We start from the raw sequence: 57,239 nt of genomic DNA, 5'->3' as shown, positions 1-57,239 counted from the left end.
GCCGGGTCGGCAAGACCACCCTCGACGAGGACCGCACCGCCGCCCGCATCGATCTCTACCTCACCGCCGACGCCCAGTCCCAGCAGGCCCGCGACCTCGTCTCGGGGCCCGTGCGGGACACCGTCGCCCGCCACACCCCGGCCGGCACCGAAGCCCACGTCGGCGGCACGGCCGCGATCTTCGCGGACATCTCCACCGCCGTCGGCCACGACCTGAGGATCGTCTTCCCGGTCGCCGCCGTACTGATCGCCCTCATCCTGCTCGTCCTGCTGCGCAGCCTGCTCGCCCCGGCCATTCTCATGCTCGCCGTCGGCCTCGGCTTCGCCGCGACCCTCGGCGCCGCCGCCCTCTTCTTCCAGCACCTCCTCGACAAGCCGGGCGTCGACTTCGTCCTGCCGCTGGTGCTGTTCCTCTTCGTCGTCGCCCTGGGCACCGACTACAACATCCTCATCAGCGACCGCATCCGCGAGGAGATGGAACGCCCCGGCCCGGCCCGTGCCGCCGTCGCCCGCGCCGTGCGCCACACCGCGCCCGCCATCGCCACGGCGGGCGTCGTCCTCGCCGCTTCCTTCGGCAGCCTCGCCGTCAACGCGAACCCCTCCACCCAGCAGATCGGCTTCGCGACGGCGCTCGGCATCCTGCTCTCCGCCTTCGTCCTCTCCATCGTGCTGGTACCCGCGCTGGCCGCCCTCCTCGGGCGGGGCACATGGTGGCCGGTCCGCCCGGGCCGCACGCGGGGCCGCCACCACGCCGAGCCCCCGGCCCCCGGCAGCGGACCCGCCACCGGGCCGTTCGACCGGCCCGGCCCGATCACCAGCCCGCCGTACCGGGAGGAAAAGCCGCTGGTCTAGCATCTACGGATGCGCATCGACGAGATCTCCTCCTGGCTTGACGCACATGACGCGAGTGCGGGACCGGTGGCTCTCTCGGCGGAGTTCGACGCGTACCTCTGCTCGCTGCCGTGGGCGGGATGCGGCATCGACTGGCGGGACCTGCCGCACCGCTCGCTCGCCCTGGGCGGTGTCTCGGACGACGAGGCGGTGGCGTGGGCCCGGCAGACACCCATGGCCCTGCACGAGCACGTGCTGGTGATCGATTCGGCTTCCGAGCCGGGAGTGGTGTGCCGGTTCGAGGACGCCATCAGGGACTTCGAGCTGCTGTCCAACCGGCCGGAGCTGTTCATGTGCGGTGTCGACCTCGTGGCCGGGGAACCGCGACCCGCCTTCGAGCGCTTCATCGAGCGGCGGTCCTTCATGACCCTCAACGCCCGCGTCTGAGCACGCCGGCCGAAGACACGGCCGCGTACCGTCCGCACCCTCACGGCGCGGCGATGTCCTCGGGCGCCGGGCGGACCCGGTCCCGGCTGAGCGGGCCGAAACCGGTCCGTCCGGCGCCCGAGGGCGCACCTCCTTCCGGCGGCAAAGCCGCCGGAAAGCGGTGTCAGAGCGTCAGGAACGGCTTCTCACCGGCGATGTTCATACGGTGCATCAGCCGCTCGTGCGGGAAGTAGTCCGCCACCGCGAGGTGCTGCGTGCAGCGGTTGTCCCAGACGAGGAGGTCGCCGGTGGACCAGGCGTGGCGGTAGATCAGCTCGTTGGTCTCGATGTGCCGGTAGAGGAACTCCAGGATCGCCCGGCTCTCGCTCTCGCTGAGCCCGTTGATACGGGTCACGTACGGGGACGAGATGTACAGGGCCTTCCTGCCGGTCTCCGGGTGTGTACGCACCAGCGGGTGCTCCACCGGCTCCTGGTCCGCGAACTGCTCGTCCGGGTCGATGCCCTTCTTCTTCAGCGACCGCTGGAGGTTGCCGTAGTCGGCGCCGAACGCCTTGCGCACATCGTGCACCGCGGTGAGCTTGAGCAGCATCTCTTGCATGGGCGCGGAGAGCGTCTCGAAGGCGAGGTACATGTTGGAGTAGAGCGTGTCACCGCCGACCGCGGGGGTGATCTTGGCGTGCAGCACGGTACCGAGCGGAGGCTCGGCCCACCCGCTGTTGTCGGTGTGCCAGGAGTTCAGGCCCGGCGGCTTCTGCTCGTTGTTGTGGAGCACCATGCACTCGGGGTGCCCCTCCACCGTCATGGGCAGCAGGTGGTCATGGCTCAGGAGCGGGCCGAACCGGCCGGCGAACCGCTTCTGCTCCTCGACGCTGAGGTCCTGGCCGGGGAAGACCAGCACGCTGTACTGGTGGAAGGCGTCGTGCACGGCCGACCACACCTCGTCGGTGAGTTCCCGTGACAGGTCGATGTCGAGCACCCGGGCCCCGAGAGCGGGGCTGACCGGCACGATGGTGGGCGAAGACGTACTCATGCTTCTCCTCGGGAATTAGGAAGGCCGTCCTGCGGATGCGGCCACGGAGGTGGCGGTGCCCAGGATGCGCAGGAGGACCTCCGGGTTGATCACACCGCCGCTGACGATCGCGCACGGCCGGCGCCAGCCGTGCGCGGTGGCGTGCTTGACGGCGGCGGCGTAGGCGGCCGCGCCGGCACCCTCGCAGACGATCTTGTCGGTGAACGCCAGCGACGTCAGCGCGCCCGCGATCTCCTCGGGGGTCACGGTGAAGACCCCGGCCAGCTTGTCCTTGAGCCGCTGGAACTGGGCGGGGATGACGAAGCTGGCGCCGATGCCGTCGACGAAGGACTTCTCGTACGGCACGTCCGTGGGACGGCCCGCCCTCAGGGACGCGGTCAGGGGCGCACCCGTGCTGACCTCCACGGCGTACACCGGTATGTCCCGGCCCGACGCGCGCAGCAGCGAGGTGATGCTGTACGCGAGGTTCCCGCCGCCGTAGGGGACCAGCACGGCATCGACGTCGGGCAGGTCTTCCAGGATCTCCCGCCCGATCGTCGCGCACCCCAGTGCCACGTAGGGGTTGCTCTCGGAGGACAGGAAGAAGCCGGGGAGTTCGGGGTAGTGCGAGGTGGTCATCGTCTGCCGCCAGACGGCGTACGGCACCTCGATGATCCGTGCCATCGGGTTGTAACGCGTGATCTGGCCCCGCTTGGCGTGCGGGATCCCCTCGGGCACCACCACCGTATAGGCGAGGTCCAGTTCGGCGGTGGCGTGCGCGAGGCCCTGGGCGAAGTTGCCGGAACTGCACGTCACCACCCCGTGCCGGGTGATGTGCCGCCAGGTGTTGGGTTCGAACCGGCGGTATCCGTGCAGCGCGCCGAGCGCGCCACGGATCTTGAAGGAGTCCGTGAGCTGAAGGTTCTCGCACTTGAGATACACATCCGCCGGGTTCTGCGCCTTGGAGCGCAGCAGCGGGGTGTGCCGCACATGCGGGCCGATGAGCCGGTGCATGTGCTCCACGGCCGCGGGCGAGACGGTGCGCATGTCCTGGGCGGTCAGCACGCCAGTTCCGCGACGGGGTAGCGGAAGTCCTCGACCAGGCCCAGCTTGTGGGCGAGGGAGATGCTGGCGTGCTTGTCCTCGGCGCAGGTGATGACGACCCGCAGGCCGTTCGCCTCGCTCCAGCGGGCGACCTCGGCGAGCAGCTCCGAGGGGAGTCCCCGGCGACGGTAGTCGGGGTGGGCGAAGGTGCCCAGCTCGGCCAGGCCGCCACCCAGGACGCCATGGGCGTCGGCGGCGATCCGCCCGTCCGCGCGGAACGCGAAGCCCACGGCGTGCTCGGCGTAGTCGGAGCCGGAGCCGAAGATGCTGCGGGCCATCGGCGATTCGAGCCGGTCGAAGAGGGCCGCGTCGATCCTGACCAGTTCGAAACCGTCCGGCAGCCTCCGCTCGGGGGCGCTCCACCCGGTGGCCGGCTGGCTGAACTGCCGGCGCAGGGCCGGGGTGAAGCCGCTGCGGGCCGCCTCTTCGCCGATGCCCGGCTCGGACGGATGGACGATCTGGACCGGGCCGCGCCCCTGGAGAAGGCCACGGGCCCGGTCGAAGAAGGCACGGGTCAGGGTTCCCGCCGCGAAGCAGAAGGGAGAGCGCGTGGCGATCAGACACGCGACCGCGGCCCCGTTCTCCTCGTGCACCCACACGTCGCCGGGTATCTTCCCCTCGAGGACGCCGTGCACGAAGGCCAGATTCGGGTACCGCGGCCCGAATAACGGCTCGACGCGCGCGTAGTCCTCCGTCGCCAACTCCACCAGCACCGCGTGGTCCGCCTTTCTCACGTCATACGCCGGGTTCGTCTTTCCTGCGGCACGGCCGGGCGGCAGGGCAATTCAGCCTGCATCACGGCGACTGCTTGGCAACAGCACGCATTTGGTCATGATCGGTCCTTGGCGTCCGGAAACCGCCGTCCTGATCCGGTCCGAGCGCTACTGCGGACGCGGCACCGGCACGGACGCCCGCACCTTGTGCAGATGCACCACGACGTCGAAGGCACGGCCCAGCGCGAGCGGGGAGGTCGGCTCGTTGGGATACCGGCCGGGGATGACGAACGTCGGGCGTGCCGTGTCCGCCCACCGGCCCACCGGCGGATCGCGGCGCGCCGCGCGCAGGTCGACGTAGAAGTCGCGGTAACGCACCCGGTCGAGCGTGTACTCGTTGCTGCCGGGCGCGGCGGGGCCGACGCTGTACGTGCCCGCCTCGCCCGTCGCCGTGTTGGCGCGGTAGTCGCCGCCGTTCAGCGAGGTGCCGACGGCGAGGTAGGCATCGCCCACCAGCTCGCGCAGGTCCGCGCCCATCATGACCGGGTAGTGCGCGGGCATCGCCGGCTCGTAGGCGACGTGCCCGTTGTGGGCCGAGACCACGATCCGCTCGCCGGTCCGCCGCTGCCACCACACGGTGGTCTCCGCCATGATCCGGTCGCGACGGCGGCTCGCGGCCCTGGCCTGGGCCGGGTCGCTCCAGTCGACGGTGTACTCCGTGGCCATGTTCCCGAGGACCCGGGCCTCCTGCAGCACCCAGGGATCCCGCGTCGCGGCTTCGGACAGCAGCCGGTAGGCGGCCGCCGCGTCCTCGGCGATCGTCTTCCGGTCACCGAGGGGCAGCGCGCGGTACGCCGCCATGCGCGCGGCCACGCCGTTGGGCAGGGCGCGCAGGGTGGCGTAGCGGCGGCGCAGCTCGGGCACGAGGGCGGGCTCGTGGTGCTCCGCCCAGGTGAGGATGCGCGTGTACTGCGCGGGGTCGGCGTCGGAGAAGTCCAGACCCACGACGCGGACCGGACGGGCACCGGAGCGGTTGTGTTCCCGGATCCAGCCGAACAGGTCCAGCAGCTCCTCCGTGTTCAGCAGGGAGTACCCGTCCTGGAACTCCTCCCGCATGATCTGCCGCAGATCGCCCTCGCCGGTACGGACGTACGCGTCGATCCGGGCGGCCGCCGACCAGGAGATCTCCATGGCGAAGGCGGCGAACCCTTCCCGCGTCACCAGTTGTCGGAGCAACCGGTCCTTCACGGTGAACAGCTCCTTCGAGCCGTGCGAGGCCTCGCCGACGCCGACGATGTCCGCCCCGCGCGTCATCGAGGCGAACGCGGCCAGATCCGCCCCGGAACCACCGGGCTCGGCGCCGCGCAACGGATGGGCGTACCGCTCCAGTCCGGCCACCACCCGTCGGTCCGGGAACGAGGGGGCATCCGCGGCAGAGGGGGCGGAGGAGGACCCGGGCCGCCCGGCCGCTGCCCCGGTGGTGGCGGCCGGGCCCAGGAGCGCCGACAGAGCGAGCGTCAGAGCCAGTGCCTGGGCGACGGGCCGGCGTATGAATACGTGCGTCATGCAGGGATGTTATCCAGGCCGCCCGTACCGCCCGCGGGCTGTTCCGTCCGACGTATCCCCGGGTAGGGCTGGGTGAGCGGGTGGGCACACGGCTCGCTCGGTCAAAGGAGGCTCGGATGACGCAGTGTCCGGGAGCGGACCCGTTCGCGATGCGGCAGGCGGTCCAGGAGGCGTACGGGCCGGCCGACCTCGGCGCGACACCCCTGTTCGGCGGAGGGTTCATCAACTTCGGCCACTGGCAGGGCATCGATCGCGACCGCGTCCCGACCGAGGATGAGCGGGTCCGCAGCCAACAGGCGCTCTATCACCATGTGTTCGCCACGTTGGCCCCCACCGAGGGGCTGCGCGCGGCGGAGATCGGCTGCGGGCTGGGTTCGGGCTGTGCCATGGCACTCGAGGAGTACGGCTTCGCGCAGGTGACCGGCGTGGACATCCACCCGCAACAGCTCGAACGGGCCCGTAGCGCCCAAGCGGCTCTGCTGACCGGCGAGGGCGGCAAAGACGGTAAGGACGGCAAGGCCGACCGGCTGCGTTTCGTCCAGGGCGCGGCGGAAAGCATGCCGTGCGGCGATGCCGAGTTCGACCGTTTGTACAGCGTCGAAGCCGCTCAGCACTTCCGCGATCTGGAGGCGTTCGCGAAGGAGACCGCTCGCGTTCTCAAGCCCGGCGGACATGCCACCGTCACCAGCTTCTTCGTTCCCGACGCCGACCCGGACCGGCCCGCCCAACTGGCTTCCCTGCTTGATACCTTCGCCACCGGCCTGGACGTCGCGCACAGCATCCCGGAACTGACCGGAAGCCTCGAACGGGCCGGCCTGGCCGACATCCGCGTCACCTCGATCGGCGCGGCGGTGTGGCACGGCTGGGACCGCTGGCTGTCGACCATGTGGCAGCCGGGCACATGGCCCCGCAACTTCCTGCGGGCCTACCGCGACGGCATGCTCGACTACTTCACGGTCACCGCGGTCCGCCCTGTGGTGTGACGGCCCAGGGCCCGCCCCGCCGCCGCCCGGCCGGCGGCGGGGCGGACCCCGTTGTCACGCGACGACCGCCTCGACGATCGTGGTGGGGGACGGGGTGGGGACGATCCGGGTGCGGCGCAGTCCGGCCCGGGACAGCAGGGCGTCCAGTTCGTCGATGTCGCGTTCCGCGCTCTCGAACAGCGTCATCATGGCCAGGTCCAGGGCCTTGCCGGGGTGCGGGTCGTTGCCCGGCGGGATGAGGGGGTCGATGACGAGCAGACGGCTTCCGGGTGCCATGGCGGAGCGGCAGGAACGCAGGATCCGCAGGCCGTCGGTGTCGTCCCAGTCGTGCAGGATCTGCTTGAGGACGTACAGGTCGCCCCCGGCGGGGACGGAGGTGAAGAAGTCACCGGCCTCGACGCGCCAGCGGCCCGCCAGGGACGGGGTGTCCAGGGTGTGGTCACCGGCGGTGACCCCACGGTCGAAGAGGACCCCGTGCAGACCGGGCCGGCGTTCGAGGATCCGCCCCAGCAGCCCGCCCCGGCCGCCGCCGACATCGACGACGGTACCCGTGGCGGGGAAGTCGTAGACCTCCGCCACGAGCGCGTCGGCGGGTGCGGAGAAGGCGGCCATCCCGGCGTCGAAGACCTCGCGGGCCGCCTCGTCGGTCTCCAGGTAGGCGAAGTACGGGGCGCCGTACAAACGGGGGAAGGACGGCTCGCCGGTCCGTACCGTCTCCGTGAGCCCGCCCGAGGTCCGCCGGTACATGTCGTCCGTGATCATGACGATGCCGGGGTGCTGGGAGCCGGGCACGCCGGTGCGCAGCTGTCCCGCCGCCGGGGTGAGGTGGAAGGCACCCTCGTGGTCCTCGCGGAAGACGCCGCGGGAGGCGAGGAACCGCAGGACGCGGCGCAGGTGGGTGCCGCGCGCGCCGGTGCGGCGGGCCAGTTCGCCGGGGTCGAGCGGCCCGTCGGCGAGGTGGTCGGCGACGCGGTAGTCGACGGCGGTGCGCAGGGCCGCCGACGCCAGGTGGCCCAGGGCCATGTCGACCAGCAGCGCGGCGTCGGCCGCGGTGGTGGTGGCTGTGGCGGCGGTGTCTTCGCGGGGCATGGGTCTCAGCCCTCCAGCCGCAGGTCGGCCAGGTAGGTGGGCCAGGCCGTGGAGTCGTCCTGGTGGATGGCGTGCACGGTCCACGGGGTGCCGTGCGTGACCTCCTCCAGCCGGTCGGGCGGGCAGAACAGGAAGTCGAACCACTCGGTGGCGGCGGTGCGGTGGCGTACCCGCATGCGGACGAACTCCTCGCCGCGGTGGGCCCGGGCGGTGTGCACCCCCTGCGGCGCCAGGGGGTCGGCACCGGCCGCCTCGTCGAAGGCCATGTTGGTGCCCAGCAGCCGGGCGCCGGGGCGGGCGTGCCGGGCCAGGCCCTCAAGGATGCCGCGGCTGCGCTGCCGGTCGCCGAGCAGTCCCAGATTGGCGCCGAGCATCAGGAAGGTGTCGAACGTGCCCAGGTCGCCGGGGAGTTCGGCGACGGAAGCCACGTGTGCCTCGACGCCGCGCAGCCGGGCCACGTGCACCCCGCCGCGTGAGGTGTCGATGCCCACGACGTCCTTGCCGTCCTGGACCAGCACGGAACTGTGGCGTCCGGCGCCGCAGCCGATGTCCAGGATGCGGCCGGTGGCGCGCTCGCAGGCCATCCGGTCCACCGGCAGCCAGGTGTCGGGGCCGCGGAAGTAGTCCACGGCGTCCTCGGCGTAGATGTAACCGTCGTCCATCTCGTAGACGAGGTGGGTGACGCCGGGCCGGGCGCCGCTTTCGTGGACGCAGCGGTAGGCGTCGCCGAACGGGTCGTCGGTCGTGGTCATGATGCTCCTCCGTGGACGGCCCCGCACGCCGAGAGTGGGGGCGTTGCCGGGCGGTCCAGGTATCCGGTGGACAGGAAGTGATGCAGATAGAGGTCGAACAGCCGCGCGTCGACCGGGGGGCATTCCAGCCCGCTGCCGGCCAGGGCGGCCTCGGCGTTCTCCCGGCCGATGACGGGGAAGGTGCCCTCCAGATACATCTCCTTGACGCTCATGCCGGACCCGTTGGCCCGGTCCACACACAGGGAGACGAAGGGGGCGGTGGCGGCGGTGGGGTGCCGGGCGACGTGCCGCACCAGCTCGCCCACCCACTGGTCGTAGGGCAGGGTGCGGACGGGGAAGCCGGCCGCCCGCATCCGGTCGAGCATGTCCGCCAGCCGGGCCGGACGCGGGTTGGTGAGGTGCAGGACGCGCCCCGTCGCGCGTTGGCGGGTGGCGATGTGCACCACGGCGTCCGCGAGGTGGTCCACCGGTACGAAATCCAGGGGGAGTTCGATGTCGGGGGCGACACCGGTCTCGGCGATCGTCTTGAACAGGGAGCAGATCGCCGTCTCGGTGTTGCAGACGCCGCCGTGCCGCTCGCCGGTGACCTCGTACGGTCGGTGGATGGTCATCGGCAGCCCCTGGGCGGCGGCGTCCTGCAGGACGCCTTCGGCCACCCACTTGCTCTCGCCGTAGCCCATCGTGATCCGCTCGGCGTGGGCGAGGGGCAGGTCCTCGGGGACGTGCCGGACGCCGGCCAGGCCGAAGCCGGCCACGACGGCGATGGTGGAGAGGAAGTGCACCGGGATCCTGCGGGGCGCGGCCAGCGCGACGATTTCGCGGGTGCCCTGGACGTTCGCCGCCCGCAGCGCCTCGTAGGGGTAGAGGAAGTTGACCTGGGCGCCGTTGTGCACGATCAGGTCGAGGGTGCGGGACAACTCCTCGGCGTGCGCGGCCGCCAGCCCCAGGGACGGCTGGGACAGGTCGCCGGGGAAGCAGGTCACCCGCTGGGCGAGCCCCTCGGTGGGCAGGCCGTAGCGCTCCAGCGCGGCCCGGACCCGGCGGTGGGCGTGCGCGGCGTCCCGGGCCCGCACCGGGCAGTGGATACGGGCCTGCGTGCGCAGCAGCATCCGGTGCAGGAGGAACGCCCCCACGAAGCCGCTGGCGCCGGTGAGCAGGATGTGATCGGGCCGCTGCCACCGGGGCGCGGGGCCCTGTACCGGCGGCAGGGTGAAGCCGAGGCGGGCCTCGGCGGCGAAGTCGACCGTGCCGCCGGAGGCGGCGGACCCGGTGCCGCCGGTGTCGCGGATCTCCCGCACCGCCTGGGTGAAGTCCCGCAGGGTCGGGCGGTCGAGCAGGCCGCGGACCAGTGAGCTGCCGTGTTCCGCGCCGATACCGAACACGGCGAGGGTGCGGGTGACCACCTGGGCGGCCAGCAGGGAGTCGCCGCCCAGGGCGAAGAAGCTGTCGTCCGCCGCGGGCCGGACCCGCAGCGCCAGTTCCCATATCCCGGCCACGGCCTCCCGCGGCCCGCCGGCCGCGGCGGGGGCGGGGGACTCGTCCGGCCGGGCAAGCCCGCGACGGTCCACCTTGCCGGTGGCGGCGACCGGCAGCCGGTCGTACTCCAGCAGCCGCGCGGGCACGGCCGGAGCGGGGAGCCACGCCGCCAGGTCCCGTCGTACCGAGTCCACCGGCACCGGGGTTCCGGCGACCGCGCCGGTGACATGGGCGATCAGCTGCCCCTCACCTTCCGGGTGCCGGACCATCTCGACCGCGGCCTCGGCGATGGCGGGATGGGCCCGCAGCCGGGCCTCGACCTCCTCCAGCTCCACCCGGTGCCCGCGCAACTTGATCTGACGGTCCGTCCGCCCGCGGTACTCCAGCAGCCCGTCCGCGCCACGCACCGCGCGGTCGCCGGTGCGGTAGAACCGGCCGTACGGGGACGCGTCCGCGGTGGGGAAGCGGGCTTCGACGAAACGCTCGGCGGTGCGGCCGGGGTCGTCCACGTATCCCAGGGCCAGACCGTCACCGCCCACCCACAGCTCGCCCTCCTCACCGGCCGCCGCCGGGGTGCCGTCCTCCCGTACGACGTGGGCGCCGGCGTGCGCGACGGCACGGCCGATGGGCACGGTGACGGCGTCCTCGGGCAGATCGCCGACGATGTGCACGGTGGAGACCACGCTGTTCTCCGTCGGCCCGTACAGATTGGCCAGCACCGTCCCCGGGCAGGCCGCCCGCACCTTGCGGACCAGACCGGCGTCGAGGGCCTCACCGCCGGCGGAGGCATAGCGCAGCGTCCGCAGCGTCTCGGGCCGGGTGCGGGCGACGAGGTGGAACACGCTGGTGGTCAGATAGGCGACCGTCACCCGCTGCTCCAGCAGCACCCGCTCCAGGGCCGCGGGGCTCAGCAGCACCTCCCGGTCGACCAGCACCAGCCCCGCACCGCCCAGCAGCGCCGACCAGATCTCGATGGTGGAGGCGTCCGAGGACAGGCCGTAGGCATGCAGCACCAGGTCACCGGGGCCGGGCCGGCCCAGTGCCGGCTCGGTCAGCGCGAGGCGGGCCACCCCCCGGTGCGGGATCGCGACGGGCTTGGGGCGGCCCGTGGTTCCGGAAGTGAACATCACATAGGCCGCGTCGCCGGCCGTGAGCCGTCCGCCCGGGGGGAGGGGCGCCTCGGGGGAGGCCCCCGGAGCACCGGCCGCGGGGGAGGGGGCGGCCGACGGCGCGGGCGACGGGCCGCCGTCCAGTGCGAGCCGGGCCCGCAGATGACGCAACCGGCAACCGCTGCCCGGCAGCACGACCGCCACGCGTACCCCGGCGTCCTCGGCCATGGCCTGGAGCCGGGCCGGGGGATACGCGTCGTCCAGCGGTACGTAGGCGGCACCCGCCTTGAGGACGCCCAGGAACGCCACCAGCGCCTCCGGCGAACGGGACCCGGCCACCCCCACCGCGTCCCCCGCGCGCACCCCGGCGGAGCGCAGCCTGTCCGCCAACTCGGCGGACCGCGAACTCAGTTCGCGGTACGTGAGGCTGCGCTCACCGTGTCGCGCCGCGAGGGCGTCCGGCTGTCGCGCGGCCTGTTCCTCGAACAGCTCGTGCAGGCGGCGATCCCGCCACCCCGCCCCGCCCGTCTCGTGAGCCGGCACCATGTCCCCTGCCCTTCCGTCTCTCGTCATCCCGGTCAGGAGAACTGCGCGGCGAACGCGGCGAAGTCCGCGCTGCGCCAGCGCTCGGGGCGCATGCGGATGGTGATGTCGTCGTCCAGCTGGCCGCGGTTGGAGTCCAGGTAGGCGGGGGCGGTCTCGGCGTCGAGATAGCGGTGGGCCAGCGCGGACCGCTCGTCGGGGTCCACGCGGTCCTCCACGGCGGTCACCGGCCCCTCGACGCTCACATAGCGGTAGGGCGCGATCTCGTGCTGGACACAGAGGCTGAACCGTCCCGCCCGCCGGATCCAGCGCGCCTTCAGCGAGGTGCGCCCGGTGAGCACCACGACCTCACCGCCCGGCTCGTACGCGTACCAGACGGGCACCTGCAGCGGGGCGCCGCCCTCGGGCGTCTCGATTCCCAGCACTCCGACGCGCGCCTCGGCCAGGAAGGCCTCACGCTCCTCGACACTCATGGCCAGTGACATGGGGGTCTCTCCTGATGATCGTCGACCATTGCGAAAGACATGCTCATCGGTCGCGAACCGGACATTCCCTAGTCTTCGCCCGCGCCCCTTCGCCGCGCGGAGGGGCGGTGCACCTGGCGGCTGCCCCCCCGTGACAAGGGCTCAGCGGGGTCGTTGACCACGACATGACTGTTCTTCGGAAAATCGTCACGGGCATCGGGGCGACGGCTGCGGCGATCGGTATCGTCTTCACCGCCGGGCCGCCCGCGACGGCCGCCGGCAAGTGGTGCAACCACTCGGTGTGTATCGAGACCTACGACTCGGGCACCTACCTGGGCCGGGTGGAAGTGTCGGTCGTCAACACCAATCAGCCCCACCGCGTCAGCGCGCGGGTGTGGACCACCGACGGATGGAGCGCCCGCACGAAGGTGGAGGACGTCGCGAAGTTCCGGACATACCGCGACCAGGCCTATCCGCAACGCCACTTCGCGCCGGGCACGAGGCTGTGCGCGGAAGGCTTTCTCGGCGGGGCGAGCGTCGGCCTGCCCTGCGTGACGATCACCAACTGACCGCCACGCGGGGCCCTGCGGCGCGTTTTCCGGACCGCCCTTTGCCTGAACGGTGGCCCTCCGGCTGCGGGCCGTCGTTGCCGCCTGCGGCGGCGGGCACCCTGAGGGTGCGTCCTCAAGCGCCGGACGGGCTTGATCTGGCTGGGCTCAGCCGCAACCGGCCCGGGTTCGGACGGGATTGACGGAACGGGCTCAGACGACCAAGCCCGTCCGGCGCTTGAGACACAACACACCAGCCCGCCCGCGCGCCGCTTCTCACGGCGCTTGCGTGAACACCCCGGCCCGGGCGGCCGCGACGGCCGCCTCGGCGGCGCGGTCCGCCGTCGCTTCGTCGAGCGGCTCGGCGGTGGTCAGCAGGCGGTAGTAGAGCGGGGCGGAGACGGCGCGGACGACCTCGTGGGTGTCGGTGCCGGTGGGGAGTTCGCCGCGCTCGACGGCCTGCCGGACGCACGGCTCCCATTCGCCGACGCGGGTGGCGTAGAAGCGGTGCAGGGCGGCGGCCGTCTGTTCGTCGCAGGTCGCGGCAGTGATAACCGCTTTGAACAGGGCCCCTTGGCGGGGATCGGCGAGCGTGCGCGCCACCAGGCGCGCGTTCGCGCGCAGGTCACCGAGGAGCGATCCCGTCTCCGTGCGCGGCAGCGACTGTTCGGCCATGTCGGCGAGCAGATCGGCGACCAGGTTGGCCGGAGTGCCCCACCGGCGGTAGACGGTCGTCTTCCCGACCTCCGCGCGGCGGGCCACATCGGCCAGGTCGAGGAGGACGAGGCCGCCTCCCTCCGCGAGAGCGTCTCCGGCGGCCCGCAGCACGGCGGCCCGCACGCGTGCGGTGCGCCCGCCGGGGCGCACCGTTCCCGGCTCCCCGCGTCCAGCCTCCGAGGTCATAACGGGACTCCTGTTCCATTAAGAGGGTTGTCTCTGTTACGGTAAGTCCATCTTAACGGGACTGCAGTCCCGATAGGCCGTCCGCATCGAGCGGGGCGGCACCAGGGGAAGGGAACGACGATGGAATACAGAAGGCTGGGCGCGTCGGGGCTGATGGTTCCGGCACTGAGCTTCGGAGCGGGCACCTTCGGCGGGCGCGGGGAGCTGTTCAAGGCCTGGGGCAGCACCGACGCGGCCGAGGCGCGCCGGCTGCTCGACATCTGCCTGGAGGCGGGGGTCACCATGTTCGACACCGCGGACGTCTACTCCGGCGGTGCCTCCGAGGAAGTCCTCGGCGCCGCCGTCAAGGGCCGCCGCGACCAGGTCATCCTCTCCACCAAGGCCGGTCTGCCGACGGGTGACGGTCCGGCGGACGCGGGCACCTCCCGCTCCCGTCTCCTCAAGGCCGTCGACGACGCCCTGCGCCGCCTCGGTACCGACTACATCGACCTGTTCCAGCTCCACGCGTTCGACGCGGGCACGCCGGTGCACGAGGTCCTCGCCACGCTCGACGACCTCGTACGGGCCGGGAAGATCCGCTACACCGGCGTGTCCAACTTCGCCGGCTGGCAGCTGATGAAGTCGCTCGCCGACGCGGACCGCCACGGCTACCAGCGCTACACGGCCAACCAGGTCTACTACTCCCTCGTGGGCCGTGACTACGAGTGGGACCTCATGCCGCTCGGCCTCGACCAGGGCGTCGGCGCCGTCGTGTGGAGCCCCCTCGGCTGGGGACGGCTGACCGGCAAGATCCGCCGGGGGCAGCCGCTCCCGGCCGGCAGCCGGCTGCACGAGACGGCCGACTACGGTCCTCCCGTGGAAGAGGAACTGCTCTTCCGGGTGGTCGACGTCCTCGAGGAGATCGCCGGGGAAACGGGGAAGACCGTCCCCCAGATCGCCATCAACTGGCTGCTGCGCCGCCCGACCGTCTCCTCCGTCATCATCGGCGCGCGCAACGAGGAACAACTGCGTCAGAACCTCGGCGCCGTCGGCTGGAGCCTGACCCCCGACCAGGTGGCGCGCCTCGACGCGGCGAGCGCCAAGACCGCCCCGTACCCCTACTTCCCCTACGAACGGCAGGAGGGCTTCGCGCGCCTCAACCCGTCCCCGCTCGGACGCGCGGGCAACGGGGCGTGACCCGGCCGCCCCGGCCGGCCGTCGGGGGGCGCGCCGCGCACAGCGAGACCACTGGTCGCTGCCCGTGACACGCCCCCGCGGCCCCGGCTACGACAGCGTGCCGGTTACCACGGAGGCCGCCTCCGCGATCAGTTTGTTGTCGTAGGGGGCGTCCTTCTCGGTGCGGTTGGACATGATCGCCATGACGATGGGAGCCGCGTCGGGAGGCCACACCACGGCGATGTCGTTGCGGGTGCCATAGCCCTGGCCGGCTCCGGTCTTGTCGCCGACCACCCAGCCCTTGGGCACCCCGGCCCTGATGAGCGCGTTCCCGGTGGTGTTGGTCCGCAGCCATGTCGTCAGCCGCTCCTTCTCGCTCTTGCCGAGGGCGTCACCGAGCACGTACGCGCGCAGATCCCTGGCCAGCGCGCGCGGTGTGCTGGTGTCCCGCGTCTCGCCCGGGGCCCATAGGTTCAGCTCGGGCTCGCGGCGCTCCATCCGGGTGACGTCGTCGCCCATCTCCTCCAGCGCGGCGTCGAGGGCCTTGGGGCCGCCGAGCGCGTCGAACAGCAGATTGCCCGCGGTGTTGTCGCTGTAGCGGACGGCGGCGTCGCACAGCTCGCCCAGACTCATCCCGGTCTCGACGTGCTTCTCGGTCACGGGGGAGTTGTCGACCAGATCGTTCTTGGAGTACGTGACCACCCGGCTCAGCCCGCTCGACGTGTACTTCCGCAGCACGGCCCCGGCGGCCAGCGCCTTGAACGTGGAGGCGTGGGCGAACCGTTCACCGTCGTGGTAAGCCACCTCGCGCCCGGTGCCGGTGTCGACGGCGTAGACGCCCAGCCGCGCGCCGAACCGGCGCTCCAGCTCCTTGAACTCGCCGGCGAACGGCTTCGTGGCGGTGCCCGGCTTCGCCGTCGTGGCACCCGGGGACGAAGCCGGGGAGCCGCCTTGGCCGCAGGCCGTGAGCGGCACGAGGGCGAGGGCGGCAAGGGCGCCGACAACGGCGCGGCGGACGCGAGTGTGCTGCATGGTCCCAACCTCCAGGGGCGCCCACAGGGCGCGTCGGGGACGGGAGAGACGGCCCGTCCCGGTACGTGGCCTTGACTGCCGGACCACCCTCGCCCCCGGGCGGCCATGCGGTCCAATACGCTTGTGCGCCGTTCCATGCCGATCCGGCATAGAGTGCGGGGTGTGGATCTGGTGGGGGCATGTCGCGCGTTCGTCAGCGTCAGCAAGTACGGCAGCTTCACCGTCGGAGCGTCCGCGGCCCGGATGTCCCAGTCGGTGGCCAGCCGTCGCGTCGCGGCGCTGGAGGAACGCTTCGGCGAGCCGTTGTTCGAGCGCACGTCGCGGCGGGCCGTCCTCACCCCCTTCGGCCGTGACCTGCTGCCGGTGGCCGGACAGCTCGTCCAGGCGGCCGACGTGCTGCTCCACGAGGGGGAAGCCGCCAAGAGCAAGCCCTGGCGGCTCGCGGTGCCCGGCATCTGCTCCACGGTCGCTCTCGCGCGTCTCGTCGCCGATGCGCGGGGGCACGGTGTCACGCTCGACCTCCGCGTCGCGGAACCCGCGCGGCGCGGGGAACTCGTCCACGCCCAGCAGGTACGGGCCGCCCTGCTCGCCGTGCCGCCGGACGAGGCGGTGTGGTCCGTGCCGCTCGGGCTCGCCACCGCGCGGGACGCCGGCGTGCGGCGCGTCTACGTGGAGACGCTGCGCGTCGGACGGGGCTCGCCCGACCCCGCCCGGCGCATCTGGCTCCAGCCGGAGGACGACGTACCGCACATCCGCGACCCGTTGGCGCGACTGCGCGACGCGGTCGGCCTGCGGCCCGCGCAGCTCGTCGTGGCGCCCGACCTGACGTCCGCCACGGCAGAGGTCCTCTGCACCCGCGATCTGCTGCTGTGCTCCCTCGCGCAGGCCGAGGAACTCGCCCTCGACTGGCGGCCCATCGGCGAGATCACACTCAGCCGTGGGTACGCGCTCACCGTCGCCGCGAACGGCAACCCCCAGCACATCGCGGCACGACTGGGCGGCGCGATAGCCCGCTGCCTCGGCGCGGCCACCCAGCCGGGAACCGCGGGAGGGACGACGACGTGAACACCGAGGCGTTGCTGAGCGACCTGCGCCGGCAGTTGCGCGACGGCGGTCTGCACGGCTGCCTGCTCGTACGGGACCTGCACACCGGGGACGAGCTGGGGATCGAACCGGACACTCCGCTGCCCTCCGCGTCCCTGGTCAAGATCCCGCTCGCGCTGGCGACGGCGGAGCGCGTCCGACGGGGGGAAATCGACGGCGCGACCACGCTCGACGTGCGACCGGGGCGGATCACCACGCCCGGGCCCGCCGGACTGAGCCGCTTCCGCCACCCCGCCCGGATCGCGGTCGACGACCTGCTCTACCTGAGCACCTGCGTGAGCGACGGAACCGCCGCCGACACGCTGTTCGACCTCACCCCACCCGCCCGGGTCGTCGGCATCCTCCACGAACTCGGCATCCGCGGCATCACCGTCCGCCACACCATCCAGGAGCTGTCCGAGACCCCGGCGGAACGCTTCGACGCCGCCCATACCCACCTCGCCCACGCTCTGGCCATCGACGCCGGCACCGGCGGTCGTGGGCACCGGGTGCCCCAACTCGACACCACCCGCGCCAACACCGGCAGCGCGCGCGCCTGGGTCGAACTGCTCCAAGCCCTGTGGACACCCTCGGCCGTCCACCCCGCGGTGGCCGAACGGGTACGCGGCCTCATGGCGCACAACCTGCTCCGGCAGCGGCTCGCCCCCGACTTCAGCTCGGACGCCACCACCTGGTCCTCCAAGACCGGCACTCTCCTCAACCTCCGCCACGAGATCGGCGTCGTCGAGCACGCCGACGGCCAGGCCTACGCCATCGCCGTCCTCACCGAGTCGGTCGTCCCGGCCGCCAACCAGCCCGGCGCCGAAGCCCTCATGGCACAGGTCGCCCGCACCCTGCGCGACCACCTCCGGCACCTTTAGCCGCTGTCCCGGGGCCGCCCCCACCGCTAGCATCCGCACATGGACGCGAACACCGGTTTCGACCCGTGGTCCCCCCGGTTCGTCAGCGACCCCTACCCGGCGTACGAGCGGCTGCGGGCCGCCGGACGGGTCCACTGGTTCGAGCCGAGCCGTCAGTGGCTGGTACCGCACCACGAGGACGTCCGGACGCTGCTGCGCGACCGGAGGCTGGGGCGGACGTATCTCCACCGGTTCTCCCACCAGGAGTTCGGGCGCCCCGTACCCCCGGCGGCCCACGAGCCGTTCCACGTGCTCAACGGCAACGGCCTGCTGGACCTCGAACCGCCCGACCACACGCGCATCCGGCGCCTGGTGTCCAAGGCGTTCACCCCGCGCACGGTCGAGAACCTGGCACCGGTCGTGGCACGCCTGGCGGACGGGCTGGTGGACGGGCTGCTCGCCGAGGGCGGCGGGGACCTGATCGGCGCGGTCGCCGAGCCGCTGCCGGTGGCCGTCATCGCGGAGACACTGGGCATCCCGGAAGCCGACCGAAAGCTGCTGCGCCCCTGGTCGGCGGCGATCTGCGGAATGTACGAACTCAACCCGGACGAGGAGAAGGCACGAAACGCCGTCCGTGCCTCCCTCGACTTCTCCGCCTACCTCCGGGAGCTGATCGCCGACCGCCGCGCCCGCCCCGCCGATGACCTGATCACCGCGCTCGTCCACGCGCACGACGAAGGCGACCGGCTCACCGAACAGGAAATGGTCTCGACCTGCGTCCTGTTGCTCAACGCGGGCCACGAGGCCACCGTCAACGCCACGGGCAACGGCTGGTGGGCCCTGTTCCGCCACCCCGGCCAGCTCGCCGCCCTGCGCGCGGACCCCGGCCTCCTGCCGGGCGCGGTCGAGGAACTCATGCGCTACGACACCCCGTTGCAGCTCTTCGAGCGGTGGGTGCTGGACGACATCGAGTTCGCCGGCACGCACCTCCCGCGCGGCAGCGAGGTGGCCCTCCTCTTCGGCTCGGCCAACCGCGACCCCGCCCGCTTCCCCGAGCCCGACCGCCTGGACGTCACCCGCGCGGACAACCCCCACCTCAGCCTGGGCGCGGGAATCCACTACTGCCTGGGCGCACCGCTCGCCCGCCTGGAACTCCGCGCCTCCTTCGGCACGTTGCTGCGGCGGGCGCCCCGGCTCCGGCTCACGGCGGAGCCGGAGTGGAACCCGGGTTTTGTGATCCGGGGGCTGAAGGAACTGCTCGTCGCCTGCTGACGCGACTCGCCTGCTGACGCGACCGTGCCGCGCGCCGCGTCACCATTTCGGGCGATGAGGTCCACCGCTTGCCGGAGGGACCGGGCGTGTCCCGTTGATCAGCCGACGGCACAGCGCCCAGCGTGATAGGCAGGGAAACCCGATGCGCCGGAGAGCCCCCATGAAGATCCACCTGACCAGCGTCTTCGTCGATGACCAGGCCAAGGCCCTGCGCTTCTACACCGATGTGCTGGGCTTCGTGAAGAAGCACGACGTCCCGGCGGGCGAGGACCGGTGGCTGACCGTGGTCTCGCCGGAAGACCCCGAGGGGCCCGAACTGCTGCTGGAGCCCTCCGGCCACCCCGCGGTGAAGCCCTACCGGACGGCGCTGGTCCAGGACGGCATCCCGGTCACCTCCTTCGCCGTCGACGACGTGCACGCGGAGTTCGACCGGCTGCGCGGGCTCGGGGTGCGCTTCACCCAGGAGCCGTCGGAGATGGGCACCGTCACCACCGCGGTCCTGGACGACACCTGCGGCAATCTGATCCAGATCATGCACGGCGGGTAAGGCACCGCCGGCCGGGCAGCGCGGGCCGGGGTGCTCGCTTCCCGCCAAGTTGCCGGGGTGTCGTTCGGCGACTCCCCTTCCGCACGCGAAATCTGTAGCCTGCGGCGTGGCCGGAGCCCGTTCGAGGGGCTCCGGAGCGCACGGCATGTACGGCTCGTGACCCATGCACTCACGTCGATCGACGGAGGGGACACATGAAGTCGCACTATCGCCTGCCGGGAATTCTGGCGGCCGCCGCGGCAACGCTCGTCACTTCGGGGGTCGCCGACGCCTCCGCCGCGGTCCCCGACAGCAAGCCCGGCCCGAGCGGGGCCACCGCCTACGGGTGGGTCCGCAACGCCAACAGCGCCCACTGCCTGGCCGTCCCCGGTGGCAGCACCGAGAACGGCATCGGGCTGATCCAGTGGGGCTGTGGCAGCTGGCGGGACCACTACTGGCAGTTCGAGTACTCCTTCACCAGCGGAGGCCGCAACTACTACCGCGTGCGAAACCTCAACAGCGGGCAGTGCCTCGCCGTACCGGGCGCCAGCACGACAGCGGGCACCCAGGTCATCCAGTGGCCCTGCGGCACCTGGAAGGACCACTACTGGGGCATCGAGTCCACCAACCAGGGCACGCGCCTGGTGAACTGGAACAGCGGCCAGTGCCTGGCCATCCCCGGGGCCAGCCGCGCTCAGGGCGAGAAGGCCATCCAGTGGCCGTGTGGCAATTGGCCGGACCACTACTGGAACATCTGAATTCCCCTGCCCGGCCCGTGGCCGGGTGCACGACGCACGACGTGCCCGGCGAATGCACTTCGCCGGGCACGTCCGTATCCGCCGGAACGTTCCGGCGGGCGGTGGCGGGACCCCGGCTGTCGCGGGCCTCGCCACCCTGTGGTGTGCAGGCTCCTCAGGCCGTCGCGGGTGCCGGTGCGGCCTCGGCGGCCTCGCCGTTCTCGGCGGGTTCGGCTGTCTCGGACGACGCGTCGGGGCGGGGGATGCGGTGCATGCCCTTGCGGTCGTAGAAGCGGGTGACGCCGAAGCCGAAGAGGACGGAGACGACCAGGGCGACGCCCATGGAGACCCAGGCCCGGGTGAGGCCGGCGGCGGCCTGGGCGTCGTAGTAGAGGATGGAGCGCAGGCCCCCGGTGATCTGCCGCAGCGGCTCGAAGGCCGCGAGCGCGCGGAAGAAGTCGGGCAGTGCCTGCAGCGGGACGGTCGCGCCGGAGGAGGGCACGGCCATGGCGACGAAGATGATGGCCGAGAGCAGCATGCCGGGGGTGCCGAAGGCGGCGAGCAGCGCCAGGGCGCTCACACCGACGACCGCGATGGTGCCCACGGAGTAGAGCCACAGCAGACCGAGGTGGGAGGCGTCCATGTCGAGGATGCCGACGGTGGCGACCTGGACGAGGGAGCCCATGACGACCGAGAGGCCCACCATCAGGACGCTGGCGATGCCCAGCGTGCGCACCCGGCTCGTGTGCCGGACGGGCATGCGCTGGCGGAAGGGCCCGAAGTCGGTGTGCACGTAGCCGAGGGCGGTGTCGACCTGCGAGTTGATCGCGTTGGCGCCGAGCATGCCGCAGACGACCAGGACCAGCGCGTAGTAGAAGGCGCTCAGCCCCATGGCGCTGTGCGAACCGAGCGGGTGACCGTCGGCGACCTGCACGGTCGCGGGGTCGGCGAGCATTAGCCGGGAGGCCGGAGCGAGCTTGGCCCCCTGGCCGTCCGCGCGGCGCAGGAGTTCCTTGCCGATCTGGGCGGAGGCCGCGTGGGCGGCCTTCTGGGAGGCCTGGCTGGCCATGGAGGAGCCGATGCTGCCGGCCGACTGGTTGGTCAGCACCGTCAGGGTCGGCCGGACGGCCTGCTTCTGCTGCGGGCTGGTCAGCCCCATCACCGCGGCGGTGAAGTCCTTCGGCACGACGAGCGCGCCGAAGACCTTGCCCTGGCCCAGCCGCTTGTCGGCCTCCTGCCGGCTGAGGACCTGCCATTCGAAGCTTCGGTTGTTCGCGGCGTTCTTCTTGATGCCCGAGACGACCTGGTCGCCGAGGTTGGTGTGCTTGCCGCCCGCGTCGACGCCGCGGTCGCTGTTGACGAGGGCGACGGGCAGGTCGCGCAGATTGCCCTTGGGGTCCACGTTGCCGCCCACATAGAGCAGGGCGAACAGGGTGGACACGACCGCGAGAATGAGGCCCGAGCCGATCCACAGCCGCGGGCTGCGGAGCGCGGAGGAGGGCTGAGGGGAAGACATGACTTCTCCGTGGTGATTACATAGCGTAGCTAGATACTTCAGGTATCCAGCTACTGGATAGTGGCAGTATCTTCCTTGGGTGTCCAGTCGTCCCCGGCGGATGCCCGGCCGCACCACCAGCGAGGACGCCGCATGAAGATCTCGGAACTCAGCCGCAGGACCGGCGTACCGGTCGCCAGCATCAAGTACTTCCGACGGGAAGGACTGCTGCCCGCCGGCCGGGCGACGGCCGCGACGCTGGCCGAGTACGGGGAGGAACACGTCCAGCGCCTGCGGTTGATCAAGGCGCTCACCACCCTGGGCGGCCTGTCCATCGCCGCCACCCGCGACGTGCTGGCGACGGTCGACCAGGCCGAGAACACCGACAAGACCCTCGAGGCGATCAGCTACGCCCTGCCCGTGCCCGTCACGGCGGCGTCGGCCGGGGACGCCGACCGGGACGCGGCCGCCGAGTCGGCCGCCGCGGCGGACGTGATGGGCCTGATCGAGGCCATGGACTGGCGGGTTCCCGATACTTCCCCGCACGTCCGGGGGCTGACGACCGCGCTCAGGGAACTGCGCCGGCTCGACGCGGACTACCGGCCGGAACGGCTCGTCGCCTACGCGGAACTGGCCCATTCCATCGCCCGCCTGGATCTCGAGCGCGCGGCGGCGTTCGACGACTCGCCGGCCCTGGCCGAACAGGCGGTCATCGTCCTCGCCCTCTCCGGCCCCATGCTCGAACTGCTGCGCCGGCTGGCCCAGGAGGACCAGGTCCGCCGCCGTGCCGCGGCCGGGGCCCCCGACGCCGAATGACCGTCACGGCCGACGTCGGCCCGGGGGCGGGCAGGCTTCCGGTATCTCGACCCGCTGCCGCGTTCCGGTGATCACGGCTGGTGCTCCCGCGCGGTGACGTAGTGGAACGGCGCGCAGACTCCGGCGCTGTGGTGGCCGGCGGCCGCGAGGGCCAGGGCCAGACGCTTGCGTGGTTTGAGATCCAGGCCCGCCGTGGCGTACAGCGCGCCGAGAGCGAACTCGTCCCCGCACCCCACGGCCGCGTACCCGTCGGCGGGCTCGGCTATCTGATAGTCCTCGTAGACGGCGAACAGACGGCTGTGCACACCGACGAGGAACGTCCCCGCCTGCTCCTGCTCGGAGTCCTTGCGCGCCCAGCCGCCGTCCTTGAGGCACTTGCGCAGCCGGTCGACGAAGACGGTGGCCATGAACCGGTCCAGGTCGCCCTTGGGCTTGGGTGCCTTGAACGCGTGATGCAGCAGCTGACCCATGCGGAAGCTGGTGGTGAAGCCCATGGCGTAGGGACCGTTGCGGAAGATCTTCGGATCCCGGCGGACGGTGAGGTTCAGGCCGGCGACACCGGCCGAGTCCCCGCCCAGATGCACCCGCCCGTTGTGCACGAGCCCGACGATCACGGTCATGCTCTCTCCCTCCGCAGTACCGACCTCTCGATACTGCGCCCGGGAAAGCGGGCGGAAACGCGGCGCCCGTGGGCGGCCGGTGCGGGCCGCCGGTGCCGGGCAGGGGTCAGGCCGCCGGTTCCAGGCCCCAGGCGACGGCCCGTCCCGCCGCGGCGGCGCGGTTGGGGACGTCGAGTTTGGCGAGGATGTGCTCGATGTGGGTGGCGACCGTGCGCGGGCTGAGGAAGAGCCGGCCGGCGATCTCGCGGTTGGTGCGTCCCTGGGTGAGTTCCGCCAGTACCTCCAGTTCGCGCGGGGACAGGGCCGAGGGGCGGGCGACGGTACGGCACACCGCGACCGTCCCGGCGTCCTGGCGGGACAGGTGCAGTTCGAGGGTCCATTGCCGGTACGGCACGAGGACGGTGGCCGGCGCCCCCCGCCGGGCGGCCGTCCGGCGCACCAGGTCCGCCAGCGGGGAGCCGGCGTCTGTGAGGCCGGGCAGCGGTTCGCCGCTCAGCACCACCGGGGCGGTGTCCGCGTCGCGCGGCACGAGTACGGCGCAGGAACCGCACACGGCGTCACCGGGCCCGCCGGGCCCTCCGGAGGCGCGGGGTCCGAGCAGCGGGTCGGCGACGGCCGCGAGACACTCGCCCAGCAAGGTCATCACGGCCCGCACCGCCGGCCGGTCGCAACGGCCCTCCGTGGAGCTGACGTTGAGGATGCCGACGTATCTGCCGTCCGCGGCGAACAGGCACTGGGCCACGCCGTCCTCGACGCCCAGGGGGCCGAGCACGGCGTGGAGTCCCGTCGAGGCCCGTCGTACCGGGGCGGGCACGTCGTGCCACCAGCGTGTGGTGTCCGCCGAGTACCGGATCAGCGAGAAACCGGGGTCGTCGTGCAGACGGTTCTCGATGTACCGGGTGGCTCCGGCCGGGTAGCTGCCGGCCAGCGTGAGGTGACGGCGGCGCAGGGGGTCCCACCGGGACAGCGACGCGTGGTCGTGGTCGATCACCGCGGCCAGCGCGGTGAGGACGGTGTCCGCGCCGCCGGTGCCGTCCACGGCGCGGCGCGCGGTCTCCCGTACGCACAGGGCGGCGCTCAGCACGTCCGTCGTGCTCTGCTTCACTGTCATCCGTTCAGCATGATCAGCCGGTGATGGGTGGTCAAACAGGACCCGGGCGGCGCCCGAACGGGAACCCGAGGGGAGGCGGACGGGGGGTCAGGAGGTGAGTTCGTCGTGCACGATGTCACCGCCCACGGCGGTGAACACGACGGGCAGGCCGGGGATGTCGTGCGGGTCGGCGCTCAGCAGGTCCCCGGCGAGTACGCACAGATCGGCGACCTTGCCGACCTCGAGCGAGCCCTTCCAGTCCTCGGCGAAGTCCTGCCAGGCCGCGTCCGCCGTGTAGGTGCGCAGGGCCTCGGCGAGCCGGATGCGCTGGGCGGGGCCGCTGACGCGGCCGCTGGCCTTGGACTCGCGGAGCATCATGGTGGAGACGCCCTGCCGCCAGTCGGGCAGGGTGACGGGCGCGTCGGAGCCGCTGGTGACGGTCACACAGGCGTCGATCGCGTCCCGGTAGGGCCATTCGTACGCGGCGCGTTCGGGGCCGACGAACTCCTCCTCGATGTCGGCGACGGTCCACTTGATGGTGGGATTCATATTGACGCCGAAACCGTGCGCGGCGAGCTTGCGCATGCTGGGCGCCGTGAGGAAGTCGCCGTGGATGACGTAGTGCCGGGCATCGGGGCGGGGGTGCGCGGCGCTCGCGGCGGCGAAGGCGTCGACGACGGTGTCGATGGCCCGGTCGCCGGTGACGTGGACACCGGCCTGGTATCCGGCGGCGTGCGTGAAGCGGATCATCTCCGCGATCTGGGCGACGCGCTCCTCGTCGGTGTTCCCGCCGACGCACAGGGCGCCGCAGCCGCCGCCGATGTACGGCTCGTGCATCCATGACGTCTTGTTGACGGGGATGCCGTCGGCGAACAACTTGACCCCGACGACGTTGAGGCGGCGCGGGTCGGCGGACGGCGGCTCGTCCATGGCGGCCAGTGCCCGGACGAATTCCTCGGCGGTGCTCGTCATCCCGGTGGGCAGGAGCAGCACACTGACGCGCGCGGTGAGTTCGCCGTCGGCCAGCAGGCGCCGGTAGACGTCGAGCGTGCTGTGGGCGAGGGCGCCGCGCATCAGGGCGTCGCCGCCGGGGCCGAGGCCGGGCTCGGTGTAGCTGGTGATGCCGAGCCGGGCCAGGGTGCGCAGGGTGGTCCTGATCGCGTCGGCCCGCAGCTCGGGGGAGAGGGCGGGCAGTGCCCGGTGGACGAGGTCCTGGGCGCCCTCCTGGAGCAGGCCGGTGGGTTCTCCCGCCGCGTCGGTGACGATGACCGACCCGGGCGGGGCGGGGGTGTTCCGGTCCACTCCGGCCCGCGCGAGGGCCGCGGAATTGACCCAGGTGGCGTGGCCGGAGCTGGAGTAGAGCAGGACGGGATGGTCGGGGCTGACGGCGTCGAGGTCATGGCGGGCGGGCAGCCGGGAGGGGGCGGCGACGCATTCGGCGAGGTAGGCCGCGTCCCACCCGTGCCCGGTGATCCACTCTCCGGCCGGGGTGTGCTCGGCGGCCTCCCGCACGGCCTCCCGCACGTCGGCCATCGAGTGGACGGCGGGGTGGGCGACATCGACGGACAGCGGGGGACTGGTCATGCCGAAGGCACAGCCGTGCAGATGCGCGTCGTTGATGCCGGGCAGCAGCGTCCCGCCGGCGAGGTCGACGACCCGGGTGCCGGGGCCGGCGTGTGCCATGACGTCCCGGACGTCCCCGACCGCGCTGACGAGGCCGTCGGTGACGGCCAGGGCGGAGGCGACGGTGAAGCGGGAGTCGACGGTCAGGACCGAGCCGTTGACGAAGACGAGGTCTGCCGGGGTGGGGTGCAAGGCGTTGTCCTTCTCTTGTGCTGTCATGGCGCGGCCACGGCCGGGGGCCGTGAAAGCTGCCACCACTGTGCGAGCTGCCGGGGGCGGCGCACATCGGTCATTCAACGGAGGGTGGCCCCCGGCTGCCCGGCCCCCGACTGCTCGGCAGCCCCGGCGTGCAGGCGGCGATTCGCCCTCGGTCGGCACCCTGGGTGCCTCGCCGACCGAACTCCCCGCGTACAGGGCCGACTCGGGCTCGCTGTGGACCACCGCATGCCGACCTGTCGGCTACCGGGCCGAGGCCGCGACGGGCCCGGGCCCGGTTCCGCCTCGGCATGACGGTGGCCACTTGCGAGCCGGGCGGGGATGCGGCCGGCCCGCGACGAATCCGAACCCGTTCCGCCGTTCCCCTGCGACGGCGGAACGGGTTCAGGCCTGTGCTCGCGTCAACCGCTCCTCCGCGTCGGCGAGCCAGAAATACACCGGCGGCAATCCGAGTTCGATCACCATCAGCACCACTTGGAAGCCGTGCGGCCAACCCGCCACCGCGATCGACAGTGCCCGGCTGAGCCCGCCCAGCAGGAACACCCCGGCCAGCAGCCGCACCGCCCCCGCCGGGATCGGTGCCTGCCGGACGGCCCACAGCCAGGCCAGCCCGTACCCGGCGAAGATCACACCCATGAACCGGCCGAAGCTGTCGATCGTCGCGTCGGCGTCTTCGGCGCCCGGGATCGCCGCGTTCCCGGCCACCCCGTGGAACAGCCCGATCGCCACGCACGCGATCCCCATCGCCCAGGCAAGTGCCCGCAGAGTCCTGGCCATGGCCGACTCACCCCCCGCTTAGTTGACGCGTGTCTACTAGCGTAGCGGGCACTGGTAGACACGTGTCAAGTAACCTTCGTCCATGCCGCCCCGCCAGCGCCTCACCCCCGTCGAACGCCGTGCCCAGCTCCTGGCCGTCGGCGCGCGGCTCTTCGCCTCCCACCCGTACGAAGAGGTGCTGATGGAGGACGTCGCCGGGCAGGCGGGCGTGTCCCGCGCGCTGCTCTACCGGCACTTCGCGAGCAAGCGCGACCTCTTCGCGGCGGTCTACCAGCAGGCGGCCGACCAGCTGCTCGCCAAGAGCCGGTTCGACCCCGCGGACACCCTGGTCGAGCAGCTCGTGGAGGGCATGGACGCCCACCTCGACTACTTCGTGGCGAACCGCAACGCCATCCTCGCCGCCAACTGTGACCTCGCCGGTGACCCCGTCATCCAGACGATCGGCGCGGGCGAACTCGACGCCCTCCGCGCCCGTCTGCTGGGGGTCCTCCCGCTCGCCGACGACGCCGCCCGCGAGGCCGTGTCCCAGGTGCTCAAGAGCTGGCTGGTGTTCGTCCGGGTACTCGTCGTCGACTGGCTCACCGAGGAGACCTGCACCCGCGCCGAACTCCGCGACGTGTGCGTCGGCGCCGTACTGGGCGCCATCCGCCCGCTCCTTCCCACCGACCCCGCCCCGAACTGGCCCTGACGGGCGCCGGAACCGTTCTCGCGCCGCTGCCCTGTGCCCCCGGGCCCCGGGGGCACGCGGGCGGCGGCACGCGCGGCGAGGGCGGGGGGCTACTGTCGCGGGCATGGTTGAACACGATGCCCTCAGAACCACCCGCGAGGCATACGACGCCGCCGCTTCCACCTACGCGCAGCTGTTCCGCGACGCATTGCTCGATGAGCCCCTGGACCGCGCGATCCTGGGCGCCTTCGCCGAGATGGTAGGGGCGGGCGGGGAGAGGCAGGTCGCGGACCTGGGCTGTGGGCCCGGGCACATCACGGCCTACCTGGGCGAGCTGGGGCTCGCGGTGTCGGGTGTCGACGCCTCTCCCGAGATGATCAAACTGGCTCGCCAGAGCTACCCGGCCCTGCGGTTCGACGTGGGTTCGATGGCCGCTTTGGACATCGCCGACGGCGCGCTCGGCGGCGTGCTCTCACGGTGGTCCATCATCCACACTCCGCCGAGCGAACTCCCCGGGATCCTGGCGGAGTTCCACCGCGTACTGGCGCCCGGCGGCCACCTTCTGATCGGTTTCTGGGCCACCGACGATCCGTCCCGGCCGACGCAGGTCTTCGACCACACCGTCGCGCCGGCCTATCAGTGGTCGCCCGACCACCTCGCGGCGATGCTGCGCGAGGTGGGACTGACCGAGGCCGCCCGGATGGTGCGCGAGCCGCTGCCCACCGACCGACGGCAGTTCCAGGGCATTCATCTGCTCGCCCGCAAAGCGTAGGGAGAGTCCGGCGGTTGTCCTCACACGCCGGACGGGCTGGTGGTGGCCGACCTCGGCCGAAACAGCCCGTCCGGCGGCGAGCGCGCGCCTCAGAACCAGTGCAGGCAGTGCGGGGAGCGCTCGGCGCGGAAGAGGGCGTCCGCGAGGGCGGCCGCGCCCGGGCGGTGGGCCCGGATGTGCCCGGCGCGCACGAGCGTGCTCGGGGCCGTGCCGCCGAGGTAGACCGAGCCCAGGTCCCGCACGTCCAGGGAGAGGTCCGGTTCCCGGTCCGTCGGGACGCACTCGGCCTTGCCGTCTCGCACGGTCAGCAGATAGCGGCCGTGCCCACCGAGGAACGGGTCCTCGACGTCGAGGACGAGCGCGCCGTCCGTGAACCAGCCGCGCGCCGTCAGCGCGCGCGGGATGTCCAGCAGCCGCACCCAGAGCCAGTCGGTGTCGCCGCTCACCTCGCCGGCCCGGAAGTCCGCGAACTGCCAGCGCAGCGGGTGGTCGGGCGGGACGTGCTTGAACACGACCCGCGAGACCAGGTCGTGTCCGATGACGAACCGGGCCAGGGCCGTGAAGACGGCGTCGTCGGTGGTGATGGTCTCGTCGACCGTCAAGGTCCGGTCCTCGCCGATCGAATAGCTGGCGTATCCGTCCGGGACGCCGTCGGCGTCCCGGTGCACGGCGACGTAACGCGGCGCCGGCGAGACCGGGGGCTGCCCCGCCCGCAAGGCCCACCAGCGGTGCGGCCGGGACAGCGCACCGGGCTGGGCGCGCCGGTACCGGTCGTAGACCTCTTCCAGAATCTCTCCGCACTCGGCACGACGCAGCACCTCGACCGAGCCGTTGTCCGAGCCCTTGTCCGAACCGGCCGCCGGTGCGCCGGCCCGTCCGCGCGCCCGGGGAACGGCGAGGGCGGCCTCGTGGCGTGACACCGTCAGCCGCGCCGTGTAGGTCGCCGGTCCGTAACCGAACCGGCCGTAGATCGGGGCCTCGGAAGCCAGCAGCACGGAGAGGAACTCCCCGCGTTCCCGCAACTGGGCGAGCTGATGCCGCATCATCGCGCTGAGCACGCCCCGGCGCCGGTGCGAGGGCACAACACCGACGGCGGTCACCCCGGGGGCCGGTACGAGGTTCGCACCGGGCAGGGTGAGTTCGAAGGAGTGCGCGGCGGTGGTGCCCACCGGTCGTCCGTCCGGGGTCAGGGCGAGCAGGCAGCGGTCCGTTTCGAGTGCCGACCACCAGAGCCCGCCGCCTTCGGCCGGGGTCTCCGGAAAGCGCCCGAACGCGGCATGGACCGTGTCGACGAAGACCTCCAGATCCTCATCGGTCGTGGAACGAATCTCCATCGCCGCCGCTGCCTCCTCGAAAATACCGGCACCACGGCTCGTGGTGCCCGGCCACATTGCAACGCTGCCCCATGGCCGGGGCAAATGAATTTCTACCCGGGCCCGCGGCCGGCACCCAACACGGCCCCGCCGCCGCGGCAGCCCGGGCGATTCAGCTCAGCCGCTGCCCCTCACGGTCTGAGCCGCTGCTCCTGGGGGTCGTAGCAGACAAGCCCCATCGCGGGGGCGACACCGGCGGCGTAGGCCGAAGCTTCGTCGGCCGTGCTGTAGCGCATGGGGAAGTAGACCAGAGGGCCACGTGCCTCGCCGATCAAGGGGCCGGCGGACCATGGCGAGGTGTCGTCCTCGTCCTCCGTGAGATCGGGCCAGCGTTCCAGCAGGGCGGCGACATAGCTGGAGATCCGCGCGGTTGGCGGATGCTGCGCGCCGGTGCCGACGTAGTGGTCGTACAGGTCGCTGAAACGCCGGCCCGCAGTGGCGTCGTCCGTGGGCCGGTCGCCTTCCCAGACGGCGAGGTCGTAACTCATGACCCGAGGCTGTCATACACCACTGACACCACCGACATGGAGACTCGGCGGAACAAGTCCGTGGACGACGGGCGGGCACGACAGCTCCGGGCCGGAGGCGGCGTGTCCGTTGGGCGTACGTGGGCCGCGGCGATGACCACGCCACGCCGCCTCCCCGCGAGCGGGATACAGATGTCTCAACCCGCCCTGCGGCGGCAGGCGTTCATGCCCGTTGGCTGAACGGTCGTCTCCGTGGGTCTGTCAGTGGTGGGTGCCACGATGGATCGCATGACTTCTTCTCGGTTGCTCACGGCTTATCAGCCGACCGGTGATCAGCCCATCCCGCCCGAGTGGTGGTACGTGCCGGCCCGGCTGCCGCACACCGCGGTGGTCGGCACGGGGCCGGACGCCAGGATCCTGCTGACCGGCTGGGAGGTGTGGCCGGGTTCGCTGGGGATCCGGCTGAGTGTCTTCAGGCGTCAGGTGCATGAGGACCGTGGCGGCGGTACGGCTGGACTGCGGTTCACCGTGGTGCTGGCCGACGGCCGCCGGGCCGGTACTCAGGACCCCGACCCCTGGGGGGCACTCGGTGATGAGGCGGAGCGGCTCAGCCTCAGGCTACGCGGGGGCTCGAGTCACCTCTTCCACTACGGCATCAAGCTGCACCTGTCCCAGCTTCCGCCCGAGGGGCCACTCACGCTCATCACCGAATGGCCCGCGGCGGCGGTCCCGGAAACCCGGACGGAGTTCGACGGCACGGCGCTGTGCGCGGCAGCGGAGGGGGCGGTGGAGGTCTGGCCGGACCTGCCGTCGTCGCACGAGCAGGAGAGCTTCGGCTGGATGACCATGGGGCCGCAGGAAATCATGGCAGAGCCCCAGTGGTCGCTCCCGGAGCCTGAGCGGCCGCGACCCCTGGAGCGTGACCGCGCGGACTGGGATTGTCTGGGGAACGGGGGCTGGGCCGATCCGGAGGTGGTGCGGGCCCGTCTGGCGGCGGGCGCCGACCCGGACGATCCCCAGGCGTGGCCGCTGCACCGGGCCGCCGCCGTGGGTGCTCCGGAGGTCGTCCGGGAATTGGCGAGGAGGGTCGATGACGTTGACCGGACCGACGACACAGGCGTCACGGCCTTGTGGGAGGCCGTGTGTCATGGGGCCGAGGAGAGCGCGGCCGTCCTGCTCGCCGCCGGGGCGGACGCCTGGACCCCACGCGTCGCCGGCTGGTCGCCCGGCCGGCTCGCTCTGACCACACGGCTGGCCCCGTTGTTCGCCGATGCCGCGCCGGCGGGTATGAGGCTCTCCGGCGCCGAACTCGCCGCGTTCGGGGCGGCCGACGCCCAAGCCGCCGTCTTCGGCGAGGACCTGCACACCGAGGGAATGTCGGTGGCCTTCGTCTCCGGCGTGGACGCGCCGGAGGCGATCCGCCGACTCGAGGCCGACCCGTTGCTGACCGGCTCGGACGAGTTCGACCCCTACGACGACTGGGACCGCGGCACCCGGGTCGTCGGGGTGACCGCGGTGGCGGGTGGTTGTGTTCTCGTCCAGCCCGTCTTCTACGGGTTGCACACCGAGGCATGGTTGGCCGCCCTGACGAACGGCGGCGGGCGGGCGTACGGCGTCTACTTCAACCCCAAGGGCGGCACCTTCGGCATGCTCGCCGAGGCCGGCCGGCTCTTGCGTAGCGAGGAGATCGGCCTGCCGCCAGGTGAGGAAGACCCTCAAGGGCACTGGACCCACCGATTCTGGCTGTGGGATTCCGGGGCGCGGCTGTGGGAGGCGAGCAAGCTGGTCTATGCCTGTGACCAGGCCTGGCTTACCGTCACCGACAGTCGTGCGGTGGTCGGTCCTCCCGACCAGTGGGCCGAAGTCCGCGAGGGCAGTCCCCTGGCGGCGGCGTAGGAAGTGCCGGAGGGCCCGGGGCGGGGAGACGGCCTCGGGCCCGTGATCGCGGTCCGTGCGCTGTGGTGCGCGAGCGCGGCGCCTCATGTGCGCGCGTCGACACGACCGCGTTCAGACGGATCCGCTTGCCGCCGGCACGCGCTGCCGCCGCGCGGGCGCCACCTCGGCAGGTCTCCCGACAATATGGCGGTCCGACTTAATCGCCTTGCTTCATACGGCGGTTCACCGGGCGACGGCGGGGCAATCTCACCACAGCGCAGAGTCCCCGCCACCGCGACAGAACGCCATAGCCATGGCTGTGTCATGCCATGCCTGCCATCCCCCGCGCCGCCGCGCGCACTCGTTCACGCACACGCCTTCGCAGACGTCAGCCACGTCATCGCTTTCTTCATGGAATGAGGTGTTCGGCCATGTCGTCCCGTCCTGCGCGGCACCGCCTCGCGGACGCCCCGGTCGCCATCGTGGGGCTCGCGGGCATCTTTCCGATGGCACGCGACCTTCGGGAGTTCTGGGACAACATCGTCAAGGGCCGCGACTGCACGGAGGAAGTGCCGGACGAATGGTGGGACGCCGGCGTCCACCACGATCCCGATCCCTTCGCGGAGGACACGACCTACTGCGGGCGCGGTGCCTTTATCGCGCCGGAGACGGTGGACCCCCTCGCCCTGGGGATGACGCCCAAGGCCCTTGACTCCACAGGACTGGTACAACTGCTCGCGCTCCGCGCGGCCGCCGACGTTCTCCGTGATGCCGCCGTCGGCCGTCGCGACTGGTACGACCCCGCCCGCACGGGGGTGATCCTCGGCGTGTGCGGCACCAACTCCACCGTCCTCCCGCTCGTCGGACGCCTCGCCACGCACGAGATGCGACAGACCATGCTGGACTGCGGCGTCCCGGAGGAGACGGTGCGCGAGGTCGTCGCCGCGCGTCTGGCCGGGTTGCCGTCGTGGACGGAGGACTCCTTCCCGGGCGTGCTGGCCAACCTCGTCTCCGGCCGCATCGCGAACCGGCTCGATCTGCGGGCCGCCAACTACACGGTCGACGCCGCGTGCGCCAGTTCGCTGGCCGCCGTCCAGTGCGCCGTGGACGAACTCCGCGGCGGACGCGCGGACATGATGATCACGGGTGGTTGCGACACCGACAATTCGATCATTTCCTTCATGTGCTTCAGCAAGACGCCCGCGCTCTCCCCGACGGGACGGGTCCGGCCGTTCGACGCGCAGGCGGACGGCACCCTGGTCGGTGAGGGGATCGGCATGCTGGCCCTCAAGCGCCTGGCCGACGCCCAGCGGGACGGTGACCGGGTCTACGCCGTCCTACGGGGGCTGGGAAGCTCCAGTGACGGATCCGGCACGAGCGTCTACGCGCCTTGTGGTGACGGCCAGTTGACGGCTCTGCGCCGCGCCTACGAGGACGCCGGCTGCCCGCCCGGCTCCATCGGGCTCGTCGAGGCCCACGGCACCGGCACCCCGGCGGGGGACGCGGTCGAGCTGCGGTCGCTCGGACTTCTCCTGCGGGCCGACCGTGACGCACGCCCCCGGCCCCCCGTGGCAGTGGGCAGCGTCAAGTCGCAGATCGGGCACACCAAGGCGGCGGCGGGCGCGGCGGGGCTCATCAAGGCCGCGCTGGCCCTGCACCACAAGGTGCTGCCGCCCACCCTCCACGTGGAGACACCCGGCGCGGAGCTGGAGCGTCAGGACAGCCCGCTGTGCGTCAACGCCGTGGCCCGGCCCTGGCTCCGTGAGCCGTCCCGGCCCGTGCGTCGCGCGGGGGTGTCCGCCTTCGGCTTCGGCGGGGTCAACTTCCACGCCGTACTGGAGGAGTACGACCCACCGGACGGACAGGAGAAGCCCTGCCCGCACCGTACGCCCGTCGCCTGCCTCTGGCACGCGGAGACCGTCGAAGGGCTGCTACGGCGGCTGGAGGCGGGGGAGCCACCCGAAGAAGGGTCTGTCCCCCCGGAACACGCCCGTCTCGGTTTCGTGGCCCGTGACGAGGAGCACGCGGCCGCGCTGCGGGCCGCTGCCGTGAAACGGCTGAGGCTGAACCCACGGGACGAGAGCTGGCATCACCCCGCAGGAGTGCGCTATCGCCGCCGTGCCTTCGACGGGGACGTGCGCGTCGGCGCCCTCTTCGCCGGTCAGGGCAGCCAGTACCCGGGCATGGGCGGTGCCGCCGCGCTCGCCGTGCCCGCCGTCCACGCCGCGTTCGAAGCGGCCAATGCCCTCTTCCCCGACGACGACAGCCTGGCCCACACGGTGTTCCCGCCCTCGATGCCCCCGCGGCAGGACGGCGAGGACCGGCTTCGGCGCACCGACTACGCCCAGTCGGCGATCGGCGCCCTGTCGGCGGGCCAGTACGCCTTCCTGCGGGAACTGGGCTTCGCCCCGCACGCGGTACTCGGGCACAGCTTCGGTGAGGTGACCGCGCTGTGGGCCGCCGGTGTCCTGGACGACACGGGTTTCACCGCCCTCGCGCACGCCCGGGGGCGGGCCATGCGGCCCGTGCCGGGCCGGGAGCCGGGGGCCATGGCCGCAGTCCGGGCGCCGGAGAGCACCCTACGAGAGTTGCTGGCCGGCCGCCCGGAGCTGCTGGTGTGCAACCGCAACACCCCGGAGGAGCACATCGTCGGAGGCCCCACGGCAGCCGTGGAGGACCTGGTCGGCACGTGCGCGAACCCTGGCGTCCCGGCCTGGAGACTGCCGGTCGACGCGGCCTTCCACACCCCGTATGTCGGGCACGCCGCCGGACCGTTCGCCGAGGCGTGCGCGCGGACCGCGTTCGCCACCCCCAGGGCGCGGGTCTACGCCGACACCGCCGAAGCCTCCTACGGAGACGACCCGGCGGCCAACCGGTCGGTCCTGACGGAGCAGTTGCTGCGCCCCGTGGACTTCGCCGCCCGGCTGGAGGAGATGTACGCCGACGGCGTCCGCCTGTTCGTGGAGTTCGGGCCGAAGCGAGTGCTCAGCGGTTTCGTCGAACGGACGCTGGGCGACCGCGGAGTGGAGAGCGTGGCCTGTGACGCGGGCCCCGGCCAGGACGGCTGCGCGTCGCTGAAAGCGGCGGCGCTGCACCTGGCGGTCCTGGGGCTGCCCCTGACCGGCATCAACCGTTACGACGCGCCCCGGCCGCCGGAGCCCCCCGCCCCGTCGAAGGCGGCCCGCAGCCTGGCGGGCCCGCAATTCGCGACCGTCGCCCGCCGCCCCGCGTACCGGGCGGCGCTGGAGAAGGCCGCCGAGGCCGTGCGGGAGCAGCAACGATGCAGGCGGCAGCGGCAGGACACCGCCTCCGCACCCGCCGTCCCGGCCGCGGCCGAGGAGGAGGCCCTGCACCGGGCCGCGGCCGAGCACCTCGCCGCGCACACCCGTTATCTCGACAACCAGCTCCAGGTTGCCGGGCAGCTCACCGACCTCCTGAGCCGACGCGCGCCGGACGGAGGACTGGACGCCGCACTGCTCCAGGCGGTCACCGCCGTCACCGAACACAGCCTCGCGGTGGGAGCGGCGCACACCCGGGCCGCGGAGGTGATCGCCCGGCTCCTGGATCCGGGCGACGGGAAGACCGCGGGGCACGGTATCCCCGGGGATACCGGAGGTACCGGGGAGCCGACGCGGACCGCCGCCCCCGAACCCGCCGAGGAACGGGCGCGGACCGTCCCCGCCGGCGCGGGCGCGGAAGACGCCATCGCACCGGGCACCGACAGGTCCGCGCTGGCCGAGCTGTGGGACGCCGAGAGCGAGGGGGCGGAGGCCGCAGGGCTCCCCGGTGGCGTGGAGGTCGCTGTCGAGGAGGTCGAGCGGGTACTGCGGGAAGTGACCGCCGCGAAGACCGGGTTCGACATCGACCTGATCGAGCCGGACCTCCTCATCCAGGAGGACCTCGGCATCGACTCGCTCAAGCGCATGGAGATCGGGGCCGAGGTGTGGCGCCGCTACCCGTCGCTCGACCGGGGCGACCTGTTCCGGCTGGCGGAAGCCCGGACGGTGCGGGATCTGTCGCGGAAGTTCCACGAGGTGCTGAGCCGCCCCGCACTGCGGGGACCGGTGCCCGGTGCGATCGCCAGCGGAGTCGCCGTCGTGACCCTGCGCACGCTGCCGCCGCCCGACGTCCTGCTGAACCCCTGGCCGCCGGGCAGCCGGGCGCTCGTCCTGGACGACGGAACGGAGCTGTCCGCCGCCCTCGCCGAGACGCTGCGCTCCGGCGGCTGGCGGGTCGACCGCGTGTGCCTGCCGGACGCCGGGCCTCCCGAGCCCGCCGGCGAGGCAGGCAGGCGGAGCGGTCCCCAGCGGCTGAAGGACTGGAGCGAGCCGGCGTTGGCGGCCGCCGTGGCCGCGACCTGCCCGGACAGCGGCCCGGCGCGGTTGTGCGTCCTGCCCTGGGGCCGCTCCTCCTGCCCCGACGCGCCCGCGGCGATCGAAAGGCTGCGGCACGCCGTCCTCGTGGCCAAACACGTGTGTCCCGTCCTGACGAAGGCGGCGGGACCCGGCCGGCGGGCCGCCTTGGTGACGGTAACTCAGCTCGACGGATCCCTGGGGTACGCGGGTTCGGGCGGCGACGGGACCGCGGCCCTCGCGGGCGGGCTCGGCGGCCTGCTGAAAACCGTCGCGCTGGAAGAACCCGGCTTGTTCTGCCGTGCCCTGGACTTCGCCCCCGACACCGACCTGAGGGCCGTGGGCGACGCCTTCGCCGACGAGATCGCCGACCTGGCCACCGACCTCCGCGAAGTGGGCCGGGACGCGACGGGACGCCGCACCCCCCAGCTGACCCCGGTGACCGACCCCGCACCCCTCCCGGAGACGGAGGCCGAGGCGGAGGCCGGGACAGGGTCAGACCCGTCGGCCCCCGAGGAACGCGGCCTGCTGCTCGTCACCGGCGGTGCCTCCGGGATCACTTCGTGGTGCGTCCGCGCGCTGGCCGGCGACCACCGCTTCGACTACCTGCTGCTCGGGCGGACCCCGCTCACCGACGAGCCGGCGAGGGCGGCCGGAGTGAAGAGCGGTGACGAGGTCCACCATGCCGAGGAACACGTCGAGCGGGTGCTCCGGCAACGCGACATCCGTGCCGGTCTGGAGGAGATCCGCTCCCTCGGCGCCGCGGCCGAGTACCTGGCGGTGGACGTGCGCGACGGCGCCGCGCTGGCCGAGGCGCTCGCGCCCTACGTCCCGAGGATCACCGGTGTGCTGCACGGCGCGGGAGTGCTCGCCGACACCTCGCTGGAGGCGATGGAGCCGGAGTCGGTCGCCGCGGTCGTGGAGACGAAGCTGAGCGGACTGCATCACGTCCTGCGGGCGCTGGAGCCGGAACGGCTCCGGCACCTGGTGGTCTTCACCTCGATCGCCGGCATCTGGGGCAATGTGCGACAGGCTCACTACGCCCTCGCCAACGAGGCACTGAACCGCTTCTCCCGGGCTTTCGCCACGGCCCACCCCCGATGCAGGGTGAAGCCCGTCGCCTGGGGGGTCTGGGAGGGGGGCGGCATGGCCGCCCGGATCCACGGGCTCTACGCGGAAGCGGGGGTGCCCACGCTCAGCCGGGAAATGGGTTGTGCGTACTTCCTGCGGCTCATGGCCGACGGCTCCGGCCCGCACGAGAGCGCGGTGACCGTCGCGGGACCCCTCGAACCGCTGTACAAGCGAAGCGAACGACTGCCTGACGAAGGGCTGGTCGCGCGGCGTTCGGTGGCCGGCCTGGGCGACGACCCGGTCCTGCGGGACCACCGCTTCGACGGCACCCCGGTGCTCCCCATGACGGCGGCCGTGGGCTGGGGCGTACACCTCGTCGAACGGGCCCTGGGCGTGACGGAGACCGTGGCGGAGTGCCGGGACTTCCGGATCGTCCATGGCATGGGCTTTCCGCCCGGCCGCCGGGAGACGGCCCGGGCGCGGCTGGTGCCGGAACCGGATATCGACGGCTTGCGGTGCACACGCGTCTCCGTGCACGACGACGACCGGGAAGACGTCTCTTTCGACGGCCGCTACCTGCTGAGCGACGGCCGCACCGGGGCCGCCCCGCGAGTGGCCCTGCCTCCCCACACCGTCGCCGACGCCCCGCACCCCGGATACGCGGACGGCCGGCTGTTCCACGGGCCGACCCTCACCGGTCTGCGCAACGAAGTCGAACGCCGGGGGAGTCACCTGGTCGTCGTCGCCAGGATGCAGGACCCACCGTTCGCCGGGGGCGCTTACGCCGGCCGGCTCTATTCCCCCGCGTTGGCCGACCTCCTCCTCCAGGCGGCGTGTGTGGCACTGGTACCGGAAGCCGGTGCGCGCCTCAAGCCCATCCCCGTCAGTGTCGAGCGTGTGGAGCTGTTCGCCGCCCTGCCATCCGACGGGGCGTTCGCCATCCGGGTCGAGGTGCGGGAAGCGGCGACCGAAGCCCTGTTCGCGACCACCGACATCACCGGCTGTGCCCTTGACGGCCGGGTCCTCCAGCGGTGGACCGGCGTACGCACCCTGTGGGCCGATCCCGCCGAGGTCGTCACCCGCGTCCTCGGCGCCATCCGCGGTGAGTGCCGACCGGAGGCGACCGAAGGATGACGGAGGGAGCCATGGAAGACGTGACCTTCGAGGGGATCCCGCTGGAGGGCCCACCCGGCAGCGGGCCCGTGTCCTCGCCCCCGGGCGGAGCACCGGCGCCCTCCGACCCCCCTGACGCCACCGCCCCGGCCCCCGGTCCGCTCCGCACCCCGCGCGAGAGGATCGCCGAGAGCCTTCAGCGCGCCCACACCGCGGTGCTCGCCGCCCACGCGGCCGTCACCGTGCGGCTGCTCGCGCGGGCAGCGACGGACACCACGCCGTGGCACGCCGGTACGGCCCCGTCCATGGCGACCGCCGGCGAAGACACCGCGTCCTCGTCGGACGCGGCCGAGACCTTCCTCCGGGCGGCCGCGCGAGTGGTACCGGTCGCCGAGGGCAGGTGGCCGTGCCGCGTCACCACCCGGTGGCACGGGGCCGTGCCGGACGTGCCGCGTGCGGCGGAGGTCCGCACCCACCCGGCACCCCCCTCCGAGGACGCGCCGGACGACGCCGGGTGGCACATCGGCGTGAACGGGGCGACGGTCGCCACCGTACGCGTCCTGGGCGCGCACGACCCCTGGCCCGAGCGGCCGGTGCCCCGCTTCCCACCGGACCCGCGACCACTAGCCCGGACCCGGGTGACCCGTCTGGCCGCGGCCGGTCTCGCGGCCCTGGCACGGGGTGAGATCGCCCGGGTTCTCGGCCCCGCGTTCGACCAGGGCCATCTGCCGCCGCGGGACCGGCTCGCTCCATGGGCGTCCGGACGGTTGGCGGAGGTAACCGTCGAGCCCGGCGCCGGCCCCTACGGCCAGGGCGTCCTTCGGGCCACCGCCCACCCGGTGGAGGCGCACGACACGACGGCGACGTGGCCGTGGCCGGTCATGACGGCCATGGACATCCTCCGTGTCCACCTCGTGTGGCAAGGCTTTCATCTGTGCGTTCCCGGGGCCCGGGCCGTTCCCGCGCCGGACAGCGTCCTTCTCGTCGAGGTCATGGACACCTTCCCGTCCCACGCGCCGGTGGACGCCGAGATGGTGATCACGGGCAGCGGCCTCACACCCCGGCCCTACGCGGTCGGTGACTGCTGGTTCGGGGTGCGGGGACGCCGGGTGGCGCGGCTGCGTGATGTGGCCGTCGCCCTCCAAGAAGCACCGGGCGCCCCCATGCGGTCGTCCGCCGAGCCACCACAGCGGACCTGCCGCAGAACCACGGACGGAGGCAGTGCCATTGCCCACGAGTGGCACATCGCGCAGGCCGCGGAGGGAGATGCCGCCGGCACGGCGTCGTCGTGTCCCGGGGGCACCGCCGCGACCGCGACCGTGCGGCCCCGCCTGCCGCGCGGGGATCTGCTCATGGTGTCCCGGGCGGTCGACGGCCGGGGCCGCGTGGGCGAGTACCGCGACGGCACCCACGCCGTGTTCGAGTACGACGTGCCGGACGACCCCTGGTATCTGCGGGAGAACAACGGCACCCTGCCCCAACTGGCCCTCATGGAGACCGCGCTCCAGCCGATGGGCATGCTGGCGGTAGTCCTCGGTGTCACCGGCGAATACCCTCACCAGGACCTGGCCTGTCGCAACCTGGAAGGCAGGAGCCGCCTGCTCCGGCCGGTGAGCTGGCGCGGGACGACCCTGCGCCAGGCCGTCACTCTCCGCTCCCACACAAAGCTGCCGGGCGGGATCCTCCAACGCTACGACTTCACCCTGCACCACGCCGGCGTGCCGTTCTGCACCGGTGAGGCGGTCCACGCCTATCTGACGCCCGAACTCCTGCACGCCCAGGCGGGGTTGGACGACGGGAGGTGCGTCCCGCCCTGGCTGGAGCGGGAGGCGTCCCCGCGCGACGGTGTCGTCCGACGTCGCCTGCGGGACGACCCGAGACTGGGCCGTGGCCGGCTGGCGTTGCTGGAGGACACCGTCGTCGTGGCCGGCGGAGGCGACCACGGCCGGGGCTACGTCCTGTGTGACAGCCCGGTGCGGGGTGACGACTGGTTCTTCGAGCAGCACTTCCTCGACGACCCCGTCCTTCCCGGTTCCGTCGGAGTCCAGACGCTCTACCAAGCCGTGCACGCCTACGCCCTGATCACCGGCCTCGCCGACCACCTGGACCGGCCGCGCATGACCGTCACACCCGGGGAGGAACTGCGGTGGACCTACCGCGGGCAGATCCTGCGCGAGCACCGGCGCGTCCGTGGTGAGGCCCACATCCGCGACGTCCGGGCCGACGGCGAGCGGGTGACCCTCCGCGCCGACGGCAGTATCTGGCGGGACGACCTGCGCATCTACCAGGTGGACAACATCGCCGTCGACCTCCGGCCGGCGGCGCCCGTGCGGCAGGAGGACATCCGGTGACCGTACGCCACGACCCGGACGGCCTGTACGCGGCCCTGGCGGCCCTGGACCGCCCCTGTCACCTCGTCAGCAGCCGTGGCCGCGTCGGCGCGACCGACCGGCCCCCCGCCGCCACCGAGGACGCCGTCCTGCTCGCGTCCGTCGGCCCCCTGCCGCCCGAACGCCTGGGCTCGGCCGTCTTCCGGCGCCACCAGGGCGTGCGCTACGCCTACATGGCCGGGTCCATGGCCGGTGGCATCGCCTCCGAGGAACTGGTCATCGCCCTGGCCCGGGCCGGCCACCTGGCCTCCTTCGGGGCCGCCGGGCTGCCCGCCGCCCGCCTCGAACCGGCCTTGGCGCGCCTGCGCCGGGAACTCGGCGACAGGGGCGTCCCGTATGCCTGCAATCTCATCCACAGCCCGACGGCACCGGGCCTGGAGCGCATGTGCGTCGACCTCTGCTCGCGCCACGCGGTCCGCTGCGTCGAAGCCTCGGCCTTCGTCCGGCTCACCCCCGATCTGGTGCGCTACCGGCTGGCCGGACTGCGTCCCGGCCGCGACGGGGGAGCGGAGGCGGACAACCGGCTCGTCGCCAAGGTGTCCCGGCCGGAGACGGCCGAGATGTTCATGCGCCCCGCCCCCGAGGCGATCGTCAGCGAACTCGTCACCCGGGGACAGGTGACCGACGAGCAGGCCCGGCTCGCCCGGTCGGTGCCGGTGGCGGACGCCGTCACGGCGGAAGCGGACTCCGGCGGGCACACCGACCGCCGGCCGCTGGTCGTCCTCCTGCCCCTCCTCCTGCGCCTGCGGGACCGCCTCGCGCGTGAACTCGGCGGCCGCCACCCGGTATCCGTGGGAGCGGGCGGCGGCATCGGCACGCCGCAGGCGGTCATGGCGGCCTTCGCGCTGGGCGCCGACTACGTCGTCACCGGCTCCGTGAACCAGGCGACGGTGGAGGCGGGGACGTCCGCCGCGGCCAAGGCCCTGCTCGCACGAGCCGGCCCGGCCGACTGCACCATGGCACCGTCGGCGGACATGTTCGAACTCGGCATACAGGTGCAAGTCCTGGGCCGGGGCACCATGTTCGCCGGCCGCGCGGCCCGCCTCCACCGCCTCTACCTCGAACACGACGGGCTCGCGGGCCTCTCGCCCGGCGACCGCCGGTACGTGGAGGAGCGCCTGTTGCGGCGCCCCCTGTCCGAGGTGTGGCGGGAGGCGGCCGCCTATCTGGCGGAGCACCACCCCGAGGGGCTCCGGCGCGCGCGGGAGGACCCCAAGTACCACATGGCCGTCGTCTTCCGCTGGTACCTGGCCATGGGATCCCGCTGGGCCGTCGCGGGTGAGCCCGACCGGTCGTCCGACTGGCAGATCTGGTGCGGACCGGCCATGGGCGCCTTCAACGCCTGGGCCGCCGGCAGTGTTCTGGCCGACCCGGCGGGGCGACCGGCCGCCACCGTCGCCGGGCATCTGATGCGCGGCGCCGCCTTCCACGCCCGCGTCGGACAACTGCGTCTGTCCGGCGTGCGCCTGCCCGCCGCGTGCGGCCACTACCGGCTGCCGGCCGCCGGCCCGGGCGCGGAACGCCGGGCCACGGCGGCCGGCAGCACGGCGTAGCGCGGTCACGGCCGGGCGAGACGGGCGGGACGGCCGAAGCCGATCGAGGGGGGATCAGCTGTCGACCAGGACGGAGTCGCCGCGGACCCGGCCGGTGGGCACCCGGTCGCCGATACCGCGGTCACCGGACACCCGGCGGCGGGCGGCCGCCAACGCGGCCTCGATGTCCCGGGTACCGGTGGACACGCAGAGGGTGTAGGAGACGTCGTCCATACGCCGCCGGATCTCTGGGCTCGCGGCCTCCCGGGAGGCGAGCGCGCGCAACGTTTCGTACCGCTCGATGAGATCCCGCAACACCGCAGGGTGAGCCATCAACACGGAGGTCTCCTTCCACGCCATGAAGCACTGGGTCCAGCCAAGCGCTCCGTTACCCGCTTTTCTCGTGCCCATTCCCAAAAAATCAGGTGGCCGGAAACCCCGCCCCGCCGACGGCCGCCCAGCGCCCTGCCGGGCGGCGCGGGGCCGGGCGCAGGGCCGGGTGAGGTGTCCGAAAGCCGTGGCGGCGTGTCGTAATATGTCCGGTGTCGCTATTGCGTCCTCGGCCATCCCGTCGTCATCGAGCCCGGACAACCGTCGATCCTCTCGCACGGACCTCCCGGCTCTTCGCGCCGCGCCCGGTGTCCGTTCCCGGGGGCCGATCTCGGTGAAGTCCAGGGGACCGCACCCAGTGCGGGCGATCCGCTTCCGCTCAGCCCGGCAGACGGCGTCGTCGGCCGGCACGCGCCGACGGTGCGGGCCCGGCACCGGATGACCGAGAGGCGCGTAGAGGCGCCCCTCGGTCTCCAGACAGAACGGAACGCACGTCGTGGATATGAGCGCGGCCAATCGAAAGGGCCTCAGCCTCTTCGCCCTGATCATGATCGGGCTGGGGTCGATCTTCGGATCGGGATGGCTCTTCGGAGCCGGTCAGGCGGCCCAGGTCGCCGGGCCCGCCGCGCTGGTCGCCTGGGTGATCGGCGCCGTCTTCATCGGCATGATCGCCATGACGTACGCCGAGGTCGGTGCCGCCTATCCGCTGCCGGGCGCCATGGCCCGGTTCGGTTCCCTCTCGCACGGCCCGGTGCTGGGCTTCATCACCGGCTGGGCGGTGTGGATCGCGACCGCCTCGCTCATCCCCATCGAGGCCATCGCCGGCACCCAGTACATGTCGTCGTGGGGCTTCGGCTGGGCCCGGGAGCTGGTCGCCGACGGCAAGCTGACCGGCACGGGCCTGGCCACGGCCCTGTTCCTGACCGTCGCGCTGTGGCTCGCCTGCTACTGGTCGGTCGAGCTGCTGGCGCGGGCCAACAATCTCCTGACCCTGGTCAAGTTCGCCATTCCCGTCCTCGCGGTCGGCGCGCTCATCACGTCCGGCTTCCACACCGGTAACTTCACCGCGCACGGCGGCTTCGCCCCCAACGGCTGGTCCGCCGTGCTCACCGCCGTCTCCGCCTCGGGCGTCGTCTTCGCCTTCAACGGCTTCCAGGCCGTCGTCAACCTCGGCGGCGCCGCCAAGAACCCGGGCCGGGCCATCCCGCTCGCCCTCGTCGGCGCGCTCTCCCTCGGGCTGGTCATCTATCTCGCCCTCCAGGTCGCCTTCCTCGGTGCCGTACCGCCGGAGCGGCTGGCCGAGGCCGGCGGCTGGAGCGGGGTGAACTTCGCGTCACCCTTCGCCGATCTCGCCAAGCTGCTGATGCTGCACTGGGTCGTCACCATGCTCCAGTTCGGCGCCTTCATCTCGCCCAACGGTGCCAACATCGGCAACGTCGCCTCCGCCGCGTACCTGGCGCAGAACCTCGCCGACACCGGCTTCTTCCCCAAGAAGATCGCCCAGGTGCACCCCCGCTACGGCGTCGCCCGCCCCGCCATGTGGCTGAACCTCGGATTCTCCGTCCTGCTGCTGCTCACCGTCGGCCACAGCTGGGAGGCCCTGGCCGGCGTCGTCTCCGCCGCGATGGTCGTCTCCTACCTCATGGGCCCCATCGCGGTCGGCGTCTTCCGGCAGACCAAGCCCGACCTGCCCCGCCCCTTCCGGCTCCCCGCCGCCCGGGTGCTGTGCCCCGTCATCTTCGCGTTCGCCGCCTGCGCCCTGTACTGGTCGAAGTGGCCCAACACCGGCAAGGTCGCCCTGCTCACCCTGCTGTCGGTGCCCATCGCCGCCGTGGTGCTGCGCCGCAAGGGCGAGACCAGCCTGCGTCGGCAGTTCGCACCGGCCTGGTGGATGGCCGCGTTCCTGCTGTGGACGGCACTGCTGTCCGCTCTCGGCAGCACCGAGTTCGGCGGCCACGGAGTGATCCCCGGCGGCCTGGACATCGCGCTGGTCGCCGTCTCCGCCCTCGGCTTCTACTTCTGGGCCGTCCGCGCCGGAGTCCGGGCCCACCACGCGGGACTGCCGCATCCCGACCCGGTGGTCGGCGCCACCGCCGGGTCCGTGCCCGGGCAGCGCCACCCCGAGCCCGCCGGGGCCGTCGCTCCCTGACGCGGCGGGCCGCTCTTCCGCGGCTCCGCGCGCGTTCCGCCTCGCGTCCGTTCGACGGACCCGCGTGCCCTCACCGGCCGGGCCGGGCCACCGTCGGCAGGTAGCGCGGTGCCCGCCAGGCGTCCAGCCGGTGTTCCACCGCGGCTCCCAGCGACAGCAGCCGGGCGTCCTGGTGGTCACCGGCCATGAGCAGCAGACCGACCGGCAGCCGGTCCACGAATCCGGCCGGGACGGACAGCGACGGATAGCCGGCCACGGCCGCCGGGGTGGAGGAGGGGATCACGTCGTTGTCGCCCCGCGCGCAGTCGGTCGTCCACGCCGGCGGGTTCGCCGGCGAGGCGATGGCGTCCAGACGGTGCGCGGCCATGGTCGCGTCGATCGAACGCCGGGCCAGTCCCGTCAGTTCGGCACGCTTCGCCCGGTACTCCGGGCTGGTGGTGGGCGGCGCGACGAGGGCCTGCTCGAACAGCTCCTGGCCGGCGAAGCAGGTCCGCTCGGCCGGGTGCGCGCGGTTGAACTCGATCAACGCGGCGAGGTCCCGGGGCCCGCCATGTGCGGCGAGATAGCGGTCGATGTCACGGTGGAACTCGCTCAGCAACGCCGGGAACTCGAGTTCGGCGAGTCGCTCCTGATGCGGGAGCGTGACCTCCACGACCTCGGCGCCCGCACCGCGCAGCCGCTCCGCCGTGCGGGTCATCAAGGCATCCACCCCCGGCCCGAGCGAGGGCAGCCGCCACAGGCCGATCCGCCGCCCGCGCAGATCACCGGCGGTTGCGGGCCGGTCCGCGACGCCGGGGGACCCGGCGTACGGGACCTCGCCCCCGCTGAGCACCGACAGCGTGAGCGCGGCATCGGTCACGTTGCGGGCCATGGGCCCCGCGGTGTCCTGCTCGGCGGAGATCGGCACCACACCCGCCCGGCTGACCAGTCCGAGGCTGGGCTTGTGCCCGACCACCCCGTTCATCCCGGCCGGGCACACGATGGAGCCGTCCGTCTCGGTGCCGATCGCCACCTGCGACAACGAAGCGGCGAGCGCGGCGGCCGAACCGGCGGACGACCCGCACGGATTCCGGTCCAGGACGTACGGATTGTGGGTCTGGCCGCCCACCGCCGACCAGCCCGAGGTGGGCTTCGAGGCCCGGAAGTTCGCCCACTCGGACAGATTGGTCTTGCCCAGGATCACCGCTCCCGCGTCCCGCAGCCGCGTCACCAGGGCGGCGTCGGCGCCCGGCGGGCGCCCGGCCAGCGCCAGCGACCCGGCCGTGGCCGGCATGTCACGGGTGTCGACGTTGTCCTTCAGCAGAACGGGGATGCCGTCGAGCGGGCCGCGGGTCTCACCGTGGCGGTGTCTGACGTCGCTGGCGGCCGCCTGACGCGGGGCCGACGGGTCGGTGCGCAGTACCGCGTGGATCCGCGGATCGACGGTCTCGATCCGCCGCAGATAGGCGGCGGTGAGCGCCGACGAGGTCAACGAACCGTCCGCCATGCGGCGCTGTAACTCCGGGATCGTCGCCGTATCGAGATCGATCCCCGGCGTCCGGGCTGAACCGATGGGCGGCGCACCGCCGGTACCGGGTTCGCCGGCCTGGGCGCGTGGACCCGGCGCGCCCGTCAGGACGGCGCCTGCCGTGAGAGTGACGATCAGCGCGGCGGTACTCCTCTTTCCCATGGGAAGCCATGGCACTACACGCTCGTGGTCGGCGCAAGAGCCTTTCGCCTGGCCGGCGGTTGCTCGGCTACCGCCCGGTGGTGCCGCCTGCGGCGGCGAGCGCCCTGCGGGCGCGTCCTCAAGCGCCGGACGGGCTGGTTGTGGCTGGGCCCAGCGGTCAGTCCGTCTGGACGGGCTGGTTTTGGCTGGGTCCAGCCGCCGGTCTGTCCGGACGGGCTGGTTTTAGCTGAGCCCAGCCGCCGGTCTGTCCCGGACCGCCAAGGGATCGGTGGCCGCTCACATGATCCGCCGGACACGGCCTAGGGTGTCCTGATCAGTCCTTGAAGAAAGATCCACACAGCTCATGGTCACCGAGTCACGCCCCCACGCACTGTTTTCCTTCGGCACGCTGAGGGACGAGCGGGTTCAGACCGCTCTTTTCGGCCGGGCCGTTCCCAGCTCGCCGGCATCGCTCGTCGGCTACGCCACGAGGCCCTTGCCCATCACCGACGAGTCCGTCATCGCGGCCAGCGGCCTCGACGTGCACCTGACCCTGGAGCGCCGGTACGGCGGCGTGATCGAGGGCGCGGTCCTGCACCTCACCGACGGGGAACTCGCCGCGGCCGACGCGTACGAAGTCGACGACTACGCCCGCCGCCGCGTGGTCCTCTCCTCCGGGGAGCACGCCTGGGCCTACCTGGACGCGCGACCGCTGCGCGCGGCGGCGCGCATCGTGATCGTGGGCGACAGCATCGCCTACGGGCGCTGTGACCCGCACGGGGGATGGGCGGCCCAGCTGGCCGCCGCGCACATCGCCGCGAACGAGGCCGACCACCGGGTCTTCAACCTGGCCATCCCCGGCAGCACCCTGACCGATGTCAGCGAGCAGACACCCGCGCTGCTGGCTCCCCGCCTCCCCGACACCATCCTCCTGGCCGCCGGTATCAACGACTCCACCCTGTCGCTCGACGCCTCACCGGCCCGGGGCGACGGACTGGCGAAGATCGGGGAGCGCCTCGGCGCACTGGCCGCCACCGCCCTCGACCACCAGGCGCGACTCGTCGTCGCGGGGCCGATATGGCTGGACGAGACACGCACCGGCGACTACGCGGGCCTGACCTTCACACGGGAACGGGCGCTGGCCCTGCGCGAGGCCCTCCAGGCCTGGTGCGACACGCACCACGTCGACTACCTCGACATGTGGGAGCCGCTGCGGGAGCGCGCCGAGCTGTTCGTCGACGGTCTGCACCCCACCACCGAAGGGCACCGGGTGCTCTACCGGCACCTCGACTCTCTCAGTCGCTGACGCCCCCCGGGACGCCGGGCGCCGCTCCGATAGCATGTGCGATCGTGCGGCGATCGTCCCTCATCGCCCTACTTCGCCGGAAAACGCGCCATCCGGCCTGAAGAGTGACTTATTTAGCCAACATCTAACAAATCGGCCAAACAATTGATACCTATAGCATCGCGAGTGTTTTCGCGAATAAAGAGCAGAACGGCGTTCGTCGCATTGCGCCAACCACGGACGATGCTGTGGGCCGCGGTGGGCGTGGTGGGCCTTGGGTTCCTCATCGCGCTGGAGATCGCCGCACGTCACTACGGCCTGCCCGGGCCGATGACCAACCAGGCGAAAGAGGTGGTACTCGCCCCCAAGTCGGGACCGCTGTTGTACGCCAGCATGGCGTTGACGATGGTGGTGCTCACCTGGCGGCAGCGGCTCATCGCGGCCGGTGCCGCGATCGGCATCGACGTCGTCTTCTTTCTGGTGCGGTGGGCCGTCGACGCCAAGATGATGTTCGGCAACGGCGCGTTGTGGGTGATTCTGGGCTGCGCGGTCATCGCCGTCACGCGCCGCACCGGCCGGGAACGTGCCCTGCTGCTGAAGGGCGTCGGGCTGGGTCTGCTGTTGGTGGCCGGCCGGAAGACCGGTGACACCTGGCTGCTCATCACCTCGAAGACGCGCCCGACGGTGCTCGACCAGTACGTGGCGACCGCCGATCACGCGCTGGGCAGCCCGTCGTGGCTGGTGGGCCGGATCGTCGAGGCCAGCGGCCCGGTCGGCAACCATCTGCTCGACTGGGTCTACATCCAGCTCGCGGTGGCCGCGGTCGCCGTCGCGCTGTACCAGTTGCGTCATGTGGCGGTCGAGCGCCGCTTCCCGAGCCACCATCTGGTGCGCACCTTCCTGGTGATCGGCCTCCTCGGGCCGGGCATTTACATGATCTTCCCGGTGGTCGGGCCGATCTTCGCCTACGGCGCCGACGGCGGGCACTGGGCGGTGGCCGACCTGTGGCCGGACACCACGCCGTCGATCACCGCCCCGCTCCAGATGCCCTTCAACGGGACCACCCCGCGCAACTGCATGCCCAGCCTGCACACGGCCTGGGCGACCGCGATCTTCATACACTCCCGCAGGGGCCCGCGCGCCCTGCGGTTCGCGGGCGCGTTCTGGCTGATCGCCACGCTCGGCGCGACGCTGGGGTTCGGCTACCACTACGGCGCGGACATCATCGCCGGTGTGGTGTTCACGTTCACGATCGAGGCGGCGCTGCGCTCCCTCGACCGTGGCTGGGACCGGTCGGGAGCCTGGCTGGTCGCCTACGGCGCGACGGTCTTCACCGCCCTCCTGCTGTCGTACCGCTACCTTTCGATGCAGATGGCCGCCTACCCCTGGGTGTTCGGGCCCCTGCTCGTCCTGGCGATGGTCTCGGTGGTCTACGGCTACCTGCGGACCACCGACCGCTGGGAACGGAAGGCCGTCCCCGTGCCGCAGCCGCAACCCCAACCGCAAGCCGAACTGGTATGAGGCGGCTGGGAAAACCGCGCGGCTGAGGCATCACCGCTCACTCCTGCCCCGGCGAACCGTACGCGTTCGCCGGGGCAGGAGTGTGTCGGCGGGTCATCGGGCGGGTCGTCGGGTGCCCTCATCGTCTTTGTGAACCTTACGCAAAGCCAAGGCTATTGACGTTTATCGTTCATGAAATTTATGGTCTCGGGACTCTCGCCGGAGATCAAGACGACGGAGACCCATGACGCCCTCTCCCGACGCGCGGTCGCGTCCCGCCCGCCTGTCCGCACTGCTGCTGGCAGGGGTGCTGGTCGCCTCGGCACCGCCCGCGGCCGCCGTGCAGTCGCCACAACCCCCCACCGCCGACCGCTTCGGGGGCTCCCCCTCCCCGGGCGGCAGTTGCCGGACCGGGGACGGCTGGACGCTCGAGACCACCCGCATCAACAGCGACGACACCCACCACGCCTATGTGGGCAACGGCTACCTGGGCCAGCGCGTACCGTCCAACGGTGCCGGCTACACCGAGAGCGACGCCAAGACCGGCTGGCCGCTCTTCACCCCGAGCTACGACGGTTCGTTCGTCTCCGGGCTCTATGCGCACAACCAGCGGACCGCCGCGGACCGACAGGCCATAGCGGCCGTGCCGAACTGGTCCACGCTCACCGTCGGCACCGGAGGCAAACAAGCCGATACGTTCAACTCTTTGACACAAGAGGGCCGAATATCCGGGTATCACCAGACCCTCTTCCTCCACTGCGGGATCGTCCGGACCTCCCTGACCTGGACCGCCGCCGACGGCCGGAAGACCGACCTGGTCTACGAGGTGCTGGCCGACCGCGACGATCCGCACGTGGGCGCGGTACGGCTGAGCATGACACCGCGCTGGAGCGGTGAGGCCGTCGTCACCGACCGGATCGACGGACGCGGCGCCCGGCGCGTGCGGCAGACCGGCGGCGGCGACCGCAGCCGGGGCGGCCGGACCATGGATGTGGCCTTCCGCACCGACGGAACGGACACTGACGGCGCTGTCGCCTCCACCCTGCGGGCCGGACCCGGCGTCGACACGGCCCGCACCCGGCGTGCGGCCGACGCCGAGGACTTGAGTGCCTGGCAATCCCTCACCTTCCCCGTCCGCAAGGGGCACGTGTACGACGTCACCAAGTACGTGGGCGTCGACACCGCGCTGACCTCACGGACGCCCCGTCAACAGGCCGCCACCGCCGCCGCACAGCGCGCCGCCCGGCGCGGATGGGAGGGGTTGCTGCGCGCCCACACGGCCGCCTGGGCCCGGCTGTGGCGCGCAGACATCGAGGTGCCGGGGCGGCCCGAGCTGCAGGCATGGGTGCGCTCCGCACGGTACGGACTGCTGTCCAGCACCCGGAAGGGCGCCGCCAACAGCATCGGCCCGTCCGGACTGACCAGCGACAACTACGCGGGCCTCGTCTTCTGGGACGCCGAGACCTGGATGTACCCGGCCCTGCTGGCCGGGAGCCCCGAACTCGCCAGGACCGTCGTCGACTACCGGTACCGCACCCTCGGCGGAGCCCGGGCGAACGCCCGCAAACTCGGCTACCCGGGACTGTTCTACCCCTGGAACAGCGGCAGCAAGGGCGACCTGGCCACGGAATGCCACAGTGTGGACCCGCCCCACTGCCGCACCCAGATCCACCTCCAGTCGGACATATCCCTGGCCACCTGGCAGTACTACCTCGCCACCGGTGACAGAGACTGGCTACGCGAGCGCGGCTGGCCGGTGCTGAAGGGCATAGCCGAGTTCTGGGCCGGGAGGGTCGAACGCAACGCGGACGGCAGCTACTCCATCAAGGACACCGCCGGCCCCGACGAGTACAGCAACGGCGTCGACGACGCGGTCTTCACCAACGCCGGCGCCGCCACCGCCCTGCGCAACGCCACCCGTGCCGCGCGACTGCTCGGCGAGCGCGTTCCCGGCCGGTGGTCGTCGATCGCCGACCGGATCAGGATCCCGTACGACGCCCGAAGCAAGGTCTACCAGCAGTACGACGGCTACCGGGGCGGCAGGATAAAGCAGGCCGACACGGTGCTGCTGATGTACCCCCTCCAGTGGCCGATGCCGGAGGGCGCCGCCGGCCGCACCCTCGACTACTACGCCCAGCGGACCGACCCCGACGGCCCCGCCATGACGGACTCGGTGCACGCCATCGCCGCCGCCGGGACGGGCGAACCGGGCTGCTCGACGTACACCTATCTGCAACGCTCCATCAAGCCGTTCGTACGGGGCCCCTTCGCCCAGTTCTCCGAGGCCCGTGGCACCAAGGCGGGGGCCGACGACCCGCTGGCCGGGTCGCCCGCGCACGACTTCCTCACCGGCAAGGGCGGATTCCTGCAGATCTTCACCAACGGCCTGACGGGCATGCGGATGCACGAGGACCGGCTCCACCTCGACCCGATGCTGCCCCCGCAGCTCGGCGACCACGGCGTCAACCTGCGCGGTCTGCGCTGGCAGGGCCGCACCTACGACGTCGAGCTGCGCTCCCACCACACCACCGTGCGGCTCACCGACGGCCCGGCCATGCCCCTTGACACCCCCCAGGGGGCGAGGACCCTCACCAAGGCCGCACCGGTCGTCCTCACGACCCGGCGCCCCGACCTCGTTCCCACCGACAACGCGGCCCGCTGCACCCCCGTCACCGCCTCCACCGAGGAACCCGGCATGTACGCGGACGCCGCCGTCGACGGCAACCCGGCCACGGCCTGGGTACCGGACGGCCCGCACGGCACCCTCACCGACGATCTCGGCAAGCCCGTGCGCGTCACCAAGGTCAGCCCGGCCTGGAGCGGTCCGGCCCCCGCTTCGTACGACGTACAACTGTCCCTCGACGGGCGGCACTGGCGCGAAGCCCCGTCCGGCCAAGGCGGCGGCGAGCCGGTTCGCGCCCGCTACGTACGGGTGGTGGTGCGCGGCGACGCCGCCGCCACGTCCCGCACGGGCATCGCCGAACTCACCATCTCGTAGGTACCGCCGGTGCTCCGACACCGGTCGGAGCACCGGCGGGTCCGGCGTCCGGAACTCGGCGGTGGTGTTCGGGGCCGCGTGAGCGTACCGAGTGGTCAGCACCGGGGCGCGCCGCCGCCTCGCCTGCCCGGCCGGCGGGGGAACGCCCGGTAGGTGCGGGCGAGGTGGTCCCGCAGACGGGCGTGGCGGAACTGGTAGACCGCGCCCGACTGGCGGAGAACGCCCCGCCGGTAGGCGTCCTCGAGGAAGGCCACGACGTTCCAGGGCAGCCGACCGGTCAGCGGCAGCCAGATCCGGGCGAAGACCACCCACTGGCCCCAGGCCGTCAGACCGAGCGCGTAACCGAGGGCGCCCCCGATCCCGCTGATGGCACCGAGCTTGAGCGAGGCGGTGAGGTTCCAGACGAGCGGGCCGAGGACCGCCGACATGGGGCCGATCACGGCCCCGGACCCGAAGCCGATCAGGAGCCCGAACGCGGGCACCCACACGACGAACTGGGCGGCGACGGTGCGGAAGTTGGTGTGCAGCAGGCTGACCGGATTGACGGCGGAGCGGATGTCGAGGGGGGTCTCCAGAAGGGCCAGCAGCCCGAGGGCGGGACCGGCGCCCAGTGCGAACACGAGCCCGAAGAACACGCCGTCGTCGAGACCGATGCACAAGGTGCCCGGGAGGCCGGCCCGGCGGAGGACACCGATGTGCACTCCGTGCAGGAAGCCGTAGCCGAAGCCGAAGACAAGCCCGCACAGCGATCCGATCAGGAATCGGGCGGCGGTCTTCCGCCCGGCCCTCCGCATCCTGCCGCCCACCTTCACGCCCATGGTGGACGGCGGCACCGCCGTGTCCTTGGCCCCGACCATGAACCAGTACGCGACCCCGAACATGACGCCGGAGAAGAGCCCCACCGCCAGCCCGTCGGCGAGCTGGAAGCCGAGGGGGTCGAAGAGGGTGCCGGCGGCACAGTCGACGAGCCCGATGGTCAGAGAGATCACCAGGGCCGTCACCAGGGTGCGGGTGGAGCGGCGCAGCCCCGAACCGAGCCGCCACCACTCCAGGTTGGGGGTGTCGAGCCGGGCCAGGTGGTGGGCGAGGTAGCCGAGCCAGTACTCGGCGCGTTCCGGGTCGATGTCATGCCGGGGGCCGCCGGCCGGGCGGTTGTCCGGTCCGGGACGGTAGGCGGCGGCGGTGAAGTTGTCGAGGAGGTGTGCCTCCAGCTCGGCTTGGCCGCCGTACTGTCGCGCTTCCAGCAGTGCGGCCGGGTCGCGGCCGGGGGTGTCGCTGTAGACGGTGCGGGCGAGCGTGACCATCAGGGGCGTGGTGAGCACCGCGGCGAGACGGGCGCTTTCCCGGTTGTGGGGCCGCTCGCGCAGTTCGTCCAGTACGGGGTCCCACGCGGTGGTCGCGGGGCCGCCGCGGGCCTTGCGCGTGGTGCGCGGCAGATAGTCGGCCAGATCGCTCAGGGTGAGATCGGCCAGCTCCACCGCCGCGGCGGACGTGAGCACATCGGTCTCGGCCACCGCGGCGGCGTACTCGCCGGGGCGGCTCGTCAGCAGCAGGGGCAGGGTGGTGGCGTTGAGGGCCTCCAGCGCCGGGCGGTTCAGCCCGTCGGCGATCTCGTCGAAGCCGTCCAGCACGGGGAGCACCCGGCCGGACTCGACCAGCGCGGCGGCCAGGGTCGTCCCGCCGGGCGCCGGGGCGGCGAGCCCCGGGTGATCGCGCGTCAGCTGCGCGGCCAGCCAGTCCCGGAAGGTGATGGTGGTGGGGTCCCAGGCACCGATGCTGAAGATCACCGGTACGGCCTCGGTCCTGCTCCTGGACTTCAGGTAGTCGAGGACGAACCGCATGGTGAGTATCGTCTTCCCGGACCCGGGCCGGCCCAGCACCACCAGCCGCCCGGAGGGTATGCGCCGGTACGTGCCCACGATCTCGTCCAGGCGACCGCTGAGGTCCAGCGGACCGTGGCTGCCTCCGGCGGGCAGCCGGCGGATGTTGGCCCAGTGGTCGGTCAGCTCCTCGGGGACCGGACGCCAGCGCACCGGCAGCGGGTACGGGTCGTGCACCTGCCGCTGTTCCTCCTCGCGCTGCCAGCGGGCGGCCACCGCGTGGGCGAGTTGCCCGGCGACGTCGGCCAGGGTTTCGTGCAACGCCGACAGCGGTACGGACGGGGGCTTCGGCACGGGCCCCGGCCCCGGCACGAAGGAAACCGCCGGCACCGATGCGGCCGGCGGCACCGGCGGCCTGGTGACCGGCCCGGTGACCGGCTCGGTGCAGCCGGCCGGCCCGCCGTCGGGCGGGGCGCCGGGCCCGGTCCGGCGGACGGCCGCCGCCAGCAGTTCCTCGCGTTCCGCCGGGGCGAGGGCGAGTGCGTCGGCCAGCAGCCGCACCGTGGTCACCCTCGGGTCGGCGCGCTCGCCTGTCTCCAGTCCGCGGATGGTGCGCACGCCCACTCCGGCACGCTCCGCCAGAGTCTCCTGAGTCATTCCCGCGTCGTGCCGCAGCCGCCGTAACAGCGCGCTGAACTCACTGGCCACAGGTCAGTGCCTTCCCTCGGCTATGTCGTTTCCCCAGGTGGGGGACTTTAGCGCGGCCACCGGCCGGATACGGCCGGTCGGCTGGCCTGTCCGTCGTCCGGCACCGGGGCCAGTGTCGACGCGCCCACCGCCGACAGCGGACCCCCAGTCTGGAGACCCACGATGCCGATCACCACGACCGCCGGCCGGCCGGCCGTCACCACGCTCGAGCAGCGGGAGCGCGAGGTGCTCTACGCGGTCGGCTGCGGCCTGCGGGACGACGAGATCGCCGCGGCCCTCGCCATCCCCGAGGACGCCGTGGCCGGACACCTCACCCGCATCCTCGGCCGGCTCCGGCTGCGTGACCGGGCCGCCGCCATCGTCCACGCCTTCGACTGCGGTCTGGTCGCCCCCGGCCGCGGCCCCCGCAGACCGACGGCGAGCGCGCCGCGACCGGCTGCCGTCCGCCGGATACCCGAACCCCGCATACGGATCTCACTGCTCGGGCCCCTGCGGGCCTGGCACGACGGACAGCCCGTGGACCTGGGGCACCTACGCCAGCAAGCCGTCCTGACAGCGCTGGCCCTGTGCCCGGGCCGGACCGTCAGCCGACAGGAACTGCTCGACGGGGTATGGGGGGAGGAGCCACCGAGCACGAACGTGGTGCCGGTGTACATCTACCGGCTGCGCAAGGCCCTGCGGGGGGAAGACGACGGCCCGGGATCGGCGATCGAGCGCGACCAGTGCGGCTACCGGCTGCTCCCCGGCGAGGTCACCCTGGACGTGACGCGCCTGGAGGAACTGGTCACCGCCGCCGGCACGGCCGAGCGGGCGGGCGACCTGACCGAGGCGGTCCGCCTCTGCTCCCGGGCCCTGGGCCTCTTCCGCGGCGAACCCCTGGCCGGCCAGCCCGGACCCTTCGCCGAGCTGGAGCGGCTACGGCTCACCGAGCGGAGGAACGTCCTCGTGCAGCGGAAGCTCGACTGGCAGCTCCGGCTCGGCCGGCACCGCGAAGCGATCGCCGAGCTGTCGGCCCTGACCGTGACGCAGCCACTGAACGAACCGGCCGCCGTCATGCTGATGCGCGCCCTGTACCTCAGCGGCCGGCAGGCCGACGCCCTGACCGTCTTCGACCGCACCCGCCGCCGTCTGGCCGACGACCTGGGGGTCTCCCCGGGCCGGATGCTGCGGCGGACGCACCACATGATCCTGCGCGGGGACGACGCCCGCCCCGGCCTCACCGGAACCACACGGTGACCGGACCGGCACGGCGTACCCGCGGCGAGGAACTGCTGCTGGCGAGGATCTCGGCGGCGGCCGGCCGCGAGCACCTCGGCAAACGGCACGCGACCTACGCGGCGGCCGCGCACACGGCACGCGCGAAGGCCCGGCGGACCGCAGTATTCCGCGGTCTGCCGGCCTTCGCCCGGCGCGGCGTACCGGCCACGCCGACGCCGCGCGACGCCGCGCGACTGGACCTGTACGAGCACGGCATGACGGTGGCCGGCGGCAAAGGACAAATCCACGTCATCCGCTACGACACCACCTCCGTCTTCCGGACGAGTGCGCCGGCCCCGCACGCACCGGCCCGCGCCGGCACCGTCTGGACACTCACCGGCACCGAGGGGGAGCGCATCCTGCTGCGCGGCGGACCGGAGAGCGATGACGCGGCGCGCTGGCGGTCCGAGATCCGGCGGCGCGTCACCCGTGCCCAACTGCCCGCCGCTCTGACGGCACTTGCCGGGGGAGAGCGCCTGGCCTTCGGCGAGCTGTGGCTCACCCGGGACGAGGTCGGGTACGGAGCCGGACACGGCGTGCTGCGCGCGCGATGGCCGCAGGTCCGGCATATCCGGCTCCACGGGGAAGCCGTCACGTTCGACATCGACGGGACGTGCCAGGGGCCGGGCCCCCGGGTGTCCGGCATCCCGAACCTCTTCGTCCTCCAGGCGCTCGTCGAGCACCTCCGGCCGGGTATCGCGCCCTGACCACGGATACACGCGGGGTGATTAGCAGGACGACAGCGCCAAGACAGCCAAACGTTAGTGGCCGGGCCCAAGCTGATGAATGCCTGCAGGTCAGGCGCGGCTTGCCGAAGAGAACCAGGCGGTCGCCGCACGATCACCCCCCAAGGGAATTCCCATGCCTACGTTCCACACCCGCACCACCGGCCTCGCCGCTGTCACCACAGCCGTGGTCGCCCTCATCACCGTCGACCCGGCGACGCGGGCCACCGGCTTCCGGACGCAACTGCCGTGCGTCAGCGCGGCCGAGTTCTGAGCCACCGACGCCCTTCCGCCGTGAAGCACGACACCTTCCCTGTCGGCGAGACGATCGTCCGCCGCGAGATCCTCGACGGCCAGGAGTGGATCAGC

Annotated in this window: 45 protein-coding genes (2 of these 45 only partly in view); 25 read left to right on the top strand and 20 right to left on the bottom strand. The window is 72.4% G+C overall.

From position 1 onward, the window contains the following. Positions 1 to 851 carry the 3' end of an MMPL family transporter gene (locus ACZ6MA_RS21915; protein ID WP_469435589.1) on the top strand. Its footprint begins 1,420 nt before the window's first position, so 851 of the gene's 2,271 nt are visible here — the last part of the coding sequence; the start codon falls outside the window, past its left edge; the stop codon is at positions 849 to 851. 9 nt (positions 852 to 860) lie between these two features. Beyond that, on the top strand, positions 861 to 1,277 hold the full coding sequence (locus ACZ6MA_RS21910) for a hypothetical protein (RefSeq protein WP_469435588.1): 417 nt from the start codon (positions 861 to 863) through the stop codon (positions 1,275 to 1,277). Positions 1,278 to 1,440: 163 nt separating this feature from the next. Here ACZ6MA_RS21910 and ACZ6MA_RS21905 read toward each other — a convergent pair whose 3' ends face one another. The 4 genes from ACZ6MA_RS21905 to ACZ6MA_RS21890 form a co-directional block, all read right to left on the bottom strand. Beyond that, entirely contained in the window at positions 1,441 to 2,307 is an 867-nt protein-coding gene (locus ACZ6MA_RS21905; RefSeq protein WP_469435587.1) for a TauD/TfdA dioxygenase family protein, read from the bottom strand. 15 nt (positions 2,308 to 2,322) lie between these two features. Continuing rightward, positions 2,323 to 3,351 carry a threonine ammonia-lyase gene (locus ACZ6MA_RS21900; protein WP_469435586.1) on the bottom strand — a complete coding sequence of 343 codons (1,029 nt, stop codon included), beginning with the start codon at positions 3,349 to 3,351 and terminating at the stop codon, positions 2,323 to 2,325. Beyond that, complete coding sequence (locus ACZ6MA_RS21895) at positions 3,345 to 4,124, bottom strand: GNAT family N-acetyltransferase (RefSeq protein WP_469435585.1); 780 nt, start codon at positions 4,122 to 4,124, stop codon at positions 3,345 to 3,347. Before ACZ6MA_RS21895 ends, ACZ6MA_RS21900 begins: the two co-directional genes overlap by 7 nt. Positions 4,125 to 4,271: 147 nt before the next feature. Beyond that, on the bottom strand, positions 4,272 to 5,669 hold the full coding sequence (locus ACZ6MA_RS21890) for an erythromycin esterase family protein (RefSeq protein ID WP_469435584.1): 1,398 nt from the start codon (positions 5,667 to 5,669) through the stop codon (positions 4,272 to 4,274). 116 nt (positions 5,670 to 5,785) lie between these two features. Between ACZ6MA_RS21890 and ACZ6MA_RS21885 the strand changes: the two genes are divergently transcribed. Continuing rightward, positions 5,786 to 6,652 carry a class I SAM-dependent methyltransferase gene (locus ACZ6MA_RS21885; RefSeq protein WP_469435583.1) on the top strand — a complete coding sequence of 289 codons (867 nt, stop codon included), beginning with the start codon at positions 5,786 to 5,788 and terminating at the stop codon, positions 6,650 to 6,652. 54 nt (positions 6,653 to 6,706) lie between these two features. Here the strand turns inward: ACZ6MA_RS21885 and ACZ6MA_RS21880 are convergent, their stop codons facing one another. From ACZ6MA_RS21880 to ACZ6MA_RS21865, 4 genes are read right to left on the bottom strand one after another with little or no spacing between them, the layout of a single operon-like run. Next, positions 6,707 to 7,741, bottom strand: coding sequence for a methyltransferase (locus tag ACZ6MA_RS21880; RefSeq protein ID WP_469435582.1), 1,035 nt, complete (start codon positions 7,739 to 7,741; stop codon positions 6,707 to 6,709). 5 nt (positions 7,742 to 7,746) lie between these two features. After that, the gene (locus ACZ6MA_RS21875) at positions 7,747 to 8,493 is read right to left on the bottom strand and encodes a class I SAM-dependent methyltransferase (RefSeq protein WP_469435581.1); all 747 of its coding nucleotides are present in this window, start codon (positions 8,491 to 8,493) and stop codon (positions 7,747 to 7,749) included. Beyond that, the gene (locus ACZ6MA_RS21870; protein WP_469435580.1) at positions 8,490 to 11,624 is read right to left on the bottom strand and encodes an amino acid adenylation domain-containing protein; all 3,135 of its coding nucleotides are present in this window, start codon (positions 11,622 to 11,624) and stop codon (positions 8,490 to 8,492) included. Before ACZ6MA_RS21870 ends, ACZ6MA_RS21875 begins: the two co-directional genes overlap by 4 nt. Before the next feature lie 32 nt (positions 11,625 to 11,656). Next, positions 11,657 to 12,106 (bottom strand): pyridoxamine 5'-phosphate oxidase family protein, encoded by a 450-nt coding sequence (locus ACZ6MA_RS21865; RefSeq protein WP_469435579.1) that lies wholly within the window; start codon positions 12,104 to 12,106, stop codon positions 11,657 to 11,659. Positions 12,107 to 12,270: 164 nt separating this feature from the next. Between ACZ6MA_RS21865 and ACZ6MA_RS21860 the strand changes: the two genes are divergently transcribed. Further along, positions 12,271 to 12,654, top strand: coding sequence for a hypothetical protein (locus tag ACZ6MA_RS21860; protein ID WP_469435578.1), 384 nt, complete (start codon positions 12,271 to 12,273; stop codon positions 12,652 to 12,654). A 255-nt stretch (positions 12,655 to 12,909) separates the two neighbouring features. Here ACZ6MA_RS21860 and ACZ6MA_RS21855 read toward each other — a convergent pair whose 3' ends face one another. Next, the gene (locus ACZ6MA_RS21855) at positions 12,910 to 13,536 is read right to left on the bottom strand and encodes a TetR-like C-terminal domain-containing protein (RefSeq protein ID WP_469435577.1); all 627 of its coding nucleotides are present in this window, start codon (positions 13,534 to 13,536) and stop codon (positions 12,910 to 12,912) included. Positions 13,537 to 13,656: 120 nt separating this feature from the next. On the opposite strand from ACZ6MA_RS21855, the gene ACZ6MA_RS21850 reads away from it, so the two are divergent. Next, positions 13,657 to 14,712 (top strand): aldo/keto reductase, encoded by a 1,056-nt coding sequence (locus ACZ6MA_RS21850; protein ID WP_469435576.1) that lies wholly within the window; start codon positions 13,657 to 13,659, stop codon positions 14,710 to 14,712. A gap of 87 nt (positions 14,713 to 14,799) precedes the next feature. On the opposite strand, the gene bla is transcribed toward ACZ6MA_RS21850, so the two are convergent. Then, positions 14,800 to 15,723: a class A beta-lactamase gene (gene bla / locus ACZ6MA_RS21845; RefSeq protein ID WP_469435575.1), complete on the bottom strand. Its 924-nt coding sequence runs from the start codon at positions 15,721 to 15,723 to the stop codon at positions 14,800 to 14,802. Between the two features lie 162 nt (positions 15,724 to 15,885). On the opposite strand from bla, the gene ACZ6MA_RS21840 reads away from it, so the two are divergent. From ACZ6MA_RS21840 to ACZ6MA_RS21820, 5 genes are all read left to right on the top strand, one after another. Beyond that, positions 15,886 to 16,788 (top strand): LysR family transcriptional regulator, encoded by a 903-nt coding sequence (locus tag ACZ6MA_RS21840; RefSeq protein WP_469435574.1) that lies wholly within the window; start codon positions 15,886 to 15,888, stop codon positions 16,786 to 16,788. Beyond that, the gene (locus ACZ6MA_RS21835) at positions 16,785 to 17,687 is read left to right on the top strand and encodes a serine hydrolase (RefSeq protein WP_469435573.1); all 903 of its coding nucleotides are present in this window, start codon (positions 16,785 to 16,787) and stop codon (positions 17,685 to 17,687) included. Before ACZ6MA_RS21840 ends, ACZ6MA_RS21835 begins: the two co-directional genes overlap by 4 nt. A 39-nt stretch (positions 17,688 to 17,726) precedes the next feature. Then, entirely contained in the window at positions 17,727 to 18,938 is a 1,212-nt protein-coding gene (locus ACZ6MA_RS21830) for a cytochrome P450 (protein WP_469435572.1), read from the top strand. Positions 18,939 to 19,098: 160 nt separating this feature from the next. Further along, on the top strand, positions 19,099 to 19,485 hold the full coding sequence (locus tag ACZ6MA_RS21825) for a VOC family protein (protein ID WP_469435571.1): 387 nt from the start codon (positions 19,099 to 19,101) through the stop codon (positions 19,483 to 19,485). A 194-nt stretch (positions 19,486 to 19,679) separates the two neighbouring features. Then, positions 19,680 to 20,222: an RICIN domain-containing protein gene (locus ACZ6MA_RS21820; protein ID WP_469435570.1), complete on the top strand. Its 543-nt coding sequence runs from the start codon at positions 19,680 to 19,682 to the stop codon at positions 20,220 to 20,222. 154 nt (positions 20,223 to 20,376) lie between these two features. Here the strand turns inward: ACZ6MA_RS21820 and ACZ6MA_RS21815 are convergent, their stop codons facing one another. After that, entirely contained in the window at positions 20,377 to 21,717 is a 1,341-nt protein-coding gene (locus ACZ6MA_RS21815) for a YhgE/Pip domain-containing protein (protein ID WP_469435569.1), read from the bottom strand. Positions 21,718 to 21,849: 132 nt separating this feature from the next. Here ACZ6MA_RS21815 and ACZ6MA_RS21810 point away from each other — a divergent pair, with 132 nt between their 5' ends. Next, a complete protein-coding gene (locus ACZ6MA_RS21810) occupies positions 21,850 to 22,512 on the top strand; it encodes a MerR family transcriptional regulator (RefSeq protein WP_469435568.1) in 663 nt (220 codons plus the stop codon). A gap of 71 nt (positions 22,513 to 22,583) precedes the next feature. Here the strand turns inward: ACZ6MA_RS21810 and ACZ6MA_RS21805 are convergent, their stop codons facing one another. The 4 genes from ACZ6MA_RS21805 to ACZ6MA_RS21790 all read right to left on the bottom strand — a co-directional run bounded on the left by ACZ6MA_RS21805 (position 22,584) and on the right by ACZ6MA_RS21790 (position 26,838). After that, positions 22,584 to 23,132 (bottom strand): hypothetical protein, encoded by a 549-nt coding sequence (locus ACZ6MA_RS21805; RefSeq protein ID WP_469435567.1) that lies wholly within the window; start codon positions 23,130 to 23,132, stop codon positions 22,584 to 22,586. A 106-nt stretch (positions 23,133 to 23,238) separates the two neighbouring features. Then, the gene (locus tag ACZ6MA_RS21800) at positions 23,239 to 24,243 is read right to left on the bottom strand and encodes a helix-turn-helix transcriptional regulator (protein ID WP_469435566.1); all 1,005 of its coding nucleotides are present in this window, start codon (positions 24,241 to 24,243) and stop codon (positions 23,239 to 23,241) included. Between the two features lie 87 nt (positions 24,244 to 24,330). After that, positions 24,331 to 26,064: an amidohydrolase gene (locus ACZ6MA_RS21795; protein ID WP_469435565.1), complete on the bottom strand. Its 1,734-nt coding sequence runs from the start codon at positions 26,062 to 26,064 to the stop codon at positions 24,331 to 24,333. 381 nt (positions 26,065 to 26,445) lie between these two features. Then, entirely contained in the window at positions 26,446 to 26,838 is a 393-nt protein-coding gene (locus ACZ6MA_RS21790; RefSeq protein ID WP_469435564.1) for a DUF4345 domain-containing protein, read from the bottom strand. A gap of 82 nt (positions 26,839 to 26,920) precedes the next feature. Here ACZ6MA_RS21790 and ACZ6MA_RS21785 point away from each other — a divergent pair, with 82 nt between their 5' ends. Both ACZ6MA_RS21785 and ACZ6MA_RS21780 read left to right on the top strand, forming a co-directional pair. Further along, a complete protein-coding gene (locus tag ACZ6MA_RS21785; RefSeq protein ID WP_469435563.1) occupies positions 26,921 to 27,526 on the top strand; it encodes a TetR/AcrR family transcriptional regulator in 606 nt (201 codons plus the stop codon). 103 nt (positions 27,527 to 27,629) lie between these two features. Further along, a complete protein-coding gene (locus ACZ6MA_RS21780) occupies positions 27,630 to 28,277 on the top strand; it encodes a class I SAM-dependent DNA methyltransferase (RefSeq protein ID WP_469435562.1) in 648 nt (215 codons plus the stop codon). An 89-nt stretch (positions 28,278 to 28,366) separates the two neighbouring features. Here ACZ6MA_RS21780 and ACZ6MA_RS21775 read toward each other — a convergent pair whose 3' ends face one another. Together ACZ6MA_RS21775 and ACZ6MA_RS21770 are read right to left on the bottom strand one after the other, a co-directional pair. Beyond that, positions 28,367 to 29,611 carry a GNAT family N-acetyltransferase gene (locus tag ACZ6MA_RS21775; RefSeq protein WP_469435561.1) on the bottom strand — a complete coding sequence of 415 codons (1,245 nt, stop codon included), beginning with the start codon at positions 29,609 to 29,611 and terminating at the stop codon, positions 28,367 to 28,369. 170 nt (positions 29,612 to 29,781) lie between these two features. Then, a complete protein-coding gene (locus tag ACZ6MA_RS21770; RefSeq protein WP_469435560.1) occupies positions 29,782 to 30,138 on the bottom strand; it encodes a hypothetical protein in 357 nt (118 codons plus the stop codon). 267 nt (positions 30,139 to 30,405) lie between these two features. Between ACZ6MA_RS21770 and ACZ6MA_RS21765 the strand changes: the two genes are divergently transcribed. The 4 genes from ACZ6MA_RS21765 (at position 30,406) to ACZ6MA_RS21750 (ending at position 42,471) form a co-directional block, all read left to right on the top strand. After that, entirely contained in the window at positions 30,406 to 32,013 is a 1,608-nt protein-coding gene (locus ACZ6MA_RS21765) for an ankyrin repeat domain-containing protein (protein ID WP_469435559.1), read from the top strand. Positions 32,014 to 32,423: 410 nt separating this feature from the next. Then, positions 32,424 to 38,549 carry an SDR family NAD(P)-dependent oxidoreductase gene (locus ACZ6MA_RS21760; RefSeq protein WP_469435558.1) on the top strand — a complete coding sequence of 2,042 codons (6,126 nt, stop codon included), beginning with the start codon at positions 32,424 to 32,426 and terminating at the stop codon, positions 38,547 to 38,549. 11 nt (positions 38,550 to 38,560) lie between these two features. Then, positions 38,561 to 40,879, top strand: coding sequence for a 3-hydroxyacyl-ACP dehydratase (locus ACZ6MA_RS21755; RefSeq protein ID WP_469435557.1), 2,319 nt, complete (start codon positions 38,561 to 38,563; stop codon positions 40,877 to 40,879). Next, positions 40,876 to 42,471 (top strand): PfaD family polyunsaturated fatty acid/polyketide biosynthesis protein, encoded by a 1,596-nt coding sequence (locus ACZ6MA_RS21750; RefSeq protein ID WP_469435556.1) that lies wholly within the window; start codon positions 40,876 to 40,878, stop codon positions 42,469 to 42,471. Before ACZ6MA_RS21755 ends, ACZ6MA_RS21750 begins: the two co-directional genes overlap by 4 nt. 54 nt (positions 42,472 to 42,525) lie before the next feature. Here ACZ6MA_RS21750 and ACZ6MA_RS21745 read toward each other — a convergent pair whose 3' ends face one another. Next, entirely contained in the window at positions 42,526 to 42,789 is a 264-nt protein-coding gene (locus ACZ6MA_RS21745; protein WP_469435555.1) for a DUF5133 domain-containing protein, read from the bottom strand. Between the two features lie 493 nt (positions 42,790 to 43,282). Here ACZ6MA_RS21745 and ACZ6MA_RS21740 point away from each other — a divergent pair, with 493 nt between their 5' ends. Beyond that, positions 43,283 to 44,929, top strand: a complete 1,647-nt coding sequence (locus ACZ6MA_RS21740) for an APC family permease (RefSeq protein WP_469435782.1) — start codon at positions 43,283 to 43,285, stop codon at positions 44,927 to 44,929. Positions 44,930 to 44,999: 70 nt separating this feature from the next. On the opposite strand, the gene ACZ6MA_RS21735 is transcribed toward ACZ6MA_RS21740, so the two are convergent. Further along, positions 45,000 to 46,598: an amidase family protein gene (locus ACZ6MA_RS21735; RefSeq protein ID WP_469435554.1), complete on the bottom strand. Its 1,599-nt coding sequence runs from the start codon at positions 46,596 to 46,598 to the stop codon at positions 45,000 to 45,002. Positions 46,599 to 46,941: 343 nt separating this feature from the next. Between ACZ6MA_RS21735 and ACZ6MA_RS21730 the strand changes: the two genes are divergently transcribed. From ACZ6MA_RS21730 to ACZ6MA_RS21720, 3 genes are all read left to right on the top strand, one after another. Next, positions 46,942 to 47,883, top strand: coding sequence for a GDSL-type esterase/lipase family protein (locus ACZ6MA_RS21730; RefSeq protein WP_469435553.1), 942 nt, complete (start codon positions 46,942 to 46,944; stop codon positions 47,881 to 47,883). Between the two features lie 222 nt (positions 47,884 to 48,105). Continuing rightward, complete coding sequence (locus tag ACZ6MA_RS21725) at positions 48,106 to 49,383, top strand: phosphatase PAP2 family protein (protein WP_469435552.1); 1,278 nt, start codon at positions 48,106 to 48,108, stop codon at positions 49,381 to 49,383. Positions 49,384 to 49,606: 223 nt separating this feature from the next. Continuing rightward, positions 49,607 to 52,360 carry a discoidin domain-containing protein gene (locus ACZ6MA_RS21720; protein WP_469435551.1) on the top strand — a complete coding sequence of 918 codons (2,754 nt, stop codon included), beginning with the start codon at positions 49,607 to 49,609 and terminating at the stop codon, positions 52,358 to 52,360. A gap of 95 nt (positions 52,361 to 52,455) precedes the next feature. On the opposite strand, the gene ACZ6MA_RS21715 is transcribed toward ACZ6MA_RS21720, so the two are convergent. Continuing rightward, entirely contained in the window at positions 52,456 to 54,888 is a 2,433-nt protein-coding gene (locus tag ACZ6MA_RS21715; protein ID WP_469435550.1) for a helix-turn-helix domain-containing protein, read from the bottom strand. 162 nt (positions 54,889 to 55,050) lie between these two features. Between ACZ6MA_RS21715 and ACZ6MA_RS21710 the strand changes: the two genes are divergently transcribed. From ACZ6MA_RS21710 to ACZ6MA_RS21695, 4 genes are all read left to right on the top strand, one after another. Further along, a complete protein-coding gene (locus tag ACZ6MA_RS21710) occupies positions 55,051 to 56,124 on the top strand; it encodes an AfsR/SARP family transcriptional regulator (protein ID WP_469435549.1) in 1,074 nt (357 codons plus the stop codon). Then, on the top strand, positions 56,121 to 56,852 hold the full coding sequence (locus ACZ6MA_RS21705) for a DUF6585 family protein (RefSeq protein WP_469435548.1): 732 nt from the start codon (positions 56,121 to 56,123) through the stop codon (positions 56,850 to 56,852). The genes ACZ6MA_RS21710 and ACZ6MA_RS21705 overlap by 4 nt, the downstream gene beginning before the upstream one ends. Before the next feature lie 154 nt (positions 56,853 to 57,006). Beyond that, entirely contained in the window at positions 57,007 to 57,144 is a 138-nt protein-coding gene (locus tag ACZ6MA_RS21700; RefSeq protein WP_469435547.1) for a hypothetical protein, read from the top strand. Positions 57,145 to 57,164: 20 nt separating this feature from the next. Further along, a protein-coding gene (locus ACZ6MA_RS21695; RefSeq protein ID WP_469435546.1) for a ribonuclease FAU-1 family protein crosses the window boundary here: on the top strand, positions 57,165 to 57,239 show its 5' end (the start). The gene runs 510 nt beyond the window's last position; only the first 75 of its 585 coding nucleotides appear in the window; it begins with the start codon at positions 57,165 to 57,167; the stop codon falls past the right edge of the window.

The sequence above is a fragment of the Streptomyces sp. NPDC042259 genome (assembly GCF_055582085.1).
The sequence above is the reverse complement of the archived record's forward strand: the minus strand, read 5'-3'. Positions and strand labels throughout refer to the sequence as shown.

Excerpts from the sequence above, each read along its gene's own strand:
- ACZ6MA_RS21760 (WP_469435558.1), top strand. The coding sequence starts at position 32,424 with ATGTCGTCCCGTCCTGCGCGGCACCGCCTCGCGGACGCCCCGGTCGCC.
- ACZ6MA_RS21880 (WP_469435582.1), bottom strand. The coding sequence starts at position 7,741 with ATGCCCCGCGAAGACACCGCCGCCACAGCCACCACCACCGCGGCCGAC.
- ACZ6MA_RS21905 (WP_469435587.1), bottom strand. The coding sequence starts at position 2,307 with ATGAGTACGTCTTCGCCCACCATCGTGCCGGTCAGCCCCGCTCTCGGG.
- ACZ6MA_RS21740 (WP_469435782.1), top strand. The coding sequence starts at position 43,283 with ATGAGCGCGGCCAATCGAAAGGGCCTCAGCCTCTTCGCCCTGATCATG.
- ACZ6MA_RS21830 (WP_469435572.1), top strand. The coding sequence starts at position 17,727 with ATGGACGCGAACACCGGTTTCGACCCGTGGTCCCCCCGGTTCGTCAGC.
- ACZ6MA_RS21890 (WP_469435584.1), bottom strand. The coding sequence starts at position 5,669 with ATGACGCACGTATTCATACGCCGGCCCGTCGCCCAGGCACTGGCTCTG.
- ACZ6MA_RS21775 (WP_469435561.1), bottom strand. The coding sequence starts at position 29,611 with ATGGAGATTCGTTCCACGACCGATGAGGATCTGGAGGTCTTCGTCGAC.
- ACZ6MA_RS21770 (WP_469435560.1), bottom strand. The coding sequence starts at position 30,138 with ATGAGTTACGACCTCGCCGTCTGGGAAGGCGACCGGCCCACGGACGAC.
- ACZ6MA_RS21850 (WP_469435576.1), top strand. The coding sequence starts at position 13,657 with ATGGAATACAGAAGGCTGGGCGCGTCGGGGCTGATGGTTCCGGCACTG.
- ACZ6MA_RS21810 (WP_469435568.1), top strand. The coding sequence starts at position 21,850 with ATGAAGATCTCGGAACTCAGCCGCAGGACCGGCGTACCGGTCGCCAGC.
- ACZ6MA_RS21910 (WP_469435588.1), top strand. The coding sequence starts at position 861 with ATGCGCATCGACGAGATCTCCTCCTGGCTTGACGCACATGACGCGAGT.
- ACZ6MA_RS21820 (WP_469435570.1), top strand. The coding sequence starts at position 19,680 with ATGAAGTCGCACTATCGCCTGCCGGGAATTCTGGCGGCCGCCGCGGCA.
- ACZ6MA_RS21855 (WP_469435577.1), bottom strand. The coding sequence starts at position 13,536 with ATGACCTCGGAGGCTGGACGCGGGGAGCCGGGAACGGTGCGCCCCGGC.
- ACZ6MA_RS21725 (WP_469435552.1), top strand. The coding sequence starts at position 48,106 with ATGCTGTGGGCCGCGGTGGGCGTGGTGGGCCTTGGGTTCCTCATCGCG.
- bla (WP_469435575.1), bottom strand. The coding sequence starts at position 15,723 with ATGCAGCACACTCGCGTCCGCCGCGCCGTTGTCGGCGCCCTTGCCGCC.
- ACZ6MA_RS21730 (WP_469435553.1), top strand. The coding sequence starts at position 46,942 with ATGGTCACCGAGTCACGCCCCCACGCACTGTTTTCCTTCGGCACGCTG.
- ACZ6MA_RS21785 (WP_469435563.1), top strand. The coding sequence starts at position 26,921 with ATGCCGCCCCGCCAGCGCCTCACCCCCGTCGAACGCCGTGCCCAGCTC.
- ACZ6MA_RS21795 (WP_469435565.1), bottom strand. The coding sequence starts at position 26,064 with ATGACAGCACAAGAGAAGGACAACGCCTTGCACCCCACCCCGGCAGAC.
- ACZ6MA_RS21815 (WP_469435569.1), bottom strand. The coding sequence starts at position 21,717 with ATGTCTTCCCCTCAGCCCTCCTCCGCGCTCCGCAGCCCGCGGCTGTGG.
- ACZ6MA_RS21790 (WP_469435564.1), bottom strand. The coding sequence starts at position 26,838 with ATGGCCAGGACTCTGCGGGCACTTGCCTGGGCGATGGGGATCGCGTGC.
- ACZ6MA_RS21735 (WP_469435554.1), bottom strand. The coding sequence starts at position 46,598 with ATGGGAAAGAGGAGTACCGCCGCGCTGATCGTCACTCTCACGGCAGGC.
- ACZ6MA_RS21870 (WP_469435580.1), bottom strand. The coding sequence starts at position 11,624 with ATGGTGCCGGCTCACGAGACGGGCGGGGCGGGGTGGCGGGATCGCCGC.
- ACZ6MA_RS21720 (WP_469435551.1), top strand. The coding sequence starts at position 49,607 with ATGACGCCCTCTCCCGACGCGCGGTCGCGTCCCGCCCGCCTGTCCGCA.
- ACZ6MA_RS21860 (WP_469435578.1), top strand. The coding sequence starts at position 12,271 with ATGACTGTTCTTCGGAAAATCGTCACGGGCATCGGGGCGACGGCTGCG.
- ACZ6MA_RS21875 (WP_469435581.1), bottom strand. The coding sequence starts at position 8,493 with ATGACCACGACCGACGACCCGTTCGGCGACGCCTACCGCTGCGTCCAC.
- ACZ6MA_RS21780 (WP_469435562.1), top strand. The coding sequence starts at position 27,630 with ATGGTTGAACACGATGCCCTCAGAACCACCCGCGAGGCATACGACGCC.
- ACZ6MA_RS21755 (WP_469435557.1), top strand. The coding sequence starts at position 38,561 with ATGGAAGACGTGACCTTCGAGGGGATCCCGCTGGAGGGCCCACCCGGC.
- ACZ6MA_RS21865 (WP_469435579.1), bottom strand. The coding sequence starts at position 12,106 with ATGTCACTGGCCATGAGTGTCGAGGAGCGTGAGGCCTTCCTGGCCGAG.
- ACZ6MA_RS21710 (WP_469435549.1), top strand. The coding sequence starts at position 55,051 with ATGCCGATCACCACGACCGCCGGCCGGCCGGCCGTCACCACGCTCGAG.
- ACZ6MA_RS21825 (WP_469435571.1), top strand. The coding sequence starts at position 19,099 with ATGAAGATCCACCTGACCAGCGTCTTCGTCGATGACCAGGCCAAGGCC.
- ACZ6MA_RS21805 (WP_469435567.1), bottom strand. The coding sequence starts at position 23,132 with ATGACCGTGATCGTCGGGCTCGTGCACAACGGGCGGGTGCATCTGGGC.
- ACZ6MA_RS21800 (WP_469435566.1), bottom strand. The coding sequence starts at position 24,243 with ATGACAGTGAAGCAGAGCACGACGGACGTGCTGAGCGCCGCCCTGTGC.
- ACZ6MA_RS21885 (WP_469435583.1), top strand. The coding sequence starts at position 5,786 with ATGACGCAGTGTCCGGGAGCGGACCCGTTCGCGATGCGGCAGGCGGTC.
- ACZ6MA_RS21765 (WP_469435559.1), top strand. The coding sequence starts at position 30,406 with ATGACTTCTTCTCGGTTGCTCACGGCTTATCAGCCGACCGGTGATCAG.
- ACZ6MA_RS21700 (WP_469435547.1), top strand. The coding sequence starts at position 57,007 with ATGCCTACGTTCCACACCCGCACCACCGGCCTCGCCGCTGTCACCACA.